This window comes from Acidobacteriota bacterium, assembly GCA_009691245.1.
GTDB lineage: Bacteria > Acidobacteriota > Terriglobia > 2-12-FULL-54-10 > 2-12-FULL-54-10 > SHUM01.
Genome location: SHUM01000005.1, coordinates 1 through 57671, shown reverse-complemented (window position 1 = coordinate 57671; position 57671 = coordinate 1). Strand labels below are relative to the sequence as shown.

The following is a 57671-nucleotide window of genomic DNA, read 5'->3' as shown; positions in this document are numbered from 1 at the left end:
GATCGAATCCTACTTGCAGCGGATCAGCCGACAAAACGCGGAACGCGCCCGCAATCAATTGCCGTTCGCCTTGATCCATCTGATACACAACCGGAGCGCGATGCGTGAATGTGTTGCCTGCGGTGTGAATAGTCAGATTCCCCGCACCATCCAGATTAAAATCCTCGCCTCCCGAGAGTTCCATTTTGATTTGCGCGGGGTCGGCTCCGGGCTGCACCATATAATCGTATTCAATTTGTCCATGAGTAGCATGAAACACAACGTCAATGCCGGAGTACACTTCGCGGTAGCGGACACCGGAAAACTGGGCCACATCGGTTACCCATGCCTGCGGATCATCGCCAATAAAATAATTGGATCGCCCGACCGTCGGACTCTCGCCGAGAATCTCTGCGGACGAGTTGCCACCGATCCATCGCATCTCCATGACCGGCGTGTTCTGTGCATGGCCGGAAGGCAATGCCAGCACGACATGGTCGCTTTGAAAAAACATCCCGGCTCCGCGCGCCAGCATCTTCACCTGCTGGTTCGCCTGGCCCAGGTTGGGTTCAAAGTAGAGCGGCATCCCAGCCAGTCTGGCGCCGCTGCCGGCTCGTTCCCTTGCGGTCCTTGGGAGAGAATGTTGCGGCGAGGAGGTTACGGTAGCCAGCCCAAGCAGCAAGAGCAGGCCGAACGACCATCCTAGATGGATACGCAATCGCGTCATCGTCACCCTCCTTATATTTGGCGCAACGAGCCGAGCGTCTCAAATCCGCAGGCACTACCTTGTCCGCACTTCATGCTCCAGCTTCGCAACGCCCGCTTCCAGAACCGCCAATTCGTCCCGGTCCACTTTCTGTTTCAGATCGTTGCGAATGATGGAAAGCTCGGATCGCACCAGCTCCATTTCAAAGCGAACCTGCTCCATATCCAGTTTCGCATCTCGGAAACCCTCGGCCATTTCCTGGCGGACCACTTGATGTCCTTCGCCGACCGCCTGGACTTTTGAACCAAGGTCTTCGGCGAATACCTCCAGATAACGCTGGTATTCGTCGCGTTGCTCAACGAGGAGTTGCCGGAGGTTTTGTTCGTTTAGTTCCATGTCGGGCGATTATATCATCATACGAGAACAGGTGTAAGCTCACCATTACGCAGCATTTCCAAACGGCCTAGCCGATGTTCCAATTCCTCCGTATTGAGGTGCCCACGACGGCACAAGTCTCCAAGAAAATATTCTGCCGAAGTGCTTCCCTTCTGGTTATTGCAGTCGCGGCATGCTGCGACCACATTGCGATATGAAGAATTGCCTGTTGGGCGAGAGGTCGTGTGTTCAATTACGTAGTTCTCGTCATTGAGCTTGCGCAAACAATAGAAGCAAGCATGACCCTCTCTTTTGACAATTAGCGGACGATTTGCAGGAAGATTGAAAAAATCCATATCGTCAAGACTCAATGGCGAGGTAGCTTCCACCTTTTGGAATTACCCCCCCCCATTTCTGAAGCTAATGAAAGCTTGATGCGAGTTCCATTTCGTTCCGTTCCGAGAATTGCGAGACAGCCTTTTTGCTTGAGTGATTGCAGTTTTTCATAGCATGTATTATCGGCTATTGGCGTGCCCTTCGCCCCTACCCCCAATGCCATTCTTTGTTTCGCGGATTTGAATCCTATGACGATTTCGTCAATACCTTGAAGGCGGCTATGTCTCAGAACGTATAGATATATGGCCTGCTCATAAACATCGAGCTTGGGTGCCAGGTAATCCTGAAACTCTTCGATTATCCTTTTGGCGTCCATCGGGGCCTTCCTGCCTAATATGCGGATCATTATCGAGCACAAATGGTATTATCTGAAAAAATGCCTCGCTGTAGTCCAATTGACGCTCCGCCATGCCAGACTGCATAATCAGAGTTTCTATGGCTGAGATTGCGAAAGCTTATAATCCGGGTGAGATTGAGCCGCGCTGGGCGAGCGAGTGGGTGGAGAAAGGCCTTTACACGGCCGATGCCGACTCCAATCGACCCATGTTTTCGCTGGTAATTCCGCCGCCGAACGTTACCGGCTCGCTACACATGGGACACATGCTGGAGCATACGCTCATCGACATCATCGTGCGCTGGAAGCGCATGCAGGGCTTCAACACACTGTGGCTGCCGGGCACGGACCACGCTGGCATCGCCACGCAGATGGTGGTGGAGCGCCAGCTTGCCGAGCAGGGCGTCAAGCGGCGCGACCTAGGCCGCGAAAAGTTCGAGGAAAAGGTTTGGGAGTGGAAGGGCCAGAGTGGTGACACGATTAAGCGGCAGATGCTGCGCCTCGGCGCGTCCTGTGACTGGTCGCGTGAGCGCTTCACGCTGGACCCCGGCCTCTCTGCCGCGGTGCGCGAAGTCTTCGTCACGCTCTACGAAAAGAAGCTCATCTATCGCGGCAAGTACATCGTCAACTGGTGCCCGCGCTGCCAGACGGCCATCTCCGATCTCGAGACCGTCCACGAGCAGGAGCCCGGGCATCTCTATCACATTCGCTATCCGGTGATCGGTAGCGACGAATTTGTGATCGTGGCAACGACGCGGCCCGAGACGATGCTCGGCGACACCGCCGTTTGCGTCAATCCGCGCGACGAGCGCTACACGAAGTTTCACGGCAAGTCGGTGCGCTTGCCGCTGATGAATCGTGAGATACCCTTCATCCTCGACGAACTGGCCGACCCAGAGTTCGGCACCGGCGTGGTGAAGGTAACCCCCGCTCACGACGCCAACGATTTCCAGGCTGGCCTGCGCCACAACCTGCCGCAGATCGACGTGATGGACGAAACGGGCCGGATGAACATAAACGCCGGAGCGTATGCCGATCTTGACCGTTACGAAGCGCGCAAGCGGATACTCGAAGACCTGAAGCAGCAGGGCCTGCTCGAAAAGTTGGAGCCGCACGCGCTGCCGTTGGGCCGCTGTCAACGCTGCAAGACCCCCGTTGAGCCACGCCTGTCCACACAATGGTTCGTCAAGGTCGCCCCACTGGCCGACGCGGCGATCAAAGCAGTGGAAGATGGCCGCACCAAATTCGTTCCCGAAAATTACGCTAAGATTTATTTCGAGTGGATGCGCAACATTCACGACTGGTGCATCTCGCGCCAACTCTGGTGGGGCCACCGCATCCCCGCGTGGCACTGCGAGGGCTGCAACGAAGTGATCGTTGCGCGCGAGACGCCGGCCCAATGTTCGCAGTGCGGCGGCTCGGCGCTGCGGCAGGACACCGACGTTCTTGACACTTGGTTCAGCTCCGCGTTGTGGCCATTCTCCACACTCGGCTGGCCCGAGCAGACACGCGACCTGGCCACGTTCTATCCGACATCACTGCTGATCACCGGCTTCGACATCCTGTTTTTCTGGGTGGCGCGCATGATGATGATGGGCATCGAATTCATGGGCAAAGTTCCGTTCGAGACGGTTTACATCCACCAGCTCGTGCGCGACGCCGATAAACAAAAAATGTCGAAGACCAAGGGCAACGTGATTGATCCTTTGGTAGTCACGGAAAAATACGGCACGGACGCGGTGCGCTTCACCCTCGCCGTAATGGCCGCGCCGGGCACCGACATTGCCTTGTCGGAAGATCGCATGGAGGGTTATCGCGCGTTCGCCAATAAGATTTGGAACGCGTCGCGCTTCCTGACCATGTCGCTTGAAAAGGCGGGCATCACCGAATGGACGCCGCCGTCAAACGGCGATTTTCGTCCCGTCGCGGCTTCCAGCGCTGGTGACGAAGAAGTTTCCTTCGAGGATCGCTGGATATTCTCGCGCCTCTCCCGACTCGCCGCCACTACCGCTGATGCGTGGAACGCGTTCCGCTTCCACGATGCCGCGCATGAGGTCTATCACTTCTTCTGGGGCGAGTTCTGCGACTGGTATCTGGAACTGAAGAAGCTCAGCTTTGAAGCCGACGCGGGAAATCCCGCGCGCTTGGCCGCATCCGCCGACAACCTCTGTCGCGCGCTTGACCTTGCGCTGCGCCTGCTGCATCCGATGATGCCGTTCATCACGGAAGAACTCTGGCAGCGTCTGGCCCCGCGCGACGGCTCCATTTCTCGTGCAAAATATCCCGCCGCCGATCCTACATGGATCAACGAAGCGGCCGAGCAGGATATGCAATTGCTCCAAGACATCATCGTCAATATCCGCAACATGCGCGCCGAAATGAAGGTGGATGCCAAGAAAAAAATCCCTGTGCAGCTCCGCGGCAGGGACGATGCTACGAATCAAGCGGCGACGCGTTACCGCAATGCCATCGAGAGACTCAGCACGGTCAGCGCGCTCGAAGTCAGCAACGAACCGCTGGCGGAGGCCGGTGGGGCCGTGCGATCCATGCCACGATATGCGCTGCGTATCGCGCTGTCGGACGCCGTTGACCCCGCCGCCGAGCGCATTCGTCTCGAAAAGGAATTGCAGAAACTTGAGAAGGAAACAATCTCGCTCGCGAACCAGCTCGGCAATGAGAACTTTCTTGCCAAGGCCCCGGCGCATATCGTTGCAGGAATGCGCAAGCGCAGCGAGGAAGTCTCAATTTTGATAACCAAGATCACTGAGACTCTTAGAACCCTGAACTAGCCAGACCAACTTTTTGGCCACATCGAATCGCCGCACCCCGAGAATATTCATGCCGGAGAATTACATTGCCGCAGCCGTCCGGCAGTCATTGGCTTCCAGTGGCGCAGGCGATGCCCGTCATGAACGATTCGGGTGCCCGTTTCATTTTTACGAGACCATGGACTCGACCATGACGGAGGCCGCGCGTCTCGCGGAAGCGGGCGCTCCCACCGGCACTCTGGTGATGGCGGAGGAACAGACCGCTGGGCGAGGGCGGCTCGGGCGGCAGTGGGTCTCCGAGTCCGGCGCGGGTCTCTACTTCACGCTGATTCTTCGCCCCACTCTCGCGCCCGCGGCCACGCCGATGCTGACACTGATGGCAGGCGTTAGTCTGGCCGAAGCCGTGCGGCCGTTCGTTTCCGACAGAGTGGACCTGCGCTGGCCCAACGATTTATTGATTAGCGAGAAAAAATGCGCCGGAATACTGGTAGAGATGCGCGCCGATCCAGAACGCGCCCAATCGGAGCGACGGTGGCACGTGCTGCTGGGCATTGGCATCAACGTGAACAACACGGAGTTTCCGGAAGGGCTGGAGACGGAGCCAACATCGTTATTATTGGAGGCCGGGCAGCCCATCCCGCGTGTGGATCTGCTGATTTCCGTCCTGAAGCGGCTGGAGGAGGACTATAATTCATTACTGGTGGACGGCGCGCAACCGATACTGAAGCGATTTTCAACCATCTCCAGTTATGCCAGCGGCAAACGCGTCCGCGCCGGTGAAGACGGGCATTTTATAACCGGAACAACAGAGGGTCTAACGCCAGAGGGCGTTCTGCTTTTGCGCCGCGATGACGGTGGGTTGGAAAAAATAATTGCGGGCCACGTAAGACCACTGTAAGTAAGTGCGGCCTCTGCAGGAACTTCGCCGCAGGAATTCCATAGAGTAGAGGATGATCCGCTGAAACCAGCCACAAAACAAACCAGTGCATCCAACAAGCTGCTGCTGGCCATGGATGTCGGCAACACCAATACCGTGCTAGGCGTGTATTCCGGCGACAAGCTGGTCGCCGACTGGCGGCTGCGCACCGCGCGTGAGCAGACTGTGGACGAGTACGGAATCCTCACCCGCGACCTGTTCCGGCTGGCGGGAATGGCGCATGCGCGTATCGAAGGTGTTGTGATCGCCAGTGTAGTCCCGCCGCTCAATAGCACACTGGCCCAGATGGCGGAGCGCTACTTCAAACGCCAGGCCATTTTTGTTTCCGCGGGAGAGAGCACGGTGATGCCGGTGCTCTATGACAATCCGCTCGAGGTGGGCGCGGATCGCATCGCCAACGGCATTGCGGCATACGCCAAGTACGGCGGCCCCTGCGTGGTGGTCGACTTCGGCACGGCGATCAATTTTGATGTGGTCTCGCGGAATGGCGAGTACATGGGCGGAGTACTCGCGCCCGGCATCGGCATTGCCGCCGATGCCTTGTCGGCACGCGCCGCGCGTTTGTTTCGCGTGGAGATCAGCGATCCGGGAGAGATCATCGGCACCAACACGGCCCGTTCGCTGCAAGCCGGCTTTTTTTATGGATTTGTCGGCATGGTGGACGGCATCCTGGAGCGCCTGAAAAACGAGCTGGGACCGCGCACGCATGTGGTAGCCACAGGCGGACAGGCGGCGCTGATCGCAGGAGGGTCCAAATACATCGAAGCAGTCGATGAACATCTGACGCTGGAAGGGCTTCGCCTGTACTGGGAGCAAGGGAAAAAACAGCGCTCGCGCAAGGAGTCCTCCCGTAAACGCTGACCTACATCCCGCGGCAACATCGACTCATCCGCATGCCGACCTCGGCCACCTCCAGGCCGATCCAACCAATGCTTCTATGGAAAACTACTTCAACTATTTCACCGAGATTGAAGAGTACTTCTGGAAAAAGCGCGGCACAGCCATCCTGCTGACCACGCTCGACTGGGCGTTGATCGACTCGTGGAAGCAGGCCGACATTCCCATCGAGGCCATATTGAAGGGCATCGACCACACTTTTGAAAAGTATGAACAGCGTAAAGGAAAGACGCGCCGCGTGAATGGGCTGGCCTATTGTCATCAGGCGGTGCTGGAGGCGGCCGAGGAAAAGGATCATGCGGGTCTGCCCCATGCGGCCACGCCACCGCCGTTTCCGCACGAAGCGCTGGCGGATTATCTGGAGAAGAACGCCTCGGCGGTGGCTCGGGCAGCGGAAGGAATGTTCGAGCAAGGGCGCGCGGAATCCGCCACCAACCTGTCGGCGATTGCGGCCTCTTTGCGCGAACAATCTGCGCTGACGCGCGCGGGTCAGGCGCTGGACTTGCAGGCTATGGAGCAGCGCATGAGCATTTTGGAGGAGAAGATGTTCTCCATCCTGATGCAGGGCTGCGCAGAGGAGGCTTTGGTGGTCATACGCGGCGAGCGCGACCGTCAACTCGCGCCGTTCCGTGGCAAAATGTCCAGCGCCCAGCTTAGAGATTTGGAAAAGCAGTTTGAGATTCGGAAGATTCTGGAGATATCCGAACTGCCGCGCCTAAGTTTGTTCTATTTGTAAGACCTATGTTCTATCTGTGAACCTGATGAGAAAGAAGCGCCCATTTCAATGACAACGGCAGAGACAGCAGCGAGCGAAGTAACCATCGAGAAGCTTGTTTATGGCGGCGAAGGGCTGGCGCGCACGCCGGAGGGCATCGTACTGGTGCCGGGCGCGCTTCCGGGCGAACGCGTGGCGGTGGAGATCGAACCGGCCAAGAAAGGCGTTCGGCGGGCGCGACTGATCCAGGTTCTCGCGGCCAGCCTGGATCGCATCGAACCGCCCTGCCCGTTCTTTACGAACTGTGGCGGCTGCCATCATCAGCAGATTCCCTACACCCGCCAACTCGAATGGAAGCGCGATATTCTCGCCGAGTGCTTCGAGCGCATCGGCAAGCTAAAGTTCGACGTGCCCATCGAAACCATCTCCGCCGAGCCGTGGGAGTACCGGAATCGCATCCGTCTCCATGCGCGAAAGAATGGCAACGAGTTTCGTCTGGGGTATCTCGAAAGCCAGTCGCAGCAACTGTGTCCGGTCGACGCCTGTGCCATCAGCTCGCCCGGCCTGCAGGCGGCGATTCGTTCGCTGGCCGCTGGTGAACTAACTTCCATTTTCCCAGACGGCGCCGTGGAGATTGAACTATTCGCCACCGATGAGGACCGTTCCTTGATGGCGACAATTACCGCGCGTGATTCAGGGCCCGGAGTATTTGGCGACGCATGGATGGCCGCACTGCCAAAATTTGAGTCGGTATGCTGGACGCAACAATTTGAGCCCATTCGGCAAGGCGCCAGGAACCGCCTGGTGCATCGTGAACCACCGCACAACAGGATATGGGGCTCCGGCGCAGTCACCATGAAGTCTGGTGAGTTTCATTACCGTGTCAGCCACCACTCGTTTTTCCAGACCAACCGCCGCCTGCTGGCAAAGATGATTGACGCCGCGCTGGGCGATGCGCGCGGCGTGCGCGCGCTCGACTTGTTCGCGGGAGTAGGATTCTTCACACTGCCGCTATCGCGTCGCTTCGAGCATGTGATCGCAGTGGAGTCGCATCCATCCGCATCCGGCGACCTCCAGACCAATTCCGGTGTCGCTGCTTCGCAGGTTTATGTCTACCCCATCACCGCCGAATCTTTCATCGCATCCAAACCCTCACGCCAGCCGTGGGATTTGGTCCTGGTAGACCCGCCACGACATGGCTTATCCCCTCCAGTGCGTGATGCGATCGTCGCGATGCGCCCGCGCCGCATGGTGTACGTTTCCTGCGATCCGACTACGCTGGCTCGAGATCTAGCGGTGTTTCAGCTGGCTTCGTACAAAATCACTTCGGTCCACTTGATTGATCTGTTCCCGCAGACGTATCATCTGGAGGCCATTGTCCACATGGCGCGGCCTGCGTAAGCGCTCGTTCACACTGCCGGACGATGGCGATAGTTCACATTCCTCAGACCGGGGACCGGCTGGATTGACTTATTCGCCTCTACTTCCCGTTGCGCTGGCGTTTGCCGGCGGAATCGCCACAGCTCCCTACTTCCATCTTCGCGCTCATGAACAACTAGCTGTACTGATTGCTTCCGTTCTGCTGGCATCATTACTAAGCTTCAAAAAAAAGTTGTGGCCCGCGCTGCTCGGCGCGTGGATTGGCGTCTTTGTTGGCGGCGCGTTTCTTGCGTCCTTTGAGCGCATTAATCCGCCGCCGAATCATATCGAATCACTTTCGCGCAACGGGAGTATTAATCCTGGGCAACAAGTAAAAATTCACGGCTGGGCTCTCACTCCCAGTCAGGCGCGTCCGGGGACTTACGTCATTGACCTTGCTGTTGAGCAAATCGAGCAGAATGAACTGCTCTTCCCTACCTCGGGAGCAATTCGCGTCTACTATTATCCGCGCAACCAGGAGGAGCCTCCGCTCCGTCTCGACTACGGTTCGCGCGTGGCGATCTCGTTACGTGATCTGCGCGCGCCCCGCAACTTTGGCAACCCCGGCTCCTTTGATTACGCTGGTTCCATGCGTCGGCAAGGCATCTCCTTTACCGCCTTGTTGCGGAACCGCAAGACCGACCTGCAAGTGTTGCCCGGCCAAGCTGGATCCCGATGGCGTGGCGTAGTTTTCCGCGCTCGCGAAGGTTCGCTGAAAGCCATCGAGCGTTTGTTTGCGGGACAGCCCGTAAAGCAGAGCATTCTGAAAGCCATGCTCCTGGGCGATGATAGCTGGCTCGACCCGCGCACTGAGCGTGCCTTTCAGGAAAGCGGCACGTACCATGTACTGGTAATTTCGGGGTGGAACGTAGCCGTCTTCGCCGTGCCGTTGCTGCTACTACTCATACGCCTGTGCCTTCCGAACTGGCTTTCTTCACTAATCGTGTTTGGATCAGTGGCCAGCTTTGCTCTGCTGGCGCAATCGGAGATTCCCATTGTTCGCGCCTCCCTGATGTTTCTCGTTTATCTCATAGCACGATTGTTCTTCCGACGCCGCGCTCTAATTAATTCACTGGCCGCAACCGCGCTATTGTTGTTGATACTGCATCCATCCGATCTGTGGGATTGGGGATTCCAACTTTCTTTCCTTGCCGTGTTGACGCTGGCCGCAATTGCCCTGCCCGCTGTCGAGTGGACTATCTCACCGCTCCGTTCCGCGCTACGGGAATTATTCGACGAAAATGGCGACAGCCGATTCACGCCGACCCAAGCGCAATTCCGCATGGATCTGCGAACGCTGATCGATTATCTGGTTGTTCCATCACGCGAATCCAGCAGGCTGCAGCGGGGGATTCGGGAGACACTGCGATCCAGCGCATGGATGGTAATCAGTCTGGCGGAGGCGCTTCTTTTCACCGCGACCATGCAAGCTGGATATGCTCTGGTAACCGCACTCTATTTCCACCGGCTGACGTGGTCCGGCGTACTGGCCAATCTGCTGATCCTGCCCACGGCTAGCTGCATCGTGATGCTCGGGATCATCCTCGTGCCGCTGGTCTACCTGGCCCCGCCGCTGGCTCAACTATTGGCTCCACTGCTTGGCTGGACTATCGCGGCGCTGACGACAACAACAGAACTCGCGGCGGAATTAACGGCCCTCAACAGCCGGGTGGCCACTCCTCCATTTTGGCTTTCACTGGTTTTTCTTTTGACGACAGTTTCGCTGGCTGCACTAATTGCCCTCCGTTCAAAATGGAGTGGCGCGACGGCCGCCCTGTTGATCGCCTGTTGCGTTGCGCTGACGTGGATGCGACCGGGGACGAGTTGCGCCTCAGGCCAACTCGAAGTTACATCAATCGATGTGGGTCAGGGCGACGCGCTGTTGGTCTGCTTTCCCCAGGGCACCACGATGCTGATTGATGCGGGAGGAAGCATCCCCATCCCTGGCTCTCCCGTTCGCAGGCAGGACATAGGCGAAACGGTGGTTTCCTCCTACCTCTGGAATCGTGGCATCACACGGCTCGACTATGTGGTTCTCTCCCACGATCATTTTGATCACATGGGCGGCCTCGAGGCCATATTTGAAAATTTTTCGCTAGGGGAATTCTGGATGGGTCCGGACGCCGCGGACCGAAAAATGGACCGGCTGCGTAATCTCGCCCGTGCCGCGGGAGCCCAAATCATTTGGCCGGTAACTAGCCAAACGGAGAACAGCGCACGGAAAATCGACGGGGTTCAAGTGGAAGTATTGTCGCCGCCACCTGATTGGGCACCGCGAAAAGTCAGCAACGACGACTCGATTGTGTTGCGGTTGGCAATGGGCCAACGGAGCATTCTGCTCGCGGGAGACATTGAGTCCCGCATGGAGCAATTACTTACTGGCAGTGGCAAGCAGCTTGCCAGCGATGTCCTGAAAGTCGCGCATCACGGCAGCCGGACATCCACGACTCCCGAGTTTCTTGCGCAAGTAAATCCAGGTTTCGCATTCATGTCAGTCGGCGCCTTCGGGCGATTCGGGCATCCCAGCCCCCAAGTGATCGAAGCCCTTTCTGCCGCCGGCATTCCGGTATACAGCACCGCCAAGCAAGGAGCCTTGAGTATCCGCACGGACGGGTGGCGCATACAGATCGATACCCATCGCGATAAGTTTCACGATTGGCCACAGTTCTTACCTTAGCCGTCTTGTTGCTCGACCCAGCCACAACCGAGCGGGAGCTATCCCGCTGGACGATTATCAGCGACCGTTGCACCGGACCGCTCCCTCTCGGTCGCGGCTCGATTACACGATCCAGGAAAATGGTCTATAACTTAATAATGTGCGGGGATGGAAAGTCACGGAAGGCATTGCGTGAATCTACAATCAATGGCGACTGCTGCGCAATCGCGGCGTAGTCGAATGCGGTGTGATCGGTGAGGAGCACGACGCACGCTGCATCGCGGCATGCAGGGAAGACCGGTGCCGCCTCACAAGTACAACCGTCCAGGCTGATGCGAGGCACGTGCGGGTCGCTGTAGGACAACCGGGCACCCAGCCGATCGAGCAAAATCATCACGTCCAGCGCTGGCGATTCGCGGGTATCGGCGACATCGCGTTTATAGGCCACACCCAACAGGTGAATGCGCGCACCGTTCACGGTAAGCGTGCGCTGATTGAGTGCAGACTGAATTTTCTGGACCACAAACTGAGGCATGGAAGAATTGACGCGTCCCGCCAACTCGATAAAGTAGGCCGTGGTGCCATCCATCCTTGCCTTCCAGGAAAGATAAAAAGGGTCAACAGGGATGCAGTGACCACCAAGTCCAGGCCCGGGATAGAAGGGCATGAAACCGAAAGGTTTGGTGGCCGCCGCGTCAATAACTTCCCAGACATCGATTCCCATGCGATCGCAAAGCATGGCCATCTCGTTGGCCAACCCGATGTTGATGGAGCGGTAGGTGTTCTCAAGCAGTTTCACCATCTCCGCCACTTTAGTGGAAGAGACCGGGACCACGGTCTCTATGGCCTGCTGATAGAACAATACACCCAGTTCTGCGCAACGCCTGGTTACGCCGCCCACTACCTTCGGGATATTGTGAGTATGGTAGCTGGCATTGCCGGGATCAACTCGCTCTGGTGAAAAGCAGAGGAAAAATTGTTCCCCAACCCGTAACCCGCTTTCGGCCAGCCGTGGCAGAACAAGCTCTTCGGTGGTGCCCGGGTAGGTCGTACTCTCGAGTATCACCAGCATTCCCGGATGCAGAAACCGCTGAATTTGCTCGACGGCGGAGAGGATGAACGACAGGTCTGGATCTTTGGTCTTGCGCAGCGGGGTAGGCACGCAAATGTCAACTACATCGCAGGACGCCAAGGCCTCGTAGTTCTCAGTAGCGCTCAAACGTCCTGACTGAACGAGAGCGGCAAGCTCTTCCGATGAAACATCTGCAATGTAGGATTTCCCGGCCCGGATATCACGTACCTTGCTCGCATCAATATCGATTCCCGTAACACGAAATCCAGCCCGCGCCAGTTCCATCGCCAGCGGAAGCCCCACATAGCCAAGTCCGAGGACACCCACGCTGGCCGACTTGGCGGCAATCTTTTCGCGCTGCTCCCGGTACGCTGCGGGCATTTGGTCTGGAGATTCGACTTCTGAATCCAAGCGTTTTTCTCCCTATAAGCCGCACCCGGAGAAGGCGTCATTTCGGCTGAGTAGTATCTACAGGCATTGCGGACACTGTTTGACGCAATAGTTTAGGATAAAAATCCGCAAGCTCGATAAGCATCTGTAAAGCAGCGGCGGAATTGCGCTTGGTGATGCGCTCCACCTGAATACCGATGGCAGGAGAAAGCGGGGTGAGGTGGCTGAAGACCTCCTGAAGAATCCGCTTAGCCAGTTCAATGGACAAAGTAGCAGCCGATTCCCTTTCCGGGGCCTGATCTATACTGATTGCAAGCGACTCCGGCACGCCCACGCCCAGCCACTTCAAAAAGGTCAGATCGCGGGGATGGCTGACAGGCGTGAAGCTAAGTATCAAATGCGCTTTCACGCCATCCAGCGCCTGCAGAAGACGGACCGTGGGCGCGGCATCCAGCAATACCTGAGTGGTGAAGAACTCGATACCGCTTTTATGCTTGGCAAGTATGCGCTCCGCTTCGCGTGGCCGCGAAGGTATGGTGATCCCTCCCAGCAGTAAATCCAACTTTTCCGCGTTGGCGAGCTTTGCAGTTTCAGAAACACTAGGACCGGGATAGGTAAACTGCACAGATTCACCCCCGACCAGAATGAGATCCCGCACGCCGTAGACTTCAGCCGACTCCTTCAACCACCTGCGTTGTTCATCCAGCGAATCATGGACCGTCACGCGATTCACGGAAGTTTCCAGCGAATGCCGGTCGTGGATAGCCTTGGCAAACACTCTCGGCTCGATGCGCTCGCGGAAATTCCCCCGGCGCGGGCCACGGGCCAACTCGTCGCGAATCTCCGGGATGTTGATCACATCGACCAGGCTCGCCACGTCGCCCGCGAGCTTCAGTCGATCCTCCATCTCGGACGAATCGTCTACGCTGGGAGGAACAATTTCATAAAAAACTAACGGTTCGGACGATTTGTGAATTTTGGCTCTTAGGCTCATTCCATCTCTTTAGCTTGGAGGACAATCGGTTGGCATCTCCATGCTTCCTCAAGGACAATCCAACATCATAACTCAGGCAAAGTGTATGCAATAGAAATTGACCCATTGCACAAGCTAAACTGCGACGAAATTAATCTTGACTATTCTGTATAGCAATCTTGACAAAAAAGTATTTTGTTTGTATTATGGGCCTTGGCTGAGGAGAAACTTTTTATGGGCAGCACCGCAAACAACATAGAAGTCCTTGTAAATCAAGAGTATAAATACGGCTTCGTTACCGATATTGAGCAGGAAACGGTTCCCCCAGGGCTTAATGAAGACGTCATCCGTATGATCTCGGCAAAAAAGCATGAGCCGGCATGGCTGACAGAGTGGCGGCTGAGTGCTTACCGCCATTGGCTAAAAATGCGTGAGCCGGACTGGGCCATGGTGAATTTCCATCCGATTGATTTCCAGGCCATCTCGTACTACTCCGCCCCTAAGTTAAAAAAAGACGGCCCCAAGAGCCTCGAAGAGATCGACCCGAAGCTGCTGGAAACTTACGAGAAGCTGGGCATACCTCTGCATGAGCGCGAATTATTGGCGGGCATCGCCGTCGACGCCGTATTCGATAGCGTCTCGGTGGCCACCACCTTCAAGGATAAACTGGCGGAAAAGGGCATCATCTTTGGCTCATTTTCCGAGGCAGTAATAAACCATCCAGAGCTGGTGCGCAAGTACTTGGGTTCAGTCGTTCCGACTACTGATAACTACTATGCCGCTCTGAACTCAGCGGTGTTTACCGATGGCTCGTTCTGCTATGTGCCCAAGGGCGTGCGCTGCCCCATGGAGCTTTCCACTTACTTCCGCATCAACGCCAAGTCCACGGGCCAGTTTGAGCGCACCCTGATCATCGCGGATGAAGGCAGCTATGTGAGCTACCTGGAAGGTTGCACGGCCCCCTCACGAGATGAGAACCAACTGCACGCCGCCGTGGTGGAGCTGGTCGCGCACGACAACGCGCAGATCAAATACTCGACGATACAGAACTGGTATCCCGGCGATAAGGACGGCAAGGGTGGAATCTACAATTTCGTAACCAAGCGCGGCAAGTGCGCTGGCGTCAACTCCAAGATATCCTGGACTCAGGTTGAGACCGGTTCGGCGATCACCTGGAAATATCCGAGCTGCATCCTGCAGGGCGACAATTCCGTCGGAGAGTTCTATTCCGTGGCGCTTGCCAATAATCGCCAGCAGGCCGACACCGGCACCAAGATGATCCACATCGGTCGAAACACGCGCAGCACGATTGTGTCGAAGGGCATCTCGGCCGGACGCGGCATCAACACCTATCGAGGCGCGGTGAAAATTTTGAAAAACGCCGAGGGAGCGCGCAACTACTCGCAGTGCGATTCGCTGCTAATCGGCGACCAGTGCCAAGCCCATACCTTCCCTTATCTGGAGGCCAAGAACTCCACCGCCCAGATCGAGCATGAAGCAACGACTTCAAAGATCGGCGAGGATCAGATATTTTTCTTCCAGCAACGCGGCATCTCCACCGAAGACGCAGTCTCCATGATCGTCAACGGCTTCGCCAAGCAAGTGCTGAAGGAACTTCCCATGGAGTTTGCCGTCGAGGCACAGAAACTGCTCGGAGTCAGCCTGGAAGGCAGCGTCGGCTAAGCGATTCAGCGACAATTGAGAGCAATTTATAGCGGGCGAAATGACCCCAGCGGAGCGCAATGAAATGCTTAGTGTAAAGAATTTGCAAGTAACCGCGGCGGATCGTGAGATTTTGCGCGGTCTGAGCCTGGAAGTGAAGGCCGGAGAAGTGCATGCCATCATGGGTCCGAACGGCTCCGGCAAGAGCACGCTGGCACAGGTGCTTGCCGGGCGCGACACCTACCACGTAACGGGCGGCTCGGTCGATTTCATGGGCAAGAATTTGCTCGACATGAAACCAGAGGAGCGGGCGCGCGAAGGAGTTTTCCTGGCCTTTCAGTATCCGGTGGAGATTCCTGGCGTCAGCAACATGTACTTCATGCGCGCTGCGGTAAACGCCGTGCGCAAGCACCGGGGCATTCCGGAACTGGACGCATTCGACTTTCTCGAAACGGCTAAGAAAAAGATGGGACTGCTGCAGATGGACGCGGCCTTCCGCGAACGCGCGGTGAACGTCGGCTTCTCCGGGGGCGAGAAGAAACGCAATGAGATTTTCCAGATGGCCATGCTGGAGCCGAAGCTCGCCGTCCTCGATGAGACGGATTCCGGTCTGGACATTGACGCGCTACGCGTTGTCGCCGATGGCGTGAATGCGTTGCGCTCGCCCGAGCGCGCCATAATCGTGGTTACGCACTATCAACGGCTGTTGAACTACATCATTCCCGACTTTGTCCACGTGTTGTTGAACGGGCGCATTGTGCGCTCCGGCGGCAAGGAGCTGGCGCTGGAACTGGAGGAAAAAGGTTACGCCTGGCTGGAGAGCGAAGCAGTCCATGTCTAATGCGCGTAACGGCAATTACCACTAAAGAAATCGCCACCAGGATGTCGGGGACAACAGGAAAACGGAATTGTAATGATGCCAACTGAACTTGAAATTACCGAGCGGCAGGAACTGTTTCTGTCGCACTTCCGCCAGCAAGAGGCGCAACTGCTGGCCAGCGAGCCCGCGTGGCTGACGGCGCAACGGCAGGACGCGATCCAGTCATTTCAAGATGCCGGATTCCCCACCACTCAGGATGAGGATTGGCGCTACACCAACGTCAGTCCCATCACTCAGACCGCCTTTCGATATGAAGGCTTGGGCGGGAAATCATCACCTGAGAGTGCAGGAGTTTCCGCGCAGGCCAAGTCCATCGGCGGGGATGGGCCGGTGGCGGCGCGCTTGGTGTTTGTGAATGGTCATTACAGCGAGAAGCACAGCAGCATCGGATCGTTACCGGCTGGCGTGCGCATCGGAAGTTTGCGGGCACTCCTGATGGCAAAGGATGCCGACGGGCTGCGAGTTTATCTGGGCCGCACGCTGAACCTTCGGCGTCAGGCATTCACTTCGCTGAATGCTGCTTTGTGGCAGGACGGCGCATTCGTGCTTGTTCCGCAGAACGTCGCGCTGACGGACCCGGTTCAATTGGTTTATCTCTCGACAGCGCAGGGTGCTCCAACCGCCGCGCATTCCAGAACGCTGATCGTCGCCGAGCGCAACGCGGAGGTAACGGTGGCGGAAACTTTCCAGGCGGGCGATGACGGCATTTGCTTCTCGAATGCAGTTACCGAAATGGTTGCCGGAGAAAACGCCGTGGTCGATTACTACCACTCGGTACGGGAGAACAACCGGTCCTTTCATATAGGGCTTGTGCAGGCTTATGCAGGACACGCCGCGCAGATTTCAGCCTTGTCCGTCTCTCTGAGCGGTGCGTTGGTGCGCAACGAAGTTCGCGCAGTGCTGGATGCGGAAGGCGCGGATTGCACGCTCAACGGGTTGTACCTGGCGAACGGCGTGCAGCATGTGGACAACCACACCACCATCGATCACGCTAAACCACACGGCTCCAGCCGCCAGGTCTATAACGGCATACTCGACGGCCATGCCACTGCGGTATTCAATGGGCGTGTCATTGTCCGTCCCGACGCGCAGAAGACCGATGCCAATCAGAGGAATCGCAACCTGCTGCTGTCCGCCGACGCGACGATCGACACCAAACCACAGCTGGAAATTTCCGCCAACGATGTCCGCTGCACGCATGGCGCAACCGTAGGACAAATGGACCCGGAAGCTCTCTTCTTCCTGCGCTCCCGCGGATTGCAGCGCGAGGAAGCGGTGGCGCTGCTGATTCAGGCCTTTGCCGGCGAAATATTGGATAAGGTGAAACCGGAAGGACTTCGCCATTGGCTGGAAGGCGCTTTGCGCACGGAATCCTCGAATGCTTCGGTTGCCGGGAAAAAGTAACAGCCGCAATGAATGAAAGGAGGTCCTATGGCGATAACAGGCTTGCCCCTCGCGGTACATTCCACTTCTGCGCCATCGAGCGAAACATTAACTTCCACTGACGTTGCGCGCATCCGTCAGGACTTCCAGGCGCTGCATCAGATGGTTCACGGCCAGCCGCTGGTCTATCTGGATAATGCCGCCACATCGCAAAAACCTCGCGCGGTGCTGGACGCTCTCGGGCGCTACTACACCGAAGACTGCGCCAATGTCCATCGCGGCGTACATCTGCTGAGCCAGCGTGCATCGGATAGTTTTGACGCGGCGCGGCAGAAGGTCCAGCGGTTTCTCGGAGCAGCCCACTCCAAGGAAATTATCTTCACGCGCGGCGCGACCGAATCCATTAATTTGGTCGCGGCTACATATGGCCGCAAAAATATTTGCGCGGGCGACGAGGTTTTGATCACGGCCATGGAGCATCACTCGAATATCGTCCCCTGGCAGATGCTCTGCGATGAAAAAGGCGCAACGCTGCGCGTGGCTCCCATTACCACCAGCGGCGAGTTAATCATCGAAGAATTCGAGAGACTACTGACGCCGCGCACCAAGCTGGCGGCGATCTGCCACATCTCCAATGCACTCGGCACGGTGAACCCGATTGCTCACATGATCGAGATGGCGCACCGGAAGAATGTGCCCGTGCTGGTGGATGGCGCGCAGGCGGCGCCTCATGCCGCCGTCAACGTGCAGGCTCTGGACTGCGATTTCTACGCCTTCTCCGGGCATAAACTGTACGGCCCGACGGGCATCGGCGTGCTATACGGAAAGGCGCAGCTTCTGGAGGCCATGCCTCCTTACCAGGGCGGCGGGGACATGATCCGCACCGTCAGCTTCACCAAGACAACCTACAACAGCCTGCCTTACAAATTCGAGGCGGGCACGCCGGATATCGCAGGCGTCATCGGCCTCGGCGCGGCGATCGACTACGTCAACGCCATCGGTTTGGACCGCATTGCCGCCTATGAGCAGGAACTGCTGGAATATGCGACGCAACGCGTGAGTTCTCTGCCGGGCCTGCGCATTATCGGCACCGCCAGAGAGAAGGCCGGCCTCGTGTCATTCGTGATGGATGGAGTGCATCCGCATGATCTGGGCACCATCATGGATCGGCAGGGAGTCGCCGTGCGCGCGGGACACCACTGCGCCATGCCGGTGATGGAACTATTTGGACTGGCCGGAACGACTCGAGCCTCCTTTGCGTTTTACAATACGCGCGAGGAAGTGGATACGCTGGTAGCTGCCATTCAAAAAGCGCGGGAGGTCTTTGGGCAATGAGCGAACTCGACAATCTGTATCAGGAATTGATCGTCGATCACAGCAAGAATCCGCGTAACTTCGGCAAGCTGGAGCCGCATGACCACGAAGCCACCGGATACAACCCGCTGTGCGGCGACAAAGTAACGGTCTTCCTGCAGATGGAAAACAATGTAGTCAAAGATGTGCAGTTTCATGGCGTCGGCTGCGCCATTTCAACCGCTTCGGCTTCACTGATGACCGAGCGCTTGAAGGGCAAGTCGCAGGCCGATGCAGAGAAGCTCTTCACCGAGTTCCACGGATTGGTAACGCAAGGCACCGCCGACGCGGCGGCTCAGGAACATTTGGGCAAACTTCAGGCGTTCTCGGGGCTCAGGGAGTTTCCGATGCGCGTCAAGTGCGCCACGCTGGCCTGGCACACTTTCCGCGCCGCCATGCGCGGCGAAGAACCAGACATCTCCGTGGAGTAGTCCGGAATATTGATTGATGAAATGGAAATCGTGGGAGACGAATCAGCGTGTTTGATTGGATTAGCAAAAAACTGGGGGTAGACCCCACGAGTAGTACTGGAGAAAATCTTGTGGCCACGGAAGCACCAGGAATGGAGAATACTCCACCCGTCGACAATCCAGTTTCCAAGCTGGATCTGGAGTCGCGCGTCACTGAAGCCGTCCGCATGGTCTATGATCCGGAGATTCCGGTGAATGTCTACGAGCTCGGCCTGATCTATGAGTTGACGGTGGATCCGGAGGGCAAGGTAAATATTCAGATGACTCTTACGGCACCCAGTTGCCCCGAGGCCGGCGCTATCCCCGGACGCGTGGAGACCGCAGTGCGCAGCGTCGAGGGCGTAACGGACGCTAAGGTCGAGCTGGTCTGGGAGCCGGCGTGGACGCCCGCGCGCATGTCGGAAGCAGCCAAGCTGCAACTCGGAGTTTTGTATTAGATGGAGTGGTGGTTTTACAGTGGAGGCGTAACGCAATGAAATTCAGTTCGCAGGAAGAGTACGGGCTTCGCTGTCTGCTGCAACTGGCGCGACGCGACGCAGGCGCGAGTCTCACCATTCCAGAGATCGCCACGGCCGAGGGCCTCTCGGTTGCTTATGTCGCCAAGCTGGTGCGGATTCTGCGCCAGGATGGATTTGTGAAGAGCAGCCGCGGACAAAGTGGTGGATATGCATTGACCCACTCCCCTGACGGAATACTCGTCGGCGATGTGCTGAACGCCCTGGGCGGACGCATCTTCGACAGCGATACTTGCGGGCGTTATCACGGTACCGAAGACATGTGCACGCACTCCATCGACTGCTCCATCCGCTCGCTTTGGCAAGCCGTGCAGCGCGAGGTGGATCACGTTCTCAGCCGCACCACGCTGCAGGACCTGCTCGGCAGCGAGCAGGAGATGACCACATCGGCAAGCAATCTGGTGCAGATCGCCACGCAGCGTCCGCTGCAAAACGCTCTTTAACTTCAATGAATTTTTAGATAAATTTCTAACCAGGGATCAAGAATGGCCACCGAACAGCAAGTGTTAGACGCTCTGCGCAGCGTACAGGACCCCGATCTGCATCGCGATATCGTCTCGCTCGGATTCATCCAGGATATGAAGATTATTGGTGGAGACGTCAGTTTCGCCATCAACTTGACCACACCAGCCTGCCCCGTGAAGGATCAACTGAAAGCCCAGGCGGAGGAAGCGGTCAAGAAAATAAGTGGTGTGAAATCCGTGCAGGTGGACATGCGCGCGGAAGTGCGATCGATGGCCATGCCCACGGGACAGTTCACCATCCCCGGCGTGAAAAACATCGTGCCCGTAGGATCGGGCAAGGGAGGCGTTGGCAAATCGACCGTCGCCGCCAATTTGGCTGTCGCGTTGGCTGGCACGGGCGCGCGCGTTGGATTGATGGACGCCGATATTTACGGACCCAGCATCCCCACAATTCTCGGCATTACGGAGCAGCCCAAACCGGGCCAGCGCGGATTGATCCCCCCAGTTGCCTATGGAGTGAAAGTCATCTCCGCCGGCTTTTTCATCAAGCCGGATCAAGCAGTGATCTGGCGTGGGCCAATGCTCTCGAAGTTAGTCGATGAGTTTCTGCGCAACGTTGAGTGGGGCGAGCTGGACTATCTGATCATTGATCTGCCGCCAGGAACCGGCGACGTGCAACTCACTCTCTGCCAACGCATTCCGCTGACCGGCGCGGTGATTGTTTCGACGCCACAGGACGTCGCGCTGAACGTCGCCGAGAAGGCGCACATCATGTTCCAGCAGTTGAAATGCGCGACGCTCGGCATCATCGAGAACATGAGCTATTACATCTGCAAGCATTGCGGTGAGCGCGAGGAAATCTTTTCCTCCGGTGGAGCCGAGCGCGCGGCCGCAAAATGGAAGGTTCCGGTGCTGGGCAAGATTCCCCTGGCCAAAAATATTCGCGAAGCTTCCGACAACGGGCGCCCCATCGGACTGGTAGAGCCCGGATCACCGGAAGCGGCAGTGTTCGCCGAAATTGCTCGCAATCTTGCAGCTCAGATCAGCATTCGCAACATGCAGGAACAGGAAGAGCCGCTGGTCAAGATCACTTTTTAGCCACCATCTTGATGAACACTCCAGACTTGCTTGAAAATGCTGCCGAGCGCGCCGCCCGCTATCTAACTAGCTTGGATCGGCGCGCGGTAGCTCCAACATCCGAAGCCATCGCGCGACTGAAGGAATTGGAAATTCCACTTCCCAATCATGCAACTCCGCCGGCGCAAGTCCTGGCGCTGCTGGATGAAGTTGGATCGCCAGCGACATCGTCGACGGCGGGAAGCCGGTATTTTGGTTTCGTCATCGGCGGCGCGTTGCCTGCGGCTCTCGCGGCAAACTGGCTGGCCGGAGCGTGGGATCAGAATGCGGGCAGTTCAGCGATCTCCCCTGTGGCAGGACGCCTGGAGGAGATTGCGCTACGCTGGCTACTGGAAATCTTCGGACTGCCGGCCGATTGTGGAGGCGGATTTGTAACCGGCGGCACCATGGCCAACTTCACCGCGCTCGCTGCCGCTCGGCGTGCCGTGCTCCAGCGAGTCGGCTGAGATGTAGACTCCCAAGGACTGTTTGGCGCACCGCCCATCACTGTAGTCGTAGGCGACGAGGTTCATCCCACTCTTCTTAAGTCGCTCGGACTGCTGGGGCTGGGGCGCGACCGGGTCTTGCGTGTTCCTTGCGACGGCCAGGGACGCATGCGCGCTGATGCATTACCGAAGTTCACGCTTCCCTGCATCGTTTGTCTACAAGCTGGCAACGTCAACACTGGCTCGTTTGATCCCGCCGCAGATGTCATCACTCCGGCGCACGCTGCCGGCGCATGGGTGCATGTGGACGGAGCATTTTGGTTATGGGCGAAGGCGACGCCAAGTTTAGCGAATCTGGCAGCGGGTTTTGAGAAAGCGGACTCGTGGGCGACAGACGCGCATAAATGGCTAAACGTCCCGTACGACTGTGGAATTGCCCTGGTACGAGATGCTACGGCACTGCGCCAGGCGATGGCGGTAACGGCCGCCTATCTTCCCCAGGAGGTCTCGCGCACGCCGAGTTATTACACGCCGGAACTCTCTCGGCGCGCACGCGGTGTGGAAGTTTGGGCGGCACTCTATTCGCTGGGGCGCATCGGATTGGCAGAATTGATTGATCGCTGCTGTCGTCACGCACGCCGATTCGCAGAAGCCATCAGCGCGGCAGGATTTGAGATTCTGAATGATGTTGTATTGAACCAGGTTCTGGTTTCGTTCGGCGATCCGGAGACTACACAGCGTGTGATTGCGGGGATTCAGGCGGACGGAACATGCTGGTGCGGCGGCACGGTATGGCAGGGACGAACCGCGATGCGCATCAGCATCTCCTCCTGGGCAACGACGGACGACGATGTGGAAAAGAGCATGGCCGCGATGATTCGTGTCGCGTCGTCATAGTTTGAGAGGGCATAATGGAACCAGATGATTTTCAGGAGTTATGACTTTGGCAGATGGCAAGAAACTTGAAAAAATTCTCGTGCCCTTGGAAGTCGGCAGGGCTGGCGAGCACGACATTCGCATTCGATGGAACGACAGTTCCGAGTCTATATATATCGCTCGGAAGCTACGGATGGAATGTCCCTGCGCGCATTGCGTGGACGAAACTACCGGCCGGCGCATACTGAAGGAACCAGCCATCCCGATGGACGTGCGTCCTGCTGCGATTGAGCCAGTCGGGCGTTACGGCATCTGTATCCATTGGAGCGATGGACACAGCACAGGAATCTACACGTGGGAGAAGCTTTACGGATTGGCGCAGCGTTGATCGCCGTCTCCGATCCTGAGAGAGATACCGTAATTTTCTGACGAGTCATAGACAAATGCGGAGCCATTCATGTCCGAAGCAGCCGAAAAAGTTCGAGTCTTGATCGAGAAGCTCCTCCTGCATAAAGGGATGAGGGGAGTTATTTGCCGTGTATTTCCACCAGGTGGGAGTGGAGGAGGCAGCAGGTACACGGTCTTGCTGGAAAAAGGCACCGTGCGGGAACAGGTATTTCTGGATATCGTGGCGGTGCAGCGTTATACCCAGACCGGCAATGAGCAGTTCGTTCTGAGTCCCATCCGCGCCGCGATTCACAATATTGAACGGATACAGAAGAAGCAGGCAGAGCGCAAGTAGTCGATGCCCTGGTTAATTCCCACTTCTGACTACTCCACAAAATTCGATCCTTGAGTTCGTATTAGTTTCCGCGCGAAGGAATCGACCAAACGGTTTAACTCCTGGTCCGCCCCTCCGGCTAATAAACGCTCCGCAATTTGAAAGTGAATCATTAATTCTTCCGGCTGCAACCCAGCGCAATCCTTCGCGTTAAAACGGTACCGGCAGTGGAAGCGATCCTCCCCTGATTCTACAATCTCAAGCGGAACATCCAATGATCGCAGGCGGGAGGAAATCCGTTGGATCAGGATTTCGACGTGCTCTTTGCGAGGGAAGGAGTTTTGAGACATTGGCGGAAACCATGGCGTAATCAGTAATTCTTACTGGGAGTTATTCAGACTGGAGGCGGGTCTTACACGCCTCCAGGACACCACCGCGAGATAAGCAGCGGCTACGAAGAAGCCCGTGTCCCGTGCCAAGGTGCGCGGGCTGACCGGCTCTCCCAGCCCGAAGCATCCGCAGGTGGCCTCGATGCCACGAGCGTAGGTGATCGTCATGGTAACCAGGAAGAATCCAAGCAACGCGGCACAAAATGAAGCAAACCAGTGGAGCTTCCAGCCACGTACCAGCAACAGTCCAAGTGCCACTTCGATCCATGGCAGCATGCGGGCTACGGCGATGACTCCCCAAACCGGTAACAGTTGATAAGACTCGATGGCCATCTCAAACTGGAATGGCTCCGCAATCTTTACGTATCCAGCCACGATGAAAAGCCCGCCTAGAAAAAGGCGGCAAATCCACTGCAGGACCCTCCCCATCGGCCCGATCACGACTTATTGCCCCGACCGCGTGTCCAAGTAGCGCTTCAAGATGGGAAACCGAATAAAACCGGGCACCTTTTCAGTCTTGCCAGCGGCAGTAACGAAAAATGTTGGAGTCGAATTAATCTCCCCTGCTTCGCCCAGTTTGATGTCGGCGGCAATAGCGGCATCAAGGGGACCGGGGTTCCCGACTATTTTCTTAAGTTCCGCCAGTTCTTTCGGTGAAATCGTTTTGGCCAAGGACAATTCAATTTCGCCAGTCCGTCCCCATTCTTCCTGATTTTGAAACAGCGCATCGGCGACCTTTCCCCACTGCTGCGTACCCAGCTTCATCGCTGCATGTCCGTAGCGCGCGGCCTTGCGGGCATGAGCATGCATACTGAGCGGGAACTCCCGGTACACGATGCAGACCTTGCCGGTGTCGCCGTATTCAGTCATCACCTGCTTCATCGTTTCGAGGTAAAATGCGCGGCAGGCCGGACACTGGAAGTCCGAAAACACCTCGATCTTAATGGGAGCCGTTGGCTTTCCACGGACGCAGTCGCCGCTTTCAGCCGCTCGAACGGGATTGGAGTTCAGGAGCACGCCCGCCACCATCATGCCCGCAAGCACCATGCGAGTGAACCAACTAAATTCATTGCCTACTGTCTGCATTGGACATTCTCCATTTCAGATATTCCAGTTGCCCGGCTTCGCCCATTATAACGACTTTCTCAGTTGTGCAGAGGTTCCGAAAAAATGAAAAAGCTCCCGGAAGTTTAGAACTTCCGGGAGCCTGGTTAAAGGAAACACGAACTTAGCGAAGCGAGACTAGCACGGTCCTCTTGGAGGAAGTACCGGCCACTGCGCTAGCTGGCGTCTGAACGGGAATGGCCTTCGCAGCTTCCATCCGCTGATGATCCAGCGTCTGATTGTAGGCGGTGAAGGTTGCGCCACGGGGTACAAGGTGGATATCCGCCTTGCGAGCGGCAGCCCCCGTACCGGCAGCGGAAGTGCGCGAAGTCAGGCGACCTTCGGCGATACCCTTTTCGCGTGTCAAATATGCACGGATGTTATCCGCGCGTGATTGCGACAAACCTTGCGCGTTCCGCTCTGTGCCGGCAGCAGATCCCACCACGACCAGCGCCGATTCCGGCTCGCTCTGTAAACGCAGCGCGGTGGAGTCCAGCTTGGCCTTGCAAATGTTGTCCACGCGAGCCGAGTTATTGGCGAAGGTGCAGGTGTCAAGCAGCTGTGCTTGAGCAACCGGCGGCGGCGCAGGCGCGGCTTCCACGGTAACGGTGCTCGTGCATTCGGCTGAGAGATTGCGATCGTCCGTGGCACGGGCACGCGCCGTGATTGTACCTGCGCGAGTACCGGCAGTATCCAAGCGAACCGCAGCGCCTGAACCAACGATGGTTCCAGCCGAGGTGGTCCACTGAACGGTAACTGGGCGGTTCTGAGCGCTGGCGGCGGTGGCCGACAGATTCACCGCTTCGCCGATCTGCACGCGACCACGATCCACGTTACAAGATACCGTCGGAGGCATGGGCGGTGGCGGAGGAGCAACCACGGTAAAGCGAGCGCTGCAATCGGCGAACAGGCCGGCTGCTTCGGTAGCGCGCACCGTTGAGACGTAGGTGCCAGGAGTTGCGCCAGAAGTGGAAATCTGAACATTCTGTCCGCTTCCCTGGATGGTTCCTCCGGTGGTAGTCCATGCGTAAGTTAACGCAGCACCGGTGGAGGAAGTCCCTTGAGAAGTCAGGCTGATCATCTGACCAATCTGCACTTCAGTGGGGCTGGCTGAACAACTCAGGCTAGGTGGCGCGGGAGCAGCGGTCTCCAGCGGAGGACCATAGTTATAGCCGAGTTGAAACACAAAGCCATTTTTATCTCCGCCATTCATGTTGAGCGGGCGGCGATAACCAGCGCTGAAGTTGACGTAACGATTAATGAAAGCACGCAACCCGAGCGTCAGGTCAATCGGATTCTCCGAGTCGGGACTCGCATTTGCTGTGGCTTCCCTCACATAAATCTCCGAACCAAGCTCACCCAGGAACTGGAAGCGAGTGTGGCGAGGGATCTCAATTCCAAAGCCGAGCGGGATCACGTCTGAAAGCCGGACAACACGGCCATTATCGGGACTAGAGACGCCGCGATATCCGGCGTTTCCGTATAAGGTCGCCATCTCACCCAGGTTTTTGCTCAAGAGATAATCGGTTCCCCACTGCCAATCGCCGGTCTGCGTCGGACGGAAACGGAGGAAATTCAATGAACGATGCGTGGGAACCAAGGCATAGGTGCGGAAGCCGAAGCCGAAAGGGTTGCCCTTGTTCTCCGAAAGGATGTTGAATTTGAGGCCCACGTTCACCCCGCCGACGCCGTTGCGTGAACCTGCGCTGGCGAACGGCGCATTATTAAAGTATCCGGCAGTATTTGTCAAAGCACCGGTCCGGGCCGCGGGAGCGCGTAGGCGCGCCATTGCGGCGCTTCCGGACACCAACTCCGAAGCCAACGGAGTTGCATTGGGGCCACCAACGCCGAAAAAGCCCAACTGCTGCTGACCAAAACTGAGCTGCGAGGAATCGCCCACGGAAACTCGGCGGTTCACTTCGAAGTTAATGCCCAGTTCGAGCCAGTCTTTAATTCCAACACCACCGCCAAAACCCATGGTGGACAGCCGCAGCTCTCCGGGATTCCGGTTGATGCGATCGTACCAAATCGAAAACGCCAATTCTTTTGCCCGCAGGCCATCGGGGCTATGCACTTTCCATAGGCCGGTATTGCCAGAGAGAGACGCCGTTGGCTTCAAAAATCTCGACTCATCCTGAGCCTGTGCAGCCACTGCAGCGAATAGAATTCCTGAAAGCGCTAATAGGCGCATGCTACTTTTGAACATTCAATCCTCCTGAGCAACCTACTCATGCGAACGGTGGCACAATTGAGCTCTGTCGCACATCGAAGCTACTCGATAGAATAATACCATATTTCACCTCATGCACAAAGATAACGGCACCCATAGATAATGCTGTATGTGCAACATTTAACAACCCATTGGTTGCCAGCAAGTCTGGGGTTGTTACAAGCCTAGGGGGGGCAAATCTAGCTCCCGTGAAGATTTCATTGTGGGCGCCTCGTCTTCACGCGGTCGGGGTTTGCTTCAACCGAGCTAAGCTCTCCGTGTAGGGGGGCTGGGCGATTCCGCGCTCCGTGATGATGGCCGCGATGTAGCGGTGCGGAGTCATATCAAACGCCGGATTCTGAATGGCGATCCCTTCGGGGGCGATGCTAACTCCTTGAATTTCAGCGACTTCCTTCTCTGCCCGTTGCTCGATGGGGATTTGCTCTCCAGAGGCCATGTTCAGATCAATGGTCGATAGCGGAGCAGCAACGTAGAACGGCACATTGTTCTCTCTGGCCAGCACCGCCACTCCGTATGTTCCTATTTTATTCGCTGTATCCCCATTGGCGGCAATGCGATCAGCGCCCACCACCACGCAACCTATCTTGCGCGAGTTCAAGCCAGTCCGCAAAAAATGTCCCGCCATGTTGTCCGTAATTAACGTCGTCGGGATGCCATCCTTCTGCAGTTCCCAGGCCGTCAGACGTGCCCCTTGCAGGAAGGGCCGGGTCTCGAGCGAGAGCACGTCAATCCCCTTGCCTTCCCGGACGGCAGATCGGATCACGCCAAGGGCCGTTCCATATCCAGCCGTGGCCAGCGCGCCCGCGTTACAGATAGTCATCACGGTCTGCCCGGCGGGAACCAGACTAGAGCCAAAATCCCCCATGGCCCTGCATGCGGCAATATCCTCTTCCAGAATAAGCTGGGCCTCCGCGATCAATTGCTTCGCGATCTGCGCCCGCCCCAAATCGCTGGCAAGCCACTGCTCAAAGCGTTCCCGCATCCGTCCGATCGCCCAGAAAAGATTCACCGCCGTAGGCCGGGTCGCCGCCAATAAGTCGGTGATTCGCGTAAAGTCTTTCTGCCATCCTTCCAGAGTTGCGGCCGGTGATTGCATCATGCCAAGCGCAATGCCCATCGCCGCCGTAACGCCGATGGCCGGCGCTCCGCGTACCACCATCTCGCGTATCGCCGTGGCAACTTCCTCGCAATTGCGGCAGACGAAGTACTCCTCGCGGCCCGGAAGAATCCGTTGGTCAATCAGACGAACGCCTTCGTTGGTCCACTCGATTGTCTTTACGCCACCCTGCAACATTTCATTCCTCGAATCCGCCAATGTCTCACTCCTCGCTTCTTCTTCGTCGCCAATTCCGCCAGTCCCAAATGTACAGTGACCATCACCCCTTTAAGGTCTGAAAACGGTTCGTGGCAACAAACAGCAATAGAAATAGCGTGGAATTATATCCCAAGTGCATCAGAAAAGAGGGCACCAACGAGCCCGTGTGCACGCGCACAAACGAAAGAATCAGACCCACCAGCAACAGCGCCAATAACTCCGGACCGACTCCACCAAGCTGGGCAGCATGGATGGCGGCAAAGAGCGTGCCTGTCATGACCACCGCAACAGCAGCCCCCCAGCGGCGTTCAAACACCGGCAGGAAGAACCCCCGAAAGACCAGCTCTTCGACAAAAGGAGCGACGCCAATTCCAAAGAAAGCCATTAAATAGGCCGATGCCGGAGTATCAAACAGTTTTTCTATGGGCAATTCAGGTCGGCCGGGAATAAATTGGAATGACAACTGAATGGCCAACGACATCATGGATCCAGCTAGCAGGTAGCGAAACATCGGCACTCCAGCCTGCTTCCATTGCAATCTCTCCCAAAACTTCAGGCCGTATTTCACCACCACAATCTGATAGATAAACAAAATCCAGAATAGTTCCCAAACGCTCTGAACCAACACCGCGATGGGTGTCTGGACTTGGGGATGGCTAAGCGTAAGACCCCAGTTCAGTCCGCTGTTCAGCAGGGTGAAGCTGCCCATAACAATTCCCAAGGCCACCACCATCGTCACCAGGGCAAACAGGAAGAAGCTGCCGACATCTGTCAATGTCCAAAGGCGATCTTCCGGGAGCGGCGGCCACGGCTCGGCATCCGTGGAGTTGGGATGTTCCTGCGGAGCGATTGCCGCCTCCACTGTGCCCCTTCCTTTTCCGAAAGGGCTGGCAGCTTCTTGATGGTTGAATTCCTGGCTAGGATCGGACATGGAGGATGCGGTCCTCAGGCTTGCTCCAGAAGTGCGGCGGCCAGCAATGGAAGCATGATCTCATGATGCCCCGTCAATGCGTACCCGCGTCCCGAGCCTTCTGAATTTAATGTAGGTCGCCGCACAACATTTTCCAGCGGCCGGTAGTGCTGGAGGAAATCCATATTGACGGTGGAGAAGTTTCGCAACTCGTGCCCCAGATTTCTCACCGCTGAAACTGCTTTCAGGAAAACCTCGGGCAGGATCACAGCTGACCCCACGTTGAGATAAATTCCGCCGCCTTCCAGTTCCCGCACTAAGCTTGCGAACAATAGAAAATCCCGGTGAGATGCCCCACCGATCGCCCTGCCATCGGCCAGAGGGTGATTGTGCGGCGTATCCGTCCCAATCGCCACATGGACTGTAACCGGAATTTTCCTCCGGTAGGTGGAAAGCAGCAGACTGGCGTCCGCATGGGGGACTCCTTGCAGGCCGGGCCCAGGCTTCTGCTTCGCTTTGTCCTCGAGAAACGCACCCAGTCCTTCGCCCATCCCGATTCCCTGATCGTCGGCGCTGATGATGGCCTGATTCATCCATGCGCCGGTCTCTTCGGCCATGCCGAATTTCCCGTCGGGAAGCTGCGTGTCCACTTCTTCGGAAGTTGAGCCAGCCAGCGCGATCTCAAAATCATGGATCGCCGTGGACCCGTTCATGGCTACTCCAGAGACAAATCCATGTGCCATCAAATCAATCAATACAGGAGCAAGGCCCACCTTGATCACATGCCCGCCAAGCCCCCACAGGATCGGCTTACCCAGTTCGCGAGCTTTCAGAATCGCCGCGATGACGCCACGCAAGCGATCCCCGGCAAGAATCGCCGGCAAGGAATCAATCAGGCCGGTAATGCCCTGCCCCTTGCGATAAGCACGCGCAAACTCTTTCACCGTTACCTTGGCTGGACGTCCTTCCAGGGAGATCGTCTGCAATCCCGTGCGGTCCAGCGGTTTCTGGCGGTAGATACTCATGGAAAAATATTCGCCTACCCTTTCGGCCTGCCTGCCTTACTTGCTCCCACGACTTTTTTCGCTCGCGAACGTGTCCCACTTCCGGACGAGCCTTTAGTCTTGATAGCCGCTGCAGCCTTGGCAAATATCTGCCGGAGCGCCGCGCCTGTGTGAGATTGCTCCACGCGCGCGACTTGCTCGGGAGTGCCCGCGGCTACCACGCGACCTCCACCGTCGCCACCATCGGGCCCTAAATCAATCACCCAGTCGGCGGACTTCACCACGTCGAGGTGATGCTCGATGATGATGACGGTGTTGCCCAGCTCCGTCAAGCGTTGCAAGACTTCCAGCAATTTACGGATATCGTCGAAGTGCAACCCGGTGGTCGGCTCATCCAATATATACAGCGTCTTGCCGGTCTGTCGCCGGCTCAACTCGCGGGCCAGCTTCATGCGCTGCGCTTCGCCGCCGGAAAGCGTCGTGGAGGACTGCCCCAGATGCAAATAGCCAAGCCCGACCTCCACCACCGTGCGCAGCCGTTGCGCAATGGTGGGGATATTCTCCAGCAGCGGGAGGCTATCCTGAGCCGTGGTCTCCAACAGGTCCGCGATGGAATGATTCTTATAGCGAACCGAGAGCGTCTCGGCGTTGTAGCGGCGGCCTCGGCAGATGTCGCACGTTACGTAAACGTCGGGAAGAAAGTTCATTTCAATCCGCCGCTGGCCATCTCCCTGACAGGCTTCACAACGTCCGCCGCGCACGTTGAAGCTGAAGCGGCCCGGCTTGTATCCTCGCTCGCGCGACTCCGGCAGCATGGCGAACAATTCACGCAGTGGCGTGAAGACTCCCGTGTAAGTCGCCGGGTTCGAGCGCGGCGTGCGCCCGATTGGCGTCTGATCAATACAGATCACTTTATCAATATGCTCGACACCCTCGATCCGGCCATGCGCTCCCGGAGCTTCTTTCGCCCCGTAAAGTTTCTGCGATAGCGACCGGTAGAGGATATCGTTCACCAGCGTTGACTTTCCGGAGCCCGATACGCCAGTGATAACGATCATCAGTCCGAGTGGAAACGTGACATCAATGCCTTTTAGATTGTTGGCACGCGCCGTGTGGATGATGAGCTGACGGCCATTGGGGGAGCGGCGCTTCGCCGCCATTGGAATGGAGAGCTTGCCGGAAAGATACTGGCCGGTGAGTGAGGCCTCGGATGCCTCAATATCACGCGGCGTGCCAGTGGCTACCACGTGGCCACCATGCCGTCCTGCGCCGGGGCCAAGGTCCACCACATAATCGGCGCGACGAATGGTGTCTTCATCGTGCTCGACCACCAGAACCGTATTGCCCAGGTCTCTCAAATTTTCGAGTGTCTCAATCAACTTCGAGTTGTCTCGATGGTGCAGCCCAATCGACGGCTCGTCCAGCACATAGAGCACGCCGCGCAATTTCGAACCGATTTGCGCCGCCAGACGAATGCGCTGACCTTCCCCACCCGATAGCGTCGGCGCGGAGCGGTCCAGGCTGAGGTAGCCAAGCCCCACGGCCAGCAGGAAATTCAAACGATTCCGTATCTCACTGACGATGCGTCCAGCGATGCGCTCTTCTCGCTCACTCAGCTTCACGCGTGAGAATACTTCATGAGCGCGGCTGACGGGCGCTGCCGTCAGATCGCCAATCGACAGTCCTTGCACCTTTACCGCCAGACTCTCCGGTCGCAGGCGTTTGCCGTGACATACGCCGCAGGGACTAGCCGACATGTATTGCGTCAGCCATTCTCGGTACCCCTCAGAAGTGCTGGATTCAAGATTCTCTCGCAGCAGAGGAATCAATCCCGTGACTTTTTTGCTCGACTTGGTTCCAGGCTTTCCAGGAATATTCCCGTAGAGAGCCATATCCTGCACTCGCTGCGGTAATTCGCTGAACGCGATCTTCAGGTCAACCTTCTGCTCCGTGGCCAATTCTTCTATCATGCGCTGCGGATAGAGTGCGCCCAGCGCGGGTCCCAGCGCGCCATCGAGCAAAGGCTTCGACCAATCGACGATCAATTTTGCGGGATCAAAATCCCACTTACTGCCCAACCCCTGGCAGGATTCGCACGCGCCGTACTTGCTGTTGAATGAAAATGAGCGCGGTTCAAATACAGGGACGCTGGTGCCACACTCGGCGCAGGCCAGCGATTCGGAAAATAGAAACTCTTCGCCATCCACCACGGCCACCTGAACCAGACCGCTCGCCAACTTCATCGCCGTGGCAATGGAGGCTTCCAGACGCTTTTCAATGCCGGGCTTGAGCAACACGCGATCCACCAGCACTTCGATCGTGTGGTTCTTGCGCTTGTCGAGAATGATCGGCTGATCGGGATCGTCCAAGCCGCGCAGCTCGCCGTCAATGCGCGCGCGGATGTAGCCATCGCGGCCCAGCTTTTCCAGCTCTTTCCTGAACTCGCCTTTGCGGCCCCGCACCAGCGGCGCCAGAATCATGATCCGGTCGCTGCCCTTCAGCGCCAGAATCTGCGCGACAATCTGCGCCACCGGCTGCCGCGTAATCGGACGATTGCATTGCGGACAGTGCGGAACGCCGATGGTGGCGAAGAGCAGTCGCAGATAATCGTAGATTTCCGTGATGGTTCCCACGGTGGAGCGCGGGCTGCGTGAAGTGGTCTTCTGGTCGATGGAGATGGCCGGGCTGAGGCCCTCGATGGTGTCCACGTCGGGCCGCTCCATCTGATCGAGGAACTGCCGCGCGTAGGTGGAAAGTGTCTCGACATACCGCCGCTGGCCCTCCGCGTAGATGGTGTCAAAGGCGAGCGAGGACTTCCCCGAGCCGCTCAACCCCGTGACCACGGTCAGCGAGTTGCGGGGAATCTCCACCGTGATGTCTTGCAGATTGTGCTGGCGGGCCCCTCGGACCGTCAGCCGGTCTATGCTCATCGCGTACCTGCGCCCTCCGGTTCGATCTCTGAAGGATCGTCACCAGGGATAGCGCCATCTGGTGACAAGACCGGAACCTATTAGGATAACGCGGGGGTTGCACCGGGTCAATCGCATCCATTTCCGATCATTTCAAAAAACCCGCGGCGAGGAAAATTGGGCATCCATTTCTTCCAATTTGGTCCCACTCCGCCACTCCCAAAATCTGCGGAAGAATCAGCCCAGCCCAAAGTGCACACGTTCACGGTTCTGACCACTCTGGCCAGATTGACAAACCAGCGAATGGAGGTTGGGGGTTGGAAATTGGGGATTAGGGATTGGAGATTTGGGAAATCCCGGATCGACATTTTGCCCCCACCCGCCTCCAAAGAATCCAAATATTTCAACCTGACCAAATATTCCAATTTCACCAAATCGTCAGAGCTTGCGGTTCCATCGGCCGCCAATTTTTCCGAATCCACCAAATCGTTAGAGTTTGCGGTTCCATCGGCGGGGCGGATGAAAATCAGGGAGTAGTGAGTGGGGAATAGGGAGTAAGGGACAAGCAATCAAGATGTGGAAAATGGGAGGCGGGAAGCGGGCATTAACGCAGACCTCCGCCGTTGCCCGGAGGGCAACCCCGTGAATAGCCGTAGGTGAAACCTACGGAATGAATGACCAAACCAGATTGCGGCCCTGACAGGGCCGGACGTTTCCCGCGATCCGGCAACACGATCCGCGTCGCAGGATGCGGACGCAGACTCCACCAGCGGAGGTCAACCCCTGTCCGGGGTTGCTGTCAATTCTTGGCGCGCGGTCCGTAGGTTGGCACCTACGGCTATTCACAGCCTTGCCCTCCGGGCAAGCAGAGGCAGACGTTCCCTAACCTTCATCTGACAGGTGTATGATGATGACGGCGAAAGATATCCACTAATGGAAAATGTTCCTGTGCTCCCGACTTCCTCTTCGTCAATCCCACCGCTGTCGAACTCCTATTACTCCGCAGATGTTGCGGCACTGATCCGTGCAACGCCTGAAGAAATCATCGGCGCCCTTATCACAAACAGCAACTTCTCAGTTGAGCTGGCCCAGCGGAATGCTTGGCTCCTTCAGATCACTGTCCTGAAGTCTGCTCTAGTTGGCGTGGAGGGGACGCTCTTTCTGGAGTTCGTCGTTCCCCGCATCGGCAGTCGCCTCGACGCAGTCTTGATTGCAGGCAACGTCATCTTCGCCATCGAATTTAAGATCGGTGAATCGGAATACCATCGAGCTGACCTCAATCAAGTCTGGGACTACTCGTTGGACCTGAAAAACTTCCACAAGGGTAGCCAAGAAGCGCCGATCATCCCCATCCTCGTCGCGACCGAATCGCATTGGTCTGACACGGCCTTGCCCATGCCGCATCCGGATGGCGTCTATCCACCCAGCCGGTCCAACGCCGACGGCCTGGCGCAGCTCATAAAGGAGGGCCTATCTCACGCGACAGAAAAGCCGCTCGATGCGATAGCGTGGGCCTCGTCTCCGTACCAACCCACTCCAACCATTATCGAAGCTGCGCAGGCACTTTACTCGCAGCACTCCGTCGAGGCGATTGCCCGACACGATGCCGGCGCTCGTAACCTGACGGTCACCTCGCAACGAGTGGAGGAACTCATTGACGAAGCAAGACAATGTGGGCGCAAGATAATTGTGTTTGTAACCGGCGTGCCCGGCGCGGGCAAGACACTGGTTGGCCTCAATGTCGCCACGAAAAAACGTAATGAAGAACAGCCCACTCATGCCGTTTTTCTGTCTGGAAATGGCCCATTGGTGGCCGTGCTTCGGGAAGCGCTCACGCGCGATGAAATCACGCGACTTCGTGAAAAAGGAGTTAGCACGCGACGTGGAGTCATTGGGCAGCCTATCAAGGCATTCATCCAGAACGTCCATCATTTTCGGGATGAGGGACTCAGGCTTCAGGCACCACCAGTCGATCACGTTGTAATCTTCGACGAAGCGCAACGGGCGTGGAACAAAAGGAAGACCGCGGATTTCATGCTAAGAAGGAAGAAGCGACCAGGATTCTCACAATCAGAACCGGAATTTCTCATCTCCTATCTTGACCGTCACATAGATTGGGCGGTAGTGATCTGCCTCGTGGGAGGCGGGCAGGAAATCAACGACGGCGAAGCGGGAATCTCCGCTTGGCTGGATGCCGTGCGAGAGAAATTTCCAGACTGGCACGCTTATATTTCTCCGAATCTTACTGACAGCGAGTATGCAGCGGGACACGCGCTCGAAACCATTGCCGGAAGCGCCATTGTCGTTCAAGACGAAAAACTTCATCTCGCCGTTTCGATGAGATCATTCCGCGCCGAGTCAGTGTCGCAATTTGTGAAGGCGGTTCTGGATTGCGAGGACAGTACGGCCAGTGAACTCCTAACCCAGATATCCAAACGATACCCCATCGCTCTGACTCGCGATCTGCAACTGGCTAAGCAATGGATCCGAGATCATGCCCGCGGCTCGGAACGTTTTGGAATGGTTGCCTCATCTGGGGCTCAGCGCCTCAAGCCGCACGCTATCGATGTTCGAGTCGAGATCAACCCGGTGCACTGGTTTCTGAACACTTCTGACGACACGCGGTCTAGTTGGTACCTCGAAGATGCCGCGACGGAATTCCAAGTGCAAGGACTCGAGCTCGACTGGGTCTGCATGACGTGGGATGCGGACCTCCGGTTTGCGCAGTCGGGATGGAGTTGCAACGAGTTTCGTGGAAGCAAGTGGACATCCATACACAAGTTGGACCGCCAGCAGTACCTGCGGAATGCATACCGTGTGCTTCTCACGCGAGCGCGGCAGGGAATGGTCATCTTCGTCCCGCCGGGAGATAGTATCGACGCCACCCGTGCACCCGCCTACTACGATTCCACGTTTAGGTACCTGTTGGAGCTTGGGTTGCCCGTACTAGAGCCCGCACTAGAGCGATGAGACGCAAGTGTGATTTCTTCCTGAGGTATCCACGGACATTTTTCATTGTTCTTCACTTTGTCCCACATTTCGCTTTTTGGCGCTATTCATCATTACTCCCTTGCCGCCCGTGATCGCCGTCAATGCACCGCATCCTGCTGACGCGGATGCAGCGCTAGCAAGTGGGGCAGGCATTCCTGCCTGCCCTCCGTAGGACAGGTCTGGAGACCTGTCCCTACCTGTACCGAATCCGCTTCCACGCAGAGTCCCGGCAGCCGAGACGACCGGACAGCGCCTGCGCCAACCGGCTCTGGTTTGCGCCGCGCCGTCCATGTGAGTCATCATATTGCCTTGCTCAAATTCCTGCTTCGCATCTGTTGAGAAATCGCCAATGAAGTTAGCCTATCTGGATTGCTTCTCGGGTGTGAGTGGCGACATGCTGCTCGGCGCGCTGATCGCCTGCGGCGCTGATCCTAGCCGCATCGAGGCCGATATCCATTCGTTGGGCTTGCAGGAGTTGCGCTTGACCATCGAGACGGTCAAGCGCGGTGCGCTGGTCGGCACGCGCGCGGTGTTTGAGGCTCCACCGCAGAAGTCGCACCGGCACTTCACGCACATCGCGGCGATGATCGAGAAAGCGCCGCTCTCCGCGCGCGTCAAGGAGCAGGCCACCAGCATCTTCCGTCGCCTTGGCGAAGTGGAGGCTGCGATTCACGGGACCACGATCGAGAAAGTTCACTTCCACGAAGTGGGCGCGCTCGATTCCATCGCCGACATTGTGGGCAACTGCGCCGCGATCGAGCAACTCGGCATTGATGAACTGCATTGCTCGCCACTGAACGTCGGCGGCGGGACTGTCCAGTGCGATCACGGCACGCTGCCCGTCCCCGCGCCAGCCACCGTGGAACTCTTGAAGGGCCTGCCGATCTACTCCTCCGGCATCCAGGCCGAGTTGGTAACACCCACCGGCGCGGCCATCGTGGCCACCCTGGGCCGCGGATTCGGGCCGCTGCCCGCCATGAAGGTTCTCGCCACGGGTTACGGCGCGGGAAAGCGCGAACTGCGCGAGCAGCCCAACATGGTCCGAGTGACATTAGGCGAAGCGATTAGCGGCGAAGCGCTTGGCGGCGCAACCATGGGCGGCGCATCGGCGAGCGTCCTTTTGACTCAGCGTTTGTTTCAACGTCTGTCTCAACAAGGGAGCGATTCGCTGGAACGCCTGCTGGTGCTTGAAGCCAATCTCGACGATATGAATCCTCAGCTCTTCGATTATGTCGCGGAGCGCGCCTTCGCCGCCGGTGCGCTGGATGTCTATTTCTCCGCCGTGCAGATGAAGAAGAATCGTCCGGGCGTTTTGCTCAGCGTGCTGTGCCGTCCTGAGCAGGCCGATGCGATCACGGAGATCGTCTTCCAGGAGACCACCACTCTCGGCGTGCGCAGCAGCGAAGTGCTGCGCCGTGCGCTGGGGCGCGAGATGATTGAAGTCGCTACCCGCTACGGACCGATCCCGATTAAAGTGGCTCGGCAAAACGGCAAGGTGGTGAATTTCGCCCCGGAGTTTGATGATTGCCGCCGCATCGCCGCCGAGCGCGGAGTGGCCCTGCAGTCGGTCATGCAGGAAGCCAGCGCCGCGTTTCTCAAGACGCAGTCTTGAACCCTTCCCGCCGGACAGCTTAAGATGGTCCTGACCACCCCGTTGCAGAACAGGACATTTACACGCATGGCAAAGTTCTACCTGACCACACCGCTCTACTACGTCAATGCCGCGCCCCATCTGGGCCACGCCTACAGCACTCTGGTCGCCGACACCATCCGGCGCTTCAAGCGCATGCAGGGCATTGACGCGTTCCTGCTCACCGGCACCGACGAGCATGGCCAGAACATCGAGCGTATCGCGCGCGACCGCGGCATTCCTCCACAGCAGCATTGCGATGAGAATAACGCCGTGTTCCGCGCGCTTTGGGAAAAGCTGGGCATCGGGCACGACACGTTTATCCGCACCACCGAAGACCGCCACAAACAAAGCGTGCTGGCGCTGTGGGCCCGCCTGCTGCAAGGAAAAACCCCCGACGGGCAATCGGCCATCTACCGGGGAAAATACGGCGGATGGTATTGCCAGCCCTGCGAAGTTTTCAAGGACGAAACGGAGTTGCGCCAGCCCGGCAACATCTGCCCGGATCATGACCGTCCGTGTGAGTGGACCGAGGAGGAGAATTATTTCTTCCGCCTCTCCGCCTATCAGAACGCGCTGCTGGCGCATTACGAAACCAATCCCGATTTCATCCGGCCCGAGACGCGCCGCAACGAGGTAACTTCATTCGTGAAGTCCGGACTGCGCGATCTCTCCATCAGCCGCTCCACCATCAAGTGGGGCATCCCCGTGCCGAAAGCGGCTGGTGAAGCCAGTGGCTCTGCTGAACATGTTTTTTACGTTTGGCTGGACGCGCTGACCGGCTACATGAGTGGCATCGGCTATGGCCAGGATGGCGCCGCCGGCAAGCAATTTGAAAAACTGTGGCCTGCGGATGTGCATCTGGTCGGCAAGGAGATTCTGCGCTTCCACACCGTCTACTGGCCCGCCTTCCTGATGGCCGCGGGACTGCCGCTGCCCGGCGGCGTGTTCGCCCACGGCTGGCTGCTGTTTGAAGAAAGCAAGATGAGCAAGTCGCGCGGCAACGTGGTCCGCGCCGAGCCCATCGTCGATGTGCTGGGCATCGATCCGCTGCGCTACTTCCTGTTGCGCGAAGTGCCGTTCGGCAATGATGGAAACTTTTCGTTCGACTCGCTCGTCAGCCGCTACAACTCCGATCTGGCGAACGATCTCGGCAATCTCTCCAGCCGCGTGCTGGCCATGATCACGCGCTATTTCCATGGCGAGATTCCCTATGCCTCGGCCGTGCAGCAGCGGACCGCCGGCGATCGCCGCATATCTGATTTGGGTGTTCAAGTGGCGGAGCGCTATCAGGCGACGTTTTCGCGCATGGAGTTCGGCATTGGCCTCGAAGCCGTCTGGGAACTGGTCGCCGCCGTGAATAAGTACCTCGTGGAAATGGAACCGTGGACACTCGCCGAGCGCGGCACGGACGAGGATCTTTCGCGCCTGGCCACCATCCTGTACACCTCCGCCGAAGCGTTGCGGCTGGTTACGGGCTTGCTCTGGCCGGTGATCCCTAATTCAGCGGAGAAAATTTGGCGGCAACTCGGACTTAGCAGCGACCTTTCCGCGCTGACCTTCGACCAGTTGGTCGCCTCATCGCTCGACGTAGGTTCGAAGATCGGCAAGGTCGAGCCGGTGTTTCCCCGACTGATAAAAGCGGAGACTCTGCAGAAACTCTCCGAGGCTCAGGAGAAGTTTGCCGCACAGCTTGCCGCCGCCAAGCTGGCTGCCGCCAGTTCGCCGGCATCGCCCGAGCCTGCTTCGCCCGAGGAAAGCTTCCTCGCGCCGCTCGTCGCCGAAAAATTGACCATCGACGAATTCGTCAAATGGGATCTGCGCGTCGGCGAAGTGCGCGTCGCCGAGCGCATCAAGGGCGCGTCGAAACTTTTGCGTCTGGAGATCGACATCGGGGTCGAGGTCCGGCAAGTGCTCGCGGGCATCGCTGAATTCTACGAGCCGGAGCAACTGATCGGCCGCAAAGTGGTGATCCTCGCCAACCTGCAACCACGCAAGATGCGCGGCCTCGAATCGAACGGCATGTTGCTGGCGGCCTCGGTCGGCAAGGAGGACCGCCCCGTGCTGATGGGCTTCGCCGACAACGTATTCAAGGACGTGCCGAACGGCGCGCGCCTGCGTTAACGCATTTTGTCTGTGTATTTGTCTGAGTATCAGAGCCCCGACCGCCAGGGAGGGGGCACTTCCCGCAGTCAGGGACAATCGTCTAACGTGCCCACTCCCTGGCGGTCGGGGCTCTGATTACATAACGGCGCCGTCGCGTCATCATCCTGAGCGGAGCGAAGGACCTGCTTTTGTAACGTTGTCATTCCGAGCGCAGCGAGGAATCTGCTTTCGGTTTTCATTCTGACTTCTAACTCCTGTCTCCTGACTTCTATGTTCGTCGACTCACACTGCCATCTCGAATTCCCCGACTTCGACGCCGACCGCGAAGAAGTCTTCGCGCGCGCCCGCGCCGCCGGAGTGGAATACATCATCGCCATGGGCGGAGCGAACGGTCCCGCGCATCTGCGCTCGGGCCTCACCATCGCCGAAGGCCGCGAAAACGTTTGGGCCACCACAGGCATTCATCCCCACGACGCCAAGGACGCGCGCGACGAGCACTTTGCTGAGATGTCCGCGCTCGCCGCGCATCCCAGGATCGTCGCCATCGGCGAGATCGGCCTCGACTACTTCCACGACCACTCACCGCGCGACATCCAGTACAAGGTTTTCATTCAGCAGATGGAGCTGGCCGCCGCCGCGCGCCTGCCCATCGTCATCCACTGCCGCGACGCCTGGTCCGACTGCCTCATGCTGATGGAGCAACACTGGAAACGCACCGGCCTCGGCGGCATTCTGCACTGCTTCAGCGGCACGCTGGCGGATGCGCGGCGCGGCATGGACATGGGCTTCTACATCTCATTCGCCGGCAACATCACTTTCCCCAAGGCCGCCAACCTCCGCGAAGTCGCCGCGCAACTCCCGCGCAACGTGCTCCTGACCGAAACCGACGCGCCGTTCCTCGCCCCCGTCCCCCATCGCGGCAAGCGCAACGAACCGTCATTCATATCACTCGTCGCCGCTACCCTGGCCGCCGCGCAGAATGTCACGCCGGAAGAAATCGGCGCCGCCACCACCGCTAATTTACTTAGGTTTATAAGTAAGCCATAGCCGTCTTGACATCTTAAATACGACATATATATAATAAGATATGTGGCAAATCGTCGAGCACCGGCGCGTGGATAAACAGCTCGACGTGATGCCGAAAGAAATCCTGAAGCGTTATGAAAAGTGGAAGGACATCGCAGAAATATCTGGGCCCATAGGACTCCGTCTGATTAAGGGTTTCCACGACGAGGCCCTGCAAGGCCAATGGAAGGGGTATCGGTCTTCATGTTTAGGATTGCAGTTTCGGGTGATCTATCAGGTCTTGCCGGAAGAACTTCTATACCGCGTGCTGCATATTACGCCGCATGATTACCGGAGGGATTAGCATGAAATCGTTTCTGCCCGCCAAAAAGCGCATTCAGGTTTCCGCAGGAGAATCCGTTCGAATCCTGCGCGAGTTGCAGGGTTACAGCCAAAACGAACTGGCCCAGTTGACCGGCTTATCCCAGGCAGCGCTTTCTGCAATCGAAAATGATCGCGTGCGCCTGGGTGTGGAGCGCGCCAAAGTCCTGGCCCGCGCATTGCAGTGCCACCCCGCCGTCCTGCTCTTCCCCGGATGGGAAGTCGCCCGACATTCCGTTGCTTAGCAAGAATTACTCGGAGGGTTCGCGGATGATGCGGGCGCCGAGACTATTCAGTTTTTCTTCGATGCGCTCGTAGCCGCGGTCGATGTGGTAGACGCGCTCGAGGATGGTCTCGCCTTCGGCGGCCAGGCCCGCCAGCACCAGCGACGCGCTGGCGCGCAGGTCGCTGGCGGTGATGCCCGCGCCGCTTAGTGGGGTCTTGCCGCGCACCACGGCGCGATTGCCCTCCACGCGAATGTCGGCGCCCATGCGCGCCAGTTCCGGCGCGTGCATGAAGCGATTCTCGAAAATATTTTCGGTAATTACTGAAATTCCTTCGGCCTGCGTGGCCAGCGCCATGTACTGCGCCTGCATGTCGGTGGGAAAGCCGGGATGCTCGGCGGTGGTCATATCGGCGGCGCGCAACATTCCTCCTGGGGCCGGCCCGGTCGCGCGCAGGCTGGTTGGCGTGGGCGAGGTAATGGTCATGCCCGCCGCGCGAAACTTCTCGATGGCCGCCGTGAGGTGGTCGGGACAGCAATCTTCCACCACAATGTCGCCGCCGGTGATGCCTGAAGCGGCCAGAAACGTTCCAGCCTCGATGCGATCCGGGATGATGGTATGCTCCGCGCCGCGCAGCCGCTCAACGCCCACGACGCGAATCGTGGAGGTGCCCGCGCCTTCGATCTTCGCGCCCATCTTGATGAGCAGATTGGCCAGGTCTTCCACCTCGGGCTCGCGCGCGGCGTTGTCGAGAATCGTCTCGCCCTCGGCGAGCGTGGCCGCCATCAGCAAATCTTCCGTGCCGGTAACCGTGATGCGGTCAAAGTAGATGCGTCCGCCGCGCAGGCGCTGCGCGCGCGCGATGACCATGCCGTGCTCGGTGGTAATCTCGGCCCCCAGTTTTTCGAGGCCCTTGATGTGCAGATCAATCGGCCGCGCGCCGATGGCGCAGCCGCCCGGCAGCGACACGCGGGCCTCGCCGCAGCGGGCAACGAGTGGGCCAAGAATCAGCGTGGAGGCGCGCATGGTGCGTACCTGTTCCCAGGGAACTTCGACAGAGGGCAACTGCGCGGCGTGAATCTTGAGTTGCCGCGCCGAGGTCGGCGGCCAGGCCCAGCTTTGCTCGTCTTCCGCGATCTCCACGCCCAGCGATTTCAGCAAGCCGCAGGTGGTGCGGATATCACGGACAGAAGGAAGGTTGCGGAGTATGACCGGCTCATCGGTCAGCAGGCTCGCGGCGAGACACGGCAGAGCGGCATTCTTTGCGCCACTGGTGCGCACCGTTCCTCGCAGCGGCGTTCCGCCTTGAATTCGAAAACGATCCATAAGACCTCAGTCGTCGATTGCTAACTCGTGACTTCGCACGGGTCCGCTTGCTGACCCGTGCGAATACGGTGAACCTAAAACCGCGCTCACAGAGCGCGAATCAGCTTCTCGGTGGCGGCCAGCGCGTCATGCACCAGATTTTCGGAACGGGCCTCGCAGTAAACGCGCAGCAACGGCTCGGTGCCTGACGGGCGAACCAACAGCCAGCCGCGCCCGGCATCGAAATACAGCTTCACGCCATCCAGCATCTCGCGCTTCTCCACGCCGATGCCAGCGAACGTCGTTAAACCATCCGCCGAGGCCTGCTCGATGGCGCGTTCCTTCTGGCCTGCTTTCAGATGGAGATCGACGCGTCCGTAGTAATGCGGGCCGAACTCGCGGTGCAACTCATCCACCAATTCGCCAAGCGACTTCCCATAATGAGCCATGGCCTCGGCCAGCAGCAAGCCGTTCATCATGCCGTCGCGCTCCGGCCCGCCGAGCGAGGGAACGCCGATGCCGCCGCTCTCTTCACCGCCGATGATCACCTCGCGCGCCAGCATGTGGTCGCAGATATGTTTGAAGCCGATGGGCGTCTCGATGAGCTCCAACGCGTGTTTCTTCGCCAGTTGATCCACCAGCTTGGTGGTGGAAAACGTCTTGATCACCGCGCCCTTCAGTCCGCGCACCTCCACCAGATATTGCAGCAGGATGGAAAAAATCCGGTGTGAGTCGATGAACCGTCCGTCGCGATCCACCGCGCCGATGCGGTCGGCGTCGCCGTCGGTGGTGAAGCCAGCATCGGCGCGCCGCTCCACCACCGCTTTTTGCAATGCGGCGATGTGCGGCTCAATCGGCTCGGGATTCAGGCCGCCGAAGAGTGGGTCCGCCTCGCCATGTATCTCCGTGCTGCGAATTTTGTAGCGCGTGAATAGCTGCTGGAAATGGCCACGCGCCGCTCCGTACAGCGGATCGACGACAAACTGAAAACCGCGCCGGGCGATGGCATCCAGATGAATTACCTTTTCGAGATGCGCCACGTACGGCGCAACGAGATCGACCTCTTCGAGAGCGGCGGGCGGGCGGCGCAAAGAATCCGCGGCGGCCACCTGGGGCAAAACGGCTTCAACTTTTTTGATGATCTCCGGGCCCGCTGAACCGCCGTAGCTGGCCTTGAACTTGAATCCGTTCCAGGCCCAGGGATTGTGGCTGGCGGTGATGACGATGCCTCCGGCGAGCTGATGCTGGCGGATGGCGCAGGCCACCGCCGGAGTGGGAGCGTAACTCGATCCGAGATGCGCGGGAATGCCCGCGGCGGCGATGGTTTCGGCGGCGGCGCGCGCAAAGCGCTCGCTCATGAAGCGGCAGTCATAACCAATGGCCACGCCCTTATCCGCATCTCCCGTGTCGATCAGATATTGGGCCACGCCGCGCGCGGCCCAGCGGACGTTATCGAACGTGTAATCCTCGGCGATCAGCGCGCGCCAGCCGTCGGTGCCGAATTTAATGGGACAGGTTGGAGAGGTCACAGCAACTCGTTCCTCCGCGCCAATTCAAGCTGCTTCACTAATCGTGAAACGTCCTGCGCGCGATCGCGCCGAGCCACCAACAGGGCGCCACCGGTTTCAACCACGATCAGATCAGCAATCCCGATGGCCGCGAATAATTTTCCGGGCACATCCACCAGCAGGCCGCTGGAATCGATCAGCAAGGATTCGCTGCGCAAAACATTGGCCCGTGAATCTTTCTGGAGCAGGTCGTAGACCGCGTTCCAACTGCCTACATCGCTCCAGCCCACCTCGCACGGGATGCCCACAATGCCGCGCGCTTTTTCAAGCACCGCGAAGTCCACCGAGATATTCTCGCAGTCCGGATACAGCTCCCTCAACACGCGCTGGCCGCGGCCCACGGAGGATGCCGCCATGCGTTCAGCGATCTGATTCAGCACGGATGCGGTGGCGGGAAGGTGCTGTTGCAATTGTTCACGAAGCAACGATGCTCGCCAAAAAAACATTCCACTGTTCCAGAAAAAGCGTCCGGCCTTCAGATAGCGCTGGGCCACGCTCAACTTGGGCTTCTCGCGGAAACGCAACACGGGCAGCGCCTGCGAATTGCGGCGAGCCGGGCGCCTGGAAAACTCCATGTAGCCGTAGCCCGTCTCGGGCCAGCGCGGAGCAATCCCCAGCACGACAATCTTATGGCGCGCCGCCTGCGCCACGGCCAGCCGGACTACTTTCAGAAATGCGTGCTCGTCTGCAATCGTCTGATCGGAGGGAAACATGCCGAGCACCGCATCGGGATCACGCCGCAGGATCAGTTCGGCGGCCAGACCCGCGCACGGCCCTGTGTTGCGCTGGACCGGTTCGGCGATGATCTGCTCGGGCGGCACGCCGGGCAACTGCTTGCGGACCTGCTTGAGCAGCAGTTCGTTGGTGAAGACCCAGATGCGCTCGGCGGGAATCAGCGGAGCCAATCGCGCAACAGTCTGCTGCAACAGGCTCGTTCCGCCGATAAAATTCATCAACTGTTTGGGATGCGCGGCGCGGCTGCGCGGCCAGAAGCGCGTGCCTCGACCGCCGGCAAGTATCACGCCGTAGAGGTGCACGTTAAGCGAAGTCGAGTTGGATGCGACCTTCGTAGTTTTCATGAACGAATCATTCTACCCGTGGCGACCAGCAGCTATCAGCGCGCATTCTCTCTCCGCAATATAAGGAACTGAAGGAAGCCAATCGTCGGGCGGCAAATTACCATTCTAACGGTTTTTTCCACTGGGCAAGCGGACACCTGTTTGGGACTAGTGATAAACTAAGGGCGCACGGCCCAATTCAAGCGAGCAATTAGAAATCTGCGCGCGGCGCAGCGGGAGGACGCCATCAGTATTCGTTTTGCGGTGCTGGGCAGCGGCAGCGGCGGAAACTGCACGTTCCTGGCCACGGAGCAAGCCAAGATTCTGGTGGACGCCGGCTTCAGTGGCCGGGAGACCGAGCGACGGTTGGCGGGCATCGGCGAGCGGCTGGAATCGCTGTCGGCGATTTTGATTACGCACGAGCACTCGGACCATGTCGGGGGTCTGGGCCGGCTCGCCAAGAAGTACCGCATTCCGGTATATATAACGGCTGCGACGCGCGCGGCGCTGTCGCCCCAGATTGCATTGCCCGTGGTGGAGACCATCGCGCCGGGCCAGGAATTTCAGATCGCCGATCTGACCATTGAGCCGTTCACCATCCCGCACGACGCGGTCGATCCGGTGGCGTATCGCTTCACGGCGGCGGGGGTTCGCGTGGCGCTGGCGACGGATTTGGGATATTTGCCGGAGAATGTGAAGCACTACCTGCGCGGCTGCGCGGCCATGATCCTGGAGTCGAATCATGATCTGGAGATGCTGCGCAGCGGGCCGTATCCGTGGCATCTGAAGCAACGGGTGATGGGACGGACGGGGCATCTGTCGAATACGGCGCTCGGGGAATTTCTGCGCGACGAGTTTGACGGTCAGGCGCAGACGATCATCCTGGCGCATTTGAGCGAGCAGAATAATCATCCGCAGATCGCGCAAGTGGAAGCCACCGCCGCGCTGGAATCGCGCAGCCGCCCGCAGACCCGCGTGGTAATCAGCCAGCAGGACGAAGCCAGCGAATTATTTGAGTTTTGAAGAAGAGCAATTCTTTTTAGAGGTGATGCTTTGATAGCCCGTTATACGCGCCCGGCAATGGGCGCTGTCTGGAGCGAGGAAAACAAGTTTCGCAAGTGGCTGGAGGTGGAGACCGCCGCCGCCGAGGTGCTTGCCGAGCAGGGCGAGATTCCCGCCGAGGCCGCCCGCGCCATCCGCGAGAAGGCGCGCTTCGACGTGCGCCGCATCAACGAGATTGAGGCCGAGGTGAAGCATGACGTCATCGCCTTCACCACCGCCGTGTCGGAAAATCTTGGCCCGGAGTCGCGCTACCTGCACTATGGCCTGACCTCGAACGACGTGGTGGATACGGCGCAGAACCTGCTGCTGCGCGAGGCCTCGGCGATCATCATGGAGGGCTTGCGCAAACTGAGCGACGTGCTCAAGCGCCGCGCGCTGGAGTTTCAGCACACGGTCATGATTGGCCGCACGCACGGCGTACACGCCGAGCCCATCACCTTTGGATTAAAATTCGCCAACTGGTATTCCGAGACGCAGCGCAATATCGCGCGCATGGAAGACGCCTCCGCACAGATGGCCGTGGGGAAAATTTCCGGCGCGGTGGGTACATTCGCGCACGTTGGCCCCGAGGTGGAAGATAAGATTTGCGCGCGGCTGGGACTCGCGCCCGCGGCGATATCGAGTCAGGTGATTCAGCGCGACCGCCACGCGCATTACGTTTCCACGCTGGCCTTGATTACCGCTACGCTCGACAAGATCGCGCTGGAGATTCGCGGCCTGCAACGCACCGAAGTGCGCGAGGCGGAAGAGTTTTTCGGCAGCGGGCAAAAGGGTTCTTCGGCGATGCCGCATAAGCGCAATCCGGTAACCTGCGAGCAGATCTGCGGACTGGCGCGCGTGGTCCGCGGCAACGCGCAGGCAGCGCTCGAGAATGTGGCGCTGTGGCACGAGCGCGACATCTCCCACTCGTCCGTCGAGCGCGTCATCCTGCCCGACAGCACCATCCTCACCGACTACCTGCTGGATCGCACCACGCGCGTACTGGATCAGTTATTGGTCTATCCCGAGCGCATGATAAAGAACCTGGAGATGACCCGTGGACTGGTCTTCTCCGGCCAATTGCTGCTCGATCTGACCACCAAGGGTGCCTTGCGTGAGCAGGCTTATCTGTGGGTGCAGCGCACCGCCATGCGCGCCTGGCAGAACGGCGAGGATTTTCGCGCGCTGGTCGGTGCCGATGAGGACATCGCGCGCACTCTTAGCTCAGCCGAGATCGACAAGGCTTTTTCCGTACAGCGACAGTTGCGCAACGTCGATGCCATCTTCAAACGCGTGTTTGCAAATGAGCCCTAGCGAGAGAAAAAAGTTTAAGAACCCAATAGCCAGCGCGACTGGTGCGGGAGAGGAGAATTAGAATGAGCAAGCAACTGATCGGGGGGATGGCCATCGCGTTGTGGATGGCGATGCAAAGCCTGGCCGTGGCGCAGGAGGCTGCGCCAGCTGCCGCCTCAGGCGGCGTATATGCCGACATTCCGCTCACCCGCGTCAGCATGGTGGTGCCGGAAGGTTTCTCGCTCGTGCCCGGCTTCCCCGGCGTTACCCGAGCCGACCGCGGAGCCTCCATCGTGATTACGGAAGTGCCCGGGCCATTCACTGAAGTGATGGATAGTTTCACGCAGGGAGTCGGAACTGACCGTTCCATGCGCATGGTGAAGTCCGAGCAGGTGCAGGTGAACGGCGTGGAGGGCACGCTCATGGTCATCGCGCGCACCGACGAGGGGACGGTGTTTCATAACTGGCTGCTGCTGTTTGGTCAAGGTTCATCCACGGTGATGATCGCGGCAACGGTGCCGGAGAAGGCCGAAGCCGAGCTGGCATCCTCGCTGCGCGCCAGCATGTTGGGCATCAAATGGGACCCCACCAGGACGATTGATCCGTTCTCCGGACTGAGCTTTAAACTGAATTTTGACGATGCCTTCGAGATTCGCGGACGACGCCCCGGCGGCGTGCTGCTGGTGCGCAAGGAAGCCGAAGAGGCGCTCACGCCCGACGAACCGATCGTATTGGTTTTTCCCTCCGATGCCACCGTGGTAGCGCCGATTGAGACCTTCGCCAAGGCGGAACTCACCGCCAACTCGCAGTTCACTGAAGTCACGAACTTGATGGAAAGGGCCACTAAGGTTGGCGAATTCAACGCTTACGAAATCACCGCGGAAGCCAAGGAAGCATCGCAGCAAGTCCCGGTACGCATCTACCTTATGGTCATACGCACGGCAAAGAATGACATGGTGATCGAAGGATTCGTCTCACCGGAAAAGTGGGAACAGTATCTGCCTGCGTTCCGTTCCATGGCCACCAGCTACACGGAAACGCCCGCCCCGGCGGCTCATCAATAACTAAATACAGTTCTGCCGGTGTGTGCTCGCTACATTCAATGCGGCAACTTTCGATAAGCATCCCGCCGATGCCGGACTTAGTCCACTGTAACGACGCGGGCGGCTCTATCTACTTCATAGATGATCCGGTAATCACCTACTCGTAGTCGACAAAGTTTCTCTGTGCCGGAAAGTTTTATGCTGCCAGGCGGGAACGGCTCGCTCGCCAAGCCTTGGATGCGTTCCATAACGCGGAGGGTGATCGGGCCGGGCAGCCGACGCAGATCTTTTTCAACCGTAGGCTTGAGGACAACGCTATACAGGTCCATTTTGCTTGAGTCGGCGTCTCATCTCTTTCAGGTTGATGGGCCTTTCATCGCGGCGTTCGGCGACAACAGCCAAGTCGTGGATATCCTCCAGCAACTGCTCATATTTCGCCAGCGACAGAATCACTCCCTTCTTTTTGCCCATGCGGTCTACAACATATTGTTCACAAGCAGCTTTTGCACTCGACGCCATGCATACCTCCCACTGATGACACCAGTTTACAACCGCCGGTTTCCAATCGTCAGTTTACAATCGCCCGCTATACACGCCTGTTATAAACGATTGATGAGCGCGGCCAGACAGCCAGCGCCGAAGCCGTTGTCAATGTTGACTACGGCCACGTTGCTCGAGCAGCTATTCAGCATACCGAGCAGCGCGGCAACGCCGCCGAAGCTGGCGCCGTAACCAATGCTGGTGGGCACGGCGATTACCGGGACGGCCACCAGTCCGGCGACCACGCTGGGCAGCGCGCCCTCCATCCCGGCAGCGCAGATGATCACGCGGGCCTCCACGAGCTGTGCGTGGTGATGCAGCAGCCGGTGAATCCCCGCCACGCCCACGTCGTAAATATGGGCGACTTCATTGCCCAGCAGTTCCGCCGTGATGATCGCCTCTTCCGCCACAGGAATATCCGACGATCCCGCCGAGGCCACCAGAATCTTTCCCTTGCCGTGCACCTCGTGATCGCGATGAATGGCGATGCAGCCGGAGAGCGCGTGAAAAACGGCGTGCTTCGTCAACCGTTTCAAGCGTGCGGCCGCCGCCGCGCTGGCACGCGTTACCAGCACGTTCGGCGAACGCTTCATCATTTGCCGCACAATCCGCTCGATCTGTTCCGGCGTCTTCCCCGCTCCGTAGACGGTCTCGGTCATGCCTTGTCGCAACATGCGATGATGATCGATTTTGGCGAAGTCCAGGTCCTCGAACGGCAGATGCTTTAGTTTGGCGGCGGCGCGCAGAGGTGTGAGCTTGCCGCTGCGCACATCCTCGAGCAGTTTGAGAATCTGCCGTTCCGTCATCTGAATTGCCCCGATACCGTATAATAAAGTTCCGCCGCGTAGGCCAAGCGCCAGCGTTGCCAAGCGCCAGCGTTAATTGTACACGGGCCGCGCCCGGCGGGATGGCCCAGACTATACGATGACTATGCAATCCAGACCACCAGACTCCGCTTCGGTCCGGCCCCTGTCCGGTTGGCGCAATCTTCGCGTCACGCTGGAGATGATCAAGGTGGAGCACTCCGTCTTCGCGCTGCCCTTTGCGTTGATTGGCGGACTGCTTGCCGCGCGCGGCTGGCCTACGGGCCATCAACTTTTATGGATTATCGTCGCCATGATCGGCGCGCGCTCGGCGGCGATGAGTTTCAACCGCCTCGTGGACCGCCGCATTGACGCCGCCAATCCACGCACCGCCGGCCGCGCTCTGCCCGCCGGACAATTGAGCGTAGCGTACGTCGCAGGATTCGCTGTGATTTCTTCCGCGGTCCTGGTCTTCGCCGCGGCGCAACTGAATCCATTGGCATTGTTACTTTCGCCTTTGGCGCTGGTCATATTATTCGCATACTCCTACACCAAGCGCATCACCTTCCTTTCGCATCTCGTACTCGGGTTCTGCCTGGGCATCGCGCCCGCCGCCGCCTGGATCGCCGTGCGCGGCACGCTGAACGGCGAGATCCTTCTGCTGACCGGAGCGGTAACGCTGTGGACGGCCGGCTTCGACGTACTCTACGCCTGCCAGGATATCGACTTCGATCGGCGCACGGGGCTGCACAGTATTCCGCAACGCTGGGGGATTGCGCGCTCGCTTCATGTCGCCATCTTGTTTCACATTGTGATGCTGGCGTTGCTGATCTGGCTGGCCTGGATTTCACAACTGCGCTGGCTCAGTTTTCTGGGACTCGGCGTGGTTGGCGCGCTGCTCGTCTATGAGCACAGCCTGGTGAAGCCGGACGATCTTTCAAAGTTGGACGCCGCGTTCTTCACCACCAACGGCTGGATCGGCTTGAGTTTGTTGCTCTTCTGGAGCGCTGATATACTCTGGTTCTTAAGGTAGTCAGGCAACCGCAAAAGCTGAATTACATGACAACTTCCACCTCCAACGTGCCGACCGGTGATCCCATCGTTTACCAGAGGCGCGGATTCTGGAGTCTGTTCGCGGCTTCGTTTCAGGAAGCATTCAACGATCTCTCATTCCGCACGCTGGTAACTTTTTTCGTGCTGGGGCTGGGACTCTCGCAGGCGGATCGCAACTCACTGGTCTCCCTGACCCTCGCGCTGTTCGCGCTTCCGTTCATCCTGTTTTCCATGATGGGCGGCTATCTCGCCGACCGCTACAGCAAGCGCGATGTCTCGATCGCGCTAAAAGCCGTTGAGCTGTTCTCCATGTCGCTGGGCGTACTGGCGCTGGCGCTGGGCAGCGTGCCGCTGCTGCTGACGGTGGTGTTTCTCATCAGCGCGCAGTCCGCCCTGTTCGGGCCATCCAAGTGGGGCCTGCTGCCCGAGCTGCTGCCTGAAAAGAAAATGTCCTGGGGCAACGGCCTTCTTCAGTTCGCCACCTACATCTCCGGCATCGTGGGAACGGTTGCCGGTGGCGCGCTCTCCGAAGCGTATCAGGGCCGCACGCACTGGGGCGCGGCCATCCTTGTGGGAACAGCGTTTCTTGGCTTCCTGGTCATGTTCGGCATTCGCCGCACGCCGGTCGAAAACCCATCGCGGCAGTTTCGTCTGAATCAGGTTTCGGAGCTTATGGTCCAGCTCCGGACGATTCGTAGCGACCGCACGCTGGCGCTCGCTGTTCTGGGCAACGGATACTTCCTGTTTCTGGCCACGCTGCTGCAGGCCAACATCCTGCGCTATGGCAAGGATGTTCTGGAGCTGGGGGACACGCAGAACGGCTATCTACAGGCCGCAGTGGCCGTGGGCATTGGCGTGGGAGCATTGGCGGCTGGATATCTCTCCGGCAACAAGATCGAGCTCGGACTGGTCCCGCTCGGCGCCGTCGGCTTGGTGGTGATGTCAGCGACATTATCGCAATCCGACCTTACGTTTTTTCAAGTTGCCGCCGCGCTGGTGGGACTGGGATTCGCCGGAGGGTTCTTCATCGTGCCCATCGGCGCGCTGATCCAGTACCGGCCTGAAGCATCCCAGCGGGGAGGCGTCATCGCCGCCGCCAACTGGCTTTCCTGGGCCGGGGCGTTTCTCGCCGCGGGTGTGGACTACCTGCTATCGTCCGTGGCGGGGTTCGCTCCGTCCACCGTATTTCTATTCGGTGGCGTCCTTACACTGGCCGGAGCCGTCTACGCGCTCATCCTGCTGCCAGCCGCGCTACTACGATTTCTGCTGTGGCTGCTGACCGTAACCATCTACCGCATTCGCGTGCTGGGGCGCGACAACATTCCGGAAAATGGCGGCGCGTTGCTGGTCTCCAATCATCTCTCGATGATTGATGCCATTCTGGTGCAGGCCTCCAGCGACCGGACGATTCGATTCCTGATGGACCGCGAGTGGTACGACAAGCCCTGGCTGAAGCCCTTCGTCAAGCTGCTCGAAGTGATTCCCGTGTCCTCGCATTCCTCGGCGCGCGACCTGCTGCACTCCCTGCGCGAGGCGCACGATGTGGTAGCCGGAGGCGGCGTGGCCTGCATCTTCGCCGAGGGCCAGATTACGCGCACCGGAAATCTGCTGCCCTTTCGCCGCGGCTTCGAACGCATTATGCGTGGGCCGGAGGGAACACTCGATGCGCCGATCATCCCGGTGCATCTCGATAATCTCTGGGGCAGCATCTTCAGTTACGAGCGCGGGCGGTTCGTGTGGAAGCCGCCCCGCCGCATTCCCTACCCGGTGATTGTCAGTTACGGCCAGCCCATGGCAGCCACCGCGACTCCCGCCGAAGTGCGCGTCCGCGTGCAGGAGCTGCATCCCGATGCCTTCCAGCATCACCGCGAATGGCTCCAGCCGCTGCACCGATGTTTTCTCTCGACAGCGCGGCGGCATCCGTTCCGCTTCGCCATGGCCGATGCGCGAGTACCAAAACTTTCCTGGTTCGCCACGCTGCTGAAAACCATCTTCCTCGGACGACGATTGAAGAAAGTCTGGGTTGGTCAGGAAAAGGTGGGAATTCTGCTGCCACCCTCGGTGGGCGGCGCGCTGGTGAACTATGCCGCCTTGATTGCGGGGAAGGTGCCGGTGAATCTGAACTACACCGCCTCGAACGAGATCGTGGCCGACTGCGCGCGGCAGTGCAATCTGAAAACGGTAATTACCTCGCGCCTGTTCCTCGAAAAAGTTCCCATGCAGGTTCCCGGCAAAACGATATTTCTGGAAGACCTGGCGCAGAATCCGCGAATCACGGAAAAACTTTTTGCCCTGCTGCTGGCGTTCACGCCCGCGCGGATAATCGAGCGCGCCCTCGGCAGCAGGCGACCGGCTGCTCTTGATGACATTGCGACGGTGATCTTCTCGAGCGGCAGCACGGGCGTGCCCAAGGGCGTGGTGTTGACGCAATTCAACCTGGCGGCCAACCTCGAGCAGGCCAGTCAGATCATTCACTTCCTTCCTGCCGACCGCATCCTGGGCGTGCTGCCATTCTTCCACTCCTTCGGCTTCCTGGCCTGCCTGTGGCTGCCCCCGGCAGTCCGCATCGGAGTCGTCTTCCATCCCAATCCCACCGAAGCCAAGGCCATCGGCGAATTGGTGCGCAAGTACGCCGTCACGATTCTAATGAGTACTCCAACCTTTCTGCAGAACTATATCCGGCGTTGCGAGCCGGAGGAGTTCGGCAGCCTGCGCGTCGTCATCACCGGCGCGGAGAAGCTGCCGCAGCGCGTGGTGGAAGCCTTTGAAGAGCGCTTCGGCCTGCGCCCGCTGGAAGGCTACGGCTGCACCGAGTGCGCTCCGTTGGTGGCGGCCAACACGGGCGACATCCGCGCACCGGGGATGCGGCAGGTGGGCGCGCGGCGCGGCAAGATCGGCCAGCCGGTGCCGGGCATGGCCGTGCGCATTGTCGATCCAGAAACAGGAGCGCCGGTCTCCATGGGCCAGCCGGGACTGCTGCTGGTGCGCGGTCCGAACGTAATGACTGGTTATCTGGGAATGCCCGAGAAGACAGCGGAGGTGTTGCGCGACGGCTGGTACTCCACCGGCGACATGGCCTTCGTCGATGAAGAAGGCTTCATCGAGATCACCGACCGATTGAGCCGCTTCAGCAAGATTGGCGGCGAAATGGTGCCCCACATAAAGATCGAAGAAACTCTGCAGGCTCTCGCTGGGATCACCGAGCAGGTCTTCGCCGTAGCCAGCCTTCCGGATGAGAAAAAAGGCGAACGACTGGTGGTGTTGCACACGCTGAATGATGAGCAGATCACTCAGTGCGTCGCGCGGCTTGCCGACGCGCCCGCCCTGCCCAATCTCTGGAAGCCGGATAAGCGAGCGTACTACCGCGTGGAAGCCATTCCCTATCTGGGCAGCGGGAAGCTGGACTTGCGCCGCATACGGGAACTCGCGCGGCAAATGACCAACACAAATTAGAACAGAGCCGCGACCGTCAGGGAGCGGTGGTTGGTTTCATTGAGGAGACATTGAGGAGACATGGGGGAGAGCAACCCCCGCTCCCTGACGATCGCGGCTCTGTAATTTCTACTGATTAACGGCCTGTTCCGGGCGGTCCATTCGCTCCGGCTTGGCGGGCGGGGCGTCCCGATGTTGAGGAGGGAGATCGTCGAATTTGCCGAAGATCATTTTGCCTGCGGTGGTCTGCATCACGCTAGTTACGGAAATATCGATGGTCTTGGAGATCATCTTGCGCGCGTTGTCCACCACCACCATGGTTCCATCGTCGAGATAGGCCACACCCTGGTTGTACATCTTGCCTTCCTTCAGGATGAAGACATGCATGATCTCGCCGGGCAATACGATGGGCTTCAGCGTGTTAGCCAGCTCGTTGATATTCAGCACGGCCACGCCTTGCAACTGCGCGACCTTATTCAGGTTGAAATCGTTGGTGACAATCTTGCCCTCATAAACCTTGGCCAACTCGATCAGCTTCAGGTCCACTTCACGCACGGTGGGGAAATCATCGTCCACGAGCTGTAAGTTCAGGTGGGCCATCTTCTGCATTTTTTGCAAAATATCCAAGCCGCGCCGGCCGCGATTGCGTTTCATGCTGTCGGAGGAATCGGCTACCTGCTGCAACTCGCGCAAGACAAATTTGGGAATGACCAGCACGCCATCCATGAACCCGGACTCGCAGATATCCGCGATGCGTCCGTCGATGATGACGCTGGTGTCGAGAATCTTGTAGGACTTTTTGTCCTGCTTCTCCGAGCCAAACAGGCCGCCCAGCGCGGACAGGTTCAGCATATCGCCCTTGGCCGCGCCCACCACCAGGCCGATGTAGGTCATGAGCAGCAGTGTGGCGATCTGCAGGAAAGAAAGCGTGTTGCGTGGGATGGTGGAAAGATTTAGCACCAGGTCCATCATGTAGGCCCCGATGATGCCCATGATCGACCCGGCCGCCGCGCCGATCAGCCGTTTCAGGCTGACCTGGTTTAGCCGCATCTCAAAGACCAGGACCGATGCGCCCAGGAGGGAGCCAGTCAGTCCCGCCATCGACTGAGACAGATTAAATGGTTGTAGATAATAAGACGAAACGGCAAGAATTGAGATGAATATGGTGCGGATGATCAACCAGTCGAGCACAGACGTATCCCCCTTTCACTTTAACTACCGGGGAATTCGCCGTTGCCGCCACGTAGGATGGGCTAGATCAGTCAGCAGGACGCGTGCATTAGTCTTTCAGTCTCACCTGCGCTCATCGGAAACTTCGTTCTTAGTCTTATAATTGCACATCAACTCCATCCGTCAGCCCAGCACGGGAAGTATCCCCGGGCAGAGTGTAACATACAAACCTTCGCCTCGCGCACCCGTAACCGCTGGATTTTTCTTGCGCGAAAACCCTGCGTGGAAACCCCGCCTGCAAACCCATAGTTCAGCACGTGCTCGGGTGAAGCGGGCGACCCGGCTTAGGAAGCCAAGACTATGCAGCCGAACTTAGGAAGATTGATACCGCCGCGGCACACGGTGACCGATGCCGCAGAGAATCTCGTAAGGAATCGTTCCGGCATCGCGAGCATGGTCGATAGCGGTCAGCATTTTGTCGCCCTGCCGCCCAATGAGAATGGCGTCATCGCCGACATTCAGATGGGGAATTTCGGTTACGTCCACCAGCGTCAAATCCATGCTGATGTTGCCCACGATGGGAGCAAACTGGCCGCCGATCAAAACCTTGCCCCGACCCGACAAGCGCCGGTTCATGCCGTCCGCATAGCCCGCTGGCAGCGTGGCGATACGCGAGAAGCGCGGCGTAACATAGCTTCCCTCGTAACCCAACGGAGTTCCCGCCGGACGCTCCTTCACCGCGATGACCTTGGTTTGGAAGGTCATAATTTCTTTCACCGGCAGCGACTGGCAAATGTTTTCCGGCACGACTTGCTCCGGCGCGGCTGGCGGCAGCTTCACGGGCGCGTGATAGCCGTAAAGCAGCAGCCCCGGCCGGACCAGATTGCCCCACGACTCGGGCCGGCTGACGATGGCCGAACTGTTGGCCTGATGGCAGAAGCGCGGAGTGATGCCCGCGCGCGCCAGCGCCTTCTCCACGGAGGCAAACCGCTGCATCTGCTCCTCGGTCATGCGCGTCGTGAAGTCCTCGGCGGCGGCGAATTGCTCGAACAATCCATCCAATTCCACATGCAACATGCGCCGGTAGCGGTCGAGGAATGGCTCCACCTCCTGCCAGTGCAGACCCAGCATGCCCAAGCCGGTGTTGACCTTCAAATGGAAACTGATTTTCTTCTGAGTCCGCGCGCCCCAGGCCTCGATGGTTTCGAGCTGATCTTCGGTGTAGATGGCCGGAATAAGGTCGTAGTCGGTGATGGCGCTCTGCTCACCGGTCCAGAAACCGGTCAGCAGCAGGATTGGCTGAGTAAGCCCCAGGTGGCGCAATTGCGCGCCTTCGTCGGCTGAGGTAACGCCGAACCAGTCCACGCCGGCGCGGCCCAAGGCGAGCGAAATTTCAGGCAGCCCGTGCCCATACGCGTCGGCCTTCACAATAGCCATCACGGCGCGCTCGCGTCCCACATGGTCGCGGATGATCCGGAAATTCTCCAGCAATTGCGGAATGGAGATATCAGCCCAGGTCGGGCGCGTGGACATTAAGGGTTTCCTGTACTCGAGGTTTCCAACAGAGCCGCGTGTTTTACGGAGCCGCGACCGTGAGGGAGTGGGGGTTGGGTTTGATTTTCACCGCCGGGCCCGCCAAACCCAACCCCCGCTCCCTCACGGTC

47 protein-coding genes and 2 pseudogenes (1 of these 49 running past the window's edge) are annotated in these 57671 nt (G+C 58.4%); 28 read left to right on the top strand and 21 right to left on the bottom strand.

Features of this window, described 5'->3' with window-relative positions:
* The 4 genes in view from EXQ56_02415 to EXQ56_02400 are tightly spaced (at most 54 nt apart) and all read right to left on the bottom strand, a layout consistent with a single transcriptional unit that may run on beyond the window.
* Positions 1-706, bottom strand: the start of a protein-coding gene (locus EXQ56_02415; GenBank protein ID MSO19307.1) for a hypothetical protein. The gene continues 1418 nt to the left of window position 1, outside the view; 706 of the gene's 2124 nt are visible here — the first part of the coding sequence; the start codon lies at positions 704-706; its stop codon lies beyond the left edge, outside the window.
* A gap of 54 nt (positions 707-760) precedes the next feature.
* Positions 761-1081 (bottom strand): hypothetical protein, encoded by a 321-nt coding sequence (locus EXQ56_02410; GenBank protein ID MSO19306.1) that lies wholly within the window; start codon positions 1079-1081, stop codon positions 761-763.
* Between the two features lie 17 nt (positions 1082-1098).
* Positions 1099-1431, bottom strand: coding sequence for a hypothetical protein (locus EXQ56_02405; GenBank protein MSO19305.1), 333 nt, complete (start codon positions 1429-1431; stop codon positions 1099-1101).
* On the bottom strand, positions 1428-1772 hold the full coding sequence (locus EXQ56_02400) for a hypothetical protein (GenBank protein MSO19304.1): 345 nt from the start codon (positions 1770-1772) through the stop codon (positions 1428-1430). The genes EXQ56_02405 and EXQ56_02400 overlap by 4 nt, the downstream gene beginning before the upstream one ends.
* A gap of 119 nt (positions 1773-1891) precedes the next feature.
* Between EXQ56_02400 and EXQ56_02395 the strand changes: the two genes are divergently transcribed.
* The 6 genes from EXQ56_02395 (at position 1892) to EXQ56_02370 (ending at position 11203) form a co-directional block, all read left to right on the top strand.
* The gene (locus EXQ56_02395; protein MSO19303.1) at positions 1892-4579 is read left to right on the top strand and encodes a valine--tRNA ligase; all 2688 of its coding nucleotides are present in this window, start codon (positions 1892-1894) and stop codon (positions 4577-4579) included.
* A 49-nt stretch (positions 4580-4628) separates the two neighbouring features.
* Positions 4629-5456 (top strand): biotin--[acetyl-CoA-carboxylase] ligase, encoded by an 828-nt coding sequence (locus EXQ56_02390; protein ID MSO19302.1) that lies wholly within the window; start codon positions 4629-4631, stop codon positions 5454-5456.
* Positions 5457-5555: 99 nt separating this feature from the next.
* Positions 5556-6356: a type III pantothenate kinase gene (locus EXQ56_02385; GenBank protein ID MSO19301.1), complete on the top strand. Its 801-nt coding sequence runs from the start codon at positions 5556-5558 to the stop codon at positions 6354-6356.
* Between the two features lie 76 nt (positions 6357-6432).
* Entirely contained in the window at positions 6433-7128 is a 696-nt protein-coding gene (locus tag EXQ56_02380) for a hypothetical protein (protein MSO19300.1), read from the top strand.
* 48 nt (positions 7129-7176) lie between these two features.
* On the top strand, positions 7177-8508 hold the full coding sequence (locus tag EXQ56_02375) for a class I SAM-dependent RNA methyltransferase (protein ID MSO19299.1): 1332 nt from the start codon (positions 7177-7179) through the stop codon (positions 8506-8508).
* Complete coding sequence (locus tag EXQ56_02370) at positions 8447-11203, top strand: ComEC family competence protein (GenBank protein ID MSO19298.1); 2757 nt, start codon at positions 8447-8449, stop codon at positions 11201-11203. The genes EXQ56_02375 and EXQ56_02370 overlap by 62 nt, the downstream gene beginning before the upstream one ends.
* A gap of 124 nt (positions 11204-11327) precedes the next feature.
* Here EXQ56_02370 and EXQ56_02365 read toward each other — a convergent pair whose 3' ends face one another.
* Complete coding sequence (locus EXQ56_02365) at positions 11328-12635, bottom strand: nucleotide sugar dehydrogenase (protein MSO19297.1); 1308 nt, start codon at positions 12633-12635, stop codon at positions 11328-11330.
* Positions 12636-12702: 67 nt separating this feature from the next.
* Positions 12703-13638, bottom strand: a complete 936-nt coding sequence (locus tag EXQ56_02360) for a hypothetical protein (protein MSO19296.1) — start codon at positions 13636-13638, stop codon at positions 12703-12705.
* Positions 13639-13851: 213 nt separating this feature from the next.
* Here EXQ56_02360 and sufB point away from each other — a divergent pair, with 213 nt between their 5' ends.
* The 11 genes and pseudogenes from sufB (at position 13852) to EXQ56_02305 (ending at position 23524) form a co-directional block, all read left to right on the top strand.
* Positions 13852-15300 (top strand): Fe-S cluster assembly protein SufB, encoded by a 1449-nt coding sequence (gene sufB / locus EXQ56_02355; protein MSO19295.1) that lies wholly within the window; start codon positions 13852-13854, stop codon positions 15298-15300.
* 64 nt (positions 15301-15364) lie between these two features.
* Positions 15365-16120 (top strand): Fe-S cluster assembly ATPase SufC, encoded by a 756-nt coding sequence (gene sufC, locus EXQ56_02350; GenBank protein ID MSO19294.1) that lies wholly within the window; start codon positions 15365-15367, stop codon positions 16118-16120.
* Between the two features lie 72 nt (positions 16121-16192).
* Positions 16193-17563: a Fe-S cluster assembly protein SufD gene (gene sufD / locus EXQ56_02345; GenBank protein ID MSO19293.1), complete on the top strand. Its 1371-nt coding sequence runs from the start codon at positions 16193-16195 to the stop codon at positions 17561-17563.
* Positions 17564-17590: 27 nt separating this feature from the next.
* The gene (locus EXQ56_02340; protein ID MSO19292.1) at positions 17591-18877 is read left to right on the top strand and encodes a cysteine desulfurase; all 1287 of its coding nucleotides are present in this window, start codon (positions 17591-17593) and stop codon (positions 18875-18877) included.
* A complete protein-coding gene (locus EXQ56_02335; GenBank protein ID MSO19291.1) occupies positions 18874-19326 on the top strand; it encodes an SUF system NifU family Fe-S cluster assembly protein in 453 nt (150 codons plus the stop codon). The genes EXQ56_02340 and EXQ56_02335 overlap by 4 nt, the downstream gene beginning before the upstream one ends.
* Positions 19327-19457: 131 nt before the next feature.
* Positions 19458-19802: a DUF59 domain-containing protein gene (locus EXQ56_02330; protein MSO19290.1), complete on the top strand. Its 345-nt coding sequence runs from the start codon at positions 19458-19460 to the stop codon at positions 19800-19802.
* A gap of 35 nt (positions 19803-19837) precedes the next feature.
* Entirely contained in the window at positions 19838-20323 is a 486-nt protein-coding gene (locus tag EXQ56_02325; GenBank protein ID MSO19289.1) for an Rrf2 family transcriptional regulator, read from the top strand.
* A 42-nt stretch (positions 20324-20365) separates the two neighbouring features.
* The gene (locus EXQ56_02320) at positions 20366-21442 is read left to right on the top strand and encodes an iron-sulfur cluster carrier protein ApbC (protein ID MSO19288.1); all 1077 of its coding nucleotides are present in this window, start codon (positions 20366-20368) and stop codon (positions 21440-21442) included.
* An 11-nt stretch (positions 21443-21453) separates the two neighbouring features.
* Positions 21454-22803, top strand: a pseudogene (locus EXQ56_02315) (aspartate aminotransferase family protein).
* A 40-nt stretch (positions 22804-22843) separates the two neighbouring features.
* Complete coding sequence (locus tag EXQ56_02310; protein ID MSO19287.1) at positions 22844-23170, top strand: DUF971 domain-containing protein; 327 nt, start codon at positions 22844-22846, stop codon at positions 23168-23170.
* 69 nt (positions 23171-23239) lie between these two features.
* Positions 23240-23524, top strand: coding sequence for a hypothetical protein (locus EXQ56_02305; GenBank protein MSO19286.1), 285 nt, complete (start codon positions 23240-23242; stop codon positions 23522-23524).
* 359 nt (positions 23525-23883) lie between these two features.
* Here EXQ56_02305 and EXQ56_02300 read toward each other — a convergent pair whose 3' ends face one another.
* The 7 genes from EXQ56_02300 to uvrA all read right to left on the bottom strand — a co-directional run bounded on the left by EXQ56_02300 (position 23884) and on the right by uvrA (position 33385).
* Positions 23884-24321, bottom strand: coding sequence for a DoxX family membrane protein (locus tag EXQ56_02300; GenBank protein ID MSO19285.1), 438 nt, complete (start codon positions 24319-24321; stop codon positions 23884-23886).
* Positions 24322-24336: 15 nt separating this feature from the next.
* Positions 24337-24978, bottom strand: coding sequence for a hypothetical protein (locus EXQ56_02295; protein ID MSO19284.1), 642 nt, complete (start codon positions 24976-24978; stop codon positions 24337-24339).
* 142 nt (positions 24979-25120) lie between these two features.
* A complete protein-coding gene (locus EXQ56_02290; GenBank protein MSO19283.1) occupies positions 25121-27202 on the bottom strand; it encodes a hypothetical protein in 2082 nt (693 codons plus the stop codon).
* 241 nt (positions 27203-27443) lie between these two features.
* Positions 27444-28520: an S-methyl-5-thioribose-1-phosphate isomerase gene (gene mtnA, locus EXQ56_02285; GenBank protein MSO19282.1), complete on the bottom strand. Its 1077-nt coding sequence runs from the start codon at positions 28518-28520 to the stop codon at positions 27444-27446.
* An 82-nt stretch (positions 28521-28602) separates the two neighbouring features.
* Positions 28603-29472, bottom strand: a complete 870-nt coding sequence (locus EXQ56_02280; protein ID MSO19281.1) for a CPBP family intramembrane metalloprotease — start codon at positions 29470-29472, stop codon at positions 28603-28605.
* Between the two features lie 14 nt (positions 29473-29486).
* Positions 29487-30476, bottom strand: a complete 990-nt coding sequence (locus EXQ56_02275) for a hypothetical protein (protein ID MSO19280.1) — start codon at positions 30474-30476, stop codon at positions 29487-29489.
* Positions 30477-30490: 14 nt separating this feature from the next.
* Positions 30491-33385 carry an excinuclease ABC subunit UvrA gene (gene uvrA / locus EXQ56_02270; GenBank protein ID MSO19279.1) on the bottom strand — a complete coding sequence of 965 codons (2895 nt, stop codon included), beginning with the start codon at positions 33383-33385 and terminating at the stop codon, positions 30491-30493.
* A 912-nt stretch (positions 33386-34297) separates the two neighbouring features.
* On the opposite strand from uvrA, the gene EXQ56_02265 reads away from it, so the two are divergent.
* The 6 genes from EXQ56_02265 (at position 34298) to EXQ56_02240 (ending at position 41722) form a co-directional block, all read left to right on the top strand.
* Positions 34298-36334: a DUF2075 domain-containing protein gene (locus EXQ56_02265; GenBank protein MSO19278.1), complete on the top strand. Its 2037-nt coding sequence runs from the start codon at positions 34298-34300 to the stop codon at positions 36332-36334.
* Between the two features lie 370 nt (positions 36335-36704).
* Positions 36705-37967 carry a nickel pincer cofactor biosynthesis protein LarC gene (gene larC / locus EXQ56_02260; protein ID MSO19277.1) on the top strand — a complete coding sequence of 421 codons (1263 nt, stop codon included), beginning with the start codon at positions 36705-36707 and terminating at the stop codon, positions 37965-37967.
* A gap of 66 nt (positions 37968-38033) precedes the next feature.
* Positions 38034-40109, top strand: a complete 2076-nt coding sequence (metG, locus tag EXQ56_02255; protein ID MSO19276.1) for a methionine--tRNA ligase — start codon at positions 38034-38036, stop codon at positions 40107-40109.
* Positions 40110-40361: 252 nt separating this feature from the next.
* On the top strand, positions 40362-41138 hold the full coding sequence (locus EXQ56_02250; GenBank protein ID MSO19275.1) for a TatD family deoxyribonuclease: 777 nt from the start codon (positions 40362-40364) through the stop codon (positions 41136-41138).
* Between the two features lie 40 nt (positions 41139-41178).
* Positions 41179-41460, top strand: coding sequence for a type II toxin-antitoxin system mRNA interferase toxin, RelE/StbE family (locus tag EXQ56_02245; protein ID MSO19274.1), 282 nt, complete (start codon positions 41179-41181; stop codon positions 41458-41460).
* Position 41461: 1 nt separating this feature from the next.
* Positions 41462-41722, top strand: a complete 261-nt coding sequence (locus EXQ56_02240) for an XRE family transcriptional regulator (GenBank protein ID MSO19273.1) — start codon at positions 41462-41464, stop codon at positions 41720-41722.
* A gap of 6 nt (positions 41723-41728) precedes the next feature.
* Here EXQ56_02240 and murA read toward each other — a convergent pair whose 3' ends face one another.
* The 3 genes from murA to EXQ56_02225 all read right to left on the bottom strand — a co-directional run bounded on the left by murA (position 41729) and on the right by EXQ56_02225 (position 45653).
* Positions 41729-43027 carry a UDP-N-acetylglucosamine 1-carboxyvinyltransferase gene (murA, locus tag EXQ56_02235; GenBank protein MSO19272.1) on the bottom strand — a complete coding sequence of 433 codons (1299 nt, stop codon included), beginning with the start codon at positions 43025-43027 and terminating at the stop codon, positions 41729-41731.
* A gap of 86 nt (positions 43028-43113) precedes the next feature.
* Positions 43114-44535 carry a phosphoglucomutase/phosphomannomutase family protein gene (locus EXQ56_02230; GenBank protein ID MSO19271.1) on the bottom strand — a complete coding sequence of 474 codons (1422 nt, stop codon included), beginning with the start codon at positions 44533-44535 and terminating at the stop codon, positions 43114-43116.
* Complete coding sequence (locus EXQ56_02225; protein MSO19270.1) at positions 44532-45653, bottom strand: mannose-1-phosphate guanylyltransferase; 1122 nt, start codon at positions 45651-45653, stop codon at positions 44532-44534. The genes EXQ56_02230 and EXQ56_02225 overlap by 4 nt, the downstream gene beginning before the upstream one ends.
* Before the next feature lie 231 nt (positions 45654-45884).
* Here EXQ56_02225 and EXQ56_02220 point away from each other — a divergent pair, with 231 nt between their 5' ends.
* The 3 genes from EXQ56_02220 (at position 45885) to EXQ56_02210 (ending at position 49030) form a co-directional block, all read left to right on the top strand.
* The gene (locus EXQ56_02220; protein ID MSO19269.1) at positions 45885-46655 is read left to right on the top strand and encodes an MBL fold metallo-hydrolase; all 771 of its coding nucleotides are present in this window, start codon (positions 45885-45887) and stop codon (positions 46653-46655) included.
* 30 nt (positions 46656-46685) lie between these two features.
* Positions 46686-47987, top strand: a complete 1302-nt coding sequence (locus EXQ56_02215) for an adenylosuccinate lyase (GenBank protein ID MSO19268.1) — start codon at positions 46686-46688, stop codon at positions 47985-47987.
* A 62-nt stretch (positions 47988-48049) separates the two neighbouring features.
* Positions 48050-49030 (top strand): hypothetical protein, encoded by a 981-nt coding sequence (locus tag EXQ56_02210; protein ID MSO19267.1) that lies wholly within the window; start codon positions 48050-48052, stop codon positions 49028-49030.
* A gap of 77 nt (positions 49031-49107) precedes the next feature.
* Here the strand turns inward: EXQ56_02210 and EXQ56_02205 are convergent, their stop codons facing one another.
* The 3 genes from EXQ56_02205 to larB all read right to left on the bottom strand — a co-directional run bounded on the left by EXQ56_02205 (position 49108) and on the right by larB (position 50355).
* On the bottom strand, positions 49108-49338 hold the full coding sequence (locus EXQ56_02205; GenBank protein MSO19266.1) for a type II toxin-antitoxin system RelE/ParE family toxin: 231 nt from the start codon (positions 49336-49338) through the stop codon (positions 49108-49110).
* Complete coding sequence (locus EXQ56_02200) at positions 49325-49528, bottom strand: type II toxin-antitoxin system Phd/YefM family antitoxin (GenBank protein MSO19265.1); 204 nt, start codon at positions 49526-49528, stop codon at positions 49325-49327. Before EXQ56_02200 ends, EXQ56_02205 begins: the two co-directional genes overlap by 14 nt.
* Positions 49529-49608: 80 nt before the next feature.
* Positions 49609-50355 carry a nickel pincer cofactor biosynthesis protein LarB gene (larB, locus tag EXQ56_02195; protein ID MSO19264.1) on the bottom strand — a complete coding sequence of 249 codons (747 nt, stop codon included), beginning with the start codon at positions 50353-50355 and terminating at the stop codon, positions 49609-49611.
* A 124-nt stretch (positions 50356-50479) separates the two neighbouring features.
* Here larB and EXQ56_02190 point away from each other — a divergent pair, with 124 nt between their 5' ends.
* Both EXQ56_02190 and EXQ56_02185 read left to right on the top strand, forming a co-directional pair.
* Positions 50480-51385 carry a 4-hydroxybenzoate octaprenyltransferase gene (locus EXQ56_02190; GenBank protein ID MSO19263.1) on the top strand — a complete coding sequence of 302 codons (906 nt, stop codon included), beginning with the start codon at positions 50480-50482 and terminating at the stop codon, positions 51383-51385.
* Positions 51386-51411: 26 nt separating this feature from the next.
* A complete protein-coding gene (locus EXQ56_02185) occupies positions 51412-54858 on the top strand; it encodes an MFS transporter (protein MSO19262.1) in 3447 nt (1148 codons plus the stop codon).
* A gap of 186 nt (positions 54859-55044) precedes the next feature.
* Here the strand turns inward: EXQ56_02185 and EXQ56_02180 are convergent.
* Together EXQ56_02180 and alr are read right to left on the bottom strand one after the other, a co-directional pair.
* Positions 55045-56028: pseudogene (locus tag EXQ56_02180) on the bottom strand (PIN domain nuclease).
* A 351-nt stretch (positions 56029-56379) separates the two neighbouring features.
* Complete coding sequence (gene alr / locus EXQ56_02175) at positions 56380-57540, bottom strand: alanine racemase (protein ID MSO19261.1); 1161 nt, start codon at positions 57538-57540, stop codon at positions 56380-56382.
* Between the last annotated feature and the right edge of the window lie 131 nt (positions 57541-57671).

Coding starts and splice junctions, on each gene's coding strand:
- EXQ56_02410 (MSO19306.1), bottom strand. CDS start 1,081: ATGGAACTAAACGAACAAAACCTCCGGCAACTCCTCGTTGAGCAACGC.
- EXQ56_02400 (MSO19304.1), bottom strand. CDS start 1,772: ATGGACGCCAAAAGGATAATCGAAGAGTTTCAGGATTACCTGGCACCC.
- EXQ56_02395 (MSO19303.1), top strand. CDS start 1,892: ATGGCTGAGATTGCGAAAGCTTATAATCCGGGTGAGATTGAGCCGCGC.
- EXQ56_02390 (MSO19302.1), top strand. CDS start 4,629: ATGCCGGAGAATTACATTGCCGCAGCCGTCCGGCAGTCATTGGCTTCC.
- EXQ56_02380 (MSO19300.1), top strand. CDS start 6,433: ATGGAAAACTACTTCAACTATTTCACCGAGATTGAAGAGTACTTCTGG.
- EXQ56_02375 (MSO19299.1), top strand. CDS start 7,177: ATGACAACGGCAGAGACAGCAGCGAGCGAAGTAACCATCGAGAAGCTT.
- EXQ56_02365 (MSO19297.1), bottom strand. CDS start 12,635: ATGCCCGCAGCGTACCGGGAGCAGCGCGAAAAGATTGCCGCCAAGTCG.
- EXQ56_02360 (MSO19296.1), bottom strand. CDS start 13,638: ATGAGCCTAAGAGCCAAAATTCACAAATCGTCCGAACCGTTAGTTTTT.
- sufB (MSO19295.1), top strand. CDS start 13,852: ATGGGCAGCACCGCAAACAACATAGAAGTCCTTGTAAATCAAGAGTAT.
- sufC (MSO19294.1), top strand. CDS start 15,365: ATGCTTAGTGTAAAGAATTTGCAAGTAACCGCGGCGGATCGTGAGATT.
- sufD (MSO19293.1), top strand. CDS start 16,193: ATGATGCCAACTGAACTTGAAATTACCGAGCGGCAGGAACTGTTTCTG.
- EXQ56_02340 (MSO19292.1), top strand. CDS start 17,591: ATGGCGATAACAGGCTTGCCCCTCGCGGTACATTCCACTTCTGCGCCA.
- EXQ56_02335 (MSO19291.1), top strand. CDS start 18,874: ATGAGCGAACTCGACAATCTGTATCAGGAATTGATCGTCGATCACAGC.
- EXQ56_02330 (MSO19290.1), top strand. CDS start 19,458: ATGGAGAATACTCCACCCGTCGACAATCCAGTTTCCAAGCTGGATCTG.
- EXQ56_02325 (MSO19289.1), top strand. CDS start 19,838: ATGAAATTCAGTTCGCAGGAAGAGTACGGGCTTCGCTGTCTGCTGCAA.
- EXQ56_02320 (MSO19288.1), top strand. CDS start 20,366: ATGGCCACCGAACAGCAAGTGTTAGACGCTCTGCGCAGCGTACAGGAC.
- EXQ56_02310 (MSO19287.1), top strand. CDS start 22,844: ATGACTTTGGCAGATGGCAAGAAACTTGAAAAAATTCTCGTGCCCTTG.
- EXQ56_02305 (MSO19286.1), top strand. CDS start 23,240: ATGTCCGAAGCAGCCGAAAAAGTTCGAGTCTTGATCGAGAAGCTCCTC.
- EXQ56_02300 (MSO19285.1), bottom strand. CDS start 24,321: ATGGGGAGGGTCCTGCAGTGGATTTGCCGCCTTTTTCTAGGCGGGCTT.
- EXQ56_02295 (MSO19284.1), bottom strand. CDS start 24,978: ATGCAGACAGTAGGCAATGAATTTAGTTGGTTCACTCGCATGGTGCTT.
- EXQ56_02290 (MSO19283.1), bottom strand. CDS start 27,202: ATGTTCAAAAGTAGCATGCGCCTATTAGCGCTTTCAGGAATTCTATTC.
- mtnA (MSO19282.1), bottom strand. CDS start 28,520: ATGTTGCAGGGTGGCGTAAAGACAATCGAGTGGACCAACGAAGGCGTT.
- EXQ56_02280 (MSO19281.1), bottom strand. CDS start 29,472: ATGTCCGATCCTAGCCAGGAATTCAACCATCAAGAAGCTGCCAGCCCT.
- EXQ56_02275 (MSO19280.1), bottom strand. CDS start 30,476: ATGAGTATCTACCGCCAGAAACCGCTGGACCGCACGGGATTGCAGACG.
- uvrA (MSO19279.1), bottom strand. CDS start 33,385: ATGAGCATAGACCGGCTGACGGTCCGAGGGGCCCGCCAGCACAATCTG.
- EXQ56_02265 (MSO19278.1), top strand. CDS start 34,298: ATGGAAAATGTTCCTGTGCTCCCGACTTCCTCTTCGTCAATCCCACCG.
- larC (MSO19277.1), top strand. CDS start 36,705: ATGAAGTTAGCCTATCTGGATTGCTTCTCGGGTGTGAGTGGCGACATG.
- metG (MSO19276.1), top strand. CDS start 38,034: ATGGCAAAGTTCTACCTGACCACACCGCTCTACTACGTCAATGCCGCG.
- EXQ56_02250 (MSO19275.1), top strand. CDS start 40,362: ATGTTCGTCGACTCACACTGCCATCTCGAATTCCCCGACTTCGACGCC.
- EXQ56_02245 (MSO19274.1), top strand. CDS start 41,179: ATGTGGCAAATCGTCGAGCACCGGCGCGTGGATAAACAGCTCGACGTG.
- EXQ56_02240 (MSO19273.1), top strand. CDS start 41,462: ATGAAATCGTTTCTGCCCGCCAAAAAGCGCATTCAGGTTTCCGCAGGA.
- murA (MSO19272.1), bottom strand. CDS start 43,027: ATGGATCGTTTTCGAATTCAAGGCGGAACGCCGCTGCGAGGAACGGTG.
- EXQ56_02225 (MSO19270.1), bottom strand. CDS start 45,653: ATGAAAACTACGAAGGTCGCATCCAACTCGACTTCGCTTAACGTGCAC.
- EXQ56_02210 (MSO19267.1), top strand. CDS start 48,050: ATGAGCAAGCAACTGATCGGGGGGATGGCCATCGCGTTGTGGATGGCG.
- EXQ56_02205 (MSO19266.1), bottom strand. CDS start 49,338: ATGGACCTGTATAGCGTTGTCCTCAAGCCTACGGTTGAAAAAGATCTG.
- EXQ56_02200 (MSO19265.1), bottom strand. CDS start 49,528: ATGGCGTCGAGTGCAAAAGCTGCTTGTGAACAATATGTTGTAGACCGC.
- larB (MSO19264.1), bottom strand. CDS start 50,355: ATGACGGAACGGCAGATTCTCAAACTGCTCGAGGATGTGCGCAGCGGC.
- EXQ56_02190 (MSO19263.1), top strand. CDS start 50,480: ATGCAATCCAGACCACCAGACTCCGCTTCGGTCCGGCCCCTGTCCGGT.
- EXQ56_02185 (MSO19262.1), top strand. CDS start 51,412: ATGACAACTTCCACCTCCAACGTGCCGACCGGTGATCCCATCGTTTAC.
- alr (MSO19261.1), bottom strand. CDS start 57,540: ATGTCCACGCGCCCGACCTGGGCTGATATCTCCATTCCGCAATTGCTG.